The sequence below is a fragment of the Halococcus saccharolyticus DSM 5350 genome, from assembly GCF_000336915.1.
Taxonomy (GTDB): domain Archaea; phylum Halobacteriota; class Halobacteria; order Halobacteriales; family Halococcaceae; genus Halococcus; species Halococcus saccharolyticus.
In genome coordinates this window covers 1-54,883 of the sequence record NZ_AOMD01000028.1, presented here as the reverse complement: position 1 = coordinate 54,883, position 54,883 = coordinate 1, and the positions used below count along the sequence as shown (strand labels likewise).

Below are 54,883 nucleotides of genomic sequence, written 5' to 3'. Positions count from 1 at the left end.
CCCAGTAGAACAACAGCAGGTACGCGAGGATGCCGGGGAACGTCTGAAGCTGCTCGGCTAGCCAGAGCAGCGCATCCCTCGTGCGACCGCCGACCGTCGCGGCGACGACCCCGACGCCGACACCGGTCGGGACGATGATCGTCGCCGCGCCGAGCACGACGCTCAGGCTCGTCCGCGTCCCCAACACGAGCATGCCGACCATGTCCCTGCCGCTGATGGCCATCGTCCCGAGCGGGAACCGCCACGTTCCCTGACAGCGGCCGTCGACGACCGGGCCGGCACAGGTGGGAACGAACTCGGCGTCGATGCTTCCCCAGACGGGCGGCTGTGAGGAGACGAGGGTATGGAGTTTCGGCTCGGCGACGACGAACGGCCCGAACAGTCCGACGAGGAAGAACACGGTGAGAACGCCCAAACAGGCGACGGCGAGCCGGTCGGTTCGGAACTGTTCCCAGTAGTGGCGCAGCTGCCGGGGTCTGTACAGCGAGATCGCGAGCACGAACGAGCCAAAGCCGAACAGCCCCGCGACCAACAGCCAGTCGAGCCCAGTCAGGTCGACGGGCAGCCCCGTCGCCGAAAGGGAGTCGTAGCCGAATCCACCGACGAACGCGAGCGTACCGCCGACGAGCCACCGGGGGACGGTCGGAGCGGTTCCCTCGGCATCGAAGCTCTCCCAGTCGACCGCATCGAAGCGCATACTGGAGGTCGAGTGGGAATCGTCCTGCATGTGTGTCTCTATCTCTCTCGAAAAGGGAACGACTAATAGCTTCCGAACGTGACGGATTCCCTGATGTTCGGGCGCACGGAGCTATCGAGTCGACAGGTCACCCTCCTCGCGGTTGCCCGGCGGCTTCTCCAGTCGATACTGTCGCTCTGGTTGGTGTTCACCGGCTCGTTCCTCGCCCTCTCGTTCGTGCGCAATCCAAACGTCACCAGCGGATACCCACCCCGGCTGCTCGGTGGCTCGTACGCCCAGCCCCGGTTCGTGGCGGCCGCCGAGCCCCTCCTCGCTCAGTACGTCGACTGGCTCGGCCGCTTGCTCACGCTTGACCTCGGAACGGTCCCGATTCGTGGCGAGGCCGTCTCTGCGACGTCCGTCGTCCTCGACGCAGCGGCGGTAACGCTGCTCTACCTCGGGCCGGCGCTCGCCTTTGCCGTCGCCGCGGGCACGCTGCTGCAGTTGCTGGCGGTCGTCAGCGAACGCGGGACGCTCGACCGGTGGGCAGGGGTGGCTGGTGCGGCCGCCATCGCCGTGCCGGTGTTTCTCGTCGCGTACCTGATCGAGCGCTATCTCCCGCTGTTCGTCTTCGGCGCGACGGAGTCCATCACGCAGTTGGGCTACAACCCAGCGCTCGGGCCCTTCGATCCCCAGAACCTCCAGGCGCTCCTCTGGCCGGCGCTCACTATGGGGCTGTACCTGCTGGCCATCCAGCTCCGGGCGGCGGGCACCGACCTCGAAGGGTACGCCGAGGAGCCGTTCCTCAAAGTCGCCCGCGCGAAGGGACTGGGTCGGCTCCGGCTCTGCCGTCACGTGTTCGCCCACTCGGCGGCACGGCTGACCACGGTGCTCACGTCCGAGATGCTGGGGTTGGTGTTGGTCGGACTGTACGTGATCGAGTGGATCAGCCGCACTCCCGGTTTCGGGTCCCTCACCATCGATGCCGCCGCGAGCAGACATCCCGGACTCGTCTTCGCGGTCGTGTTGCTCCCGGCGGGGGTGATCGCGGTCACGAACGCCGCTCGGGAGAGCTACTACACGCTGTTCGATCCCCGCGTCGAGACTGGCGACTGACTCGCTGTCCCGGCCCGATGGTCGTGAATACACCGATCCAGCCACCCTCGAATCACGATCCGAGGGGCACGAAGCTGGTATAGTCGCGGGTGTACTGAGGACTATCATGCCGACTGCCGAGACACCGATGCGCATCGATACCGATGCACGAACGTTCACCTACTACCGTCACGTCCTTGAGAAACACTGGAGATCCCCACGAGATCGATCTCGCGACGCGTCGTGCGGCCATCGCCGACCTCGACGACGAGTGGTTCGCGGGTCTCAAGCCCACGCTCGCGCTGTTCGGCGCTGGCGAGGATTCCGTGACGACCGACCGCTCAGCGTTCCTTTACTGGTGTGACCGTCGCTGGTAACTGGTCCATTTGAGCGAACACGAGACCGACACCGATGAGCATCGCCGCCATGGCTTGGACGATGGTCATTGGTGCGTACAGTGCGATGAGGGCGAGGCCGAAGTAGACGAACCGTGGCACGGCGCTGAGAACGTTTTTACCGTCATAGGCCGTCGTCGAAGCGATCAATCCCACAACACCGACGAAAACGATAGTGGTGTGTACGAGCGTTCCGGGAAAGGTCCAATAGATGAGGCTCGCGTTCGAAATGAACGCGAACGGGATGAAGAAGCCCGAAACGCCGATGCGAAGGGCCTGAATCCCGGTTTGAATGAAATTCGCGTCCGCGATACGCGAGCCGACCGCCACCGCCACCGCGACCGGCGGGGTGATGGCCGACAGCATTGCGAAGTAGAACACGAACAGGTGAGCCGTGAGTTCGGGGACACCGACCTCGATGATACCGGGCGCGACGAGGATGACCACGAGGATGTATGCCGCGGGCGTCGGCATCCCCAATCCGAACAGGATACTGAGGAACATCGCCATCAGGAGCACGGCGATGAACACGCCGCCAGCCAGCCCCACCATCCGGATGGAGATTTTCGAGGAGAGGCCAGTCTGGGTGAGCATACTGATGATGATACCCATCGCGGCGAGAACGCCGACCAGCGGAGCCATCTCGATTGCGCCCGAACGGAGACCTTTGACTGTCTGTACCGTCGCCGTGACCGGTGCTCGGAGCAGCGAATCGACGACGAAACACCGGACAACGATGGTCGCAACCAGCGTGACCGCGGTATATAGTCCGGCTGACAACGGCGTTAACCGCATCACGACCAAGGTGTAGACCAACACCGCCATCGGGACGAGGAAATGTGGTCCTTCGAAGAAACCCTCGGCTGCGACCGCGAACTCCGCGCGGGCCGCCGTTGGGTCGCCCTGTGCGATCAAAGCCTGCAGCAGCCGAACCAAAACGACGACGCCGAGCGCGCCGAGCCCTGCGAACAGCGCGGACAGCCCGATGACCGAGTCGAGCACCGCAAAGGCCACCGCGACGAGGGCGACGTACCCGATGGCGACGAGCGAATCGCGGCTGAACAGCGACGAGACGAGCGTTCCCGAGGCGGATTGCTCGGCTGTCCAACCGAAGCGTAGCACGACGAACTGGACCCCGATACCGACACTGAAGTAGAACAACAGTGCCGGAATGAGGGCTGCGCGGATGATTTCGACGTAAGAGACGCCGAGGATGTCGGCCATGATGAATGCGGCAACACCCATTACGGGCGGCATCATCTGCCCACCCGAGGAGGCAACGCTCTCGATTGCCGCCGCAAAGTCGTCGCGAACCCCCTGATCCTGCATCATCGGAATCGTGAAACTACCGGTGGTTGCAGTGTTCGCAGCGGCCGACCCGGTGATCGATCCCATCGCCATGCTAGCGATGACCGCCACCTGTACGACACCGGTTCGAAGGTAGTTTCCGAGCCGTTGCCCGCCGTTCAGGATGTATTCGAGCGCACCGTAGGTCTTCGCCATTCCGGCGAAGATGATGAACACGGCGACCCACGTCGTTCCGATGCCGAGGATGAACCCGTAGGTTCCCGACAGCCCGATGGCTCCATAGCGGGCGACGTTCTGCCACGTCATCCCCGTGTGGCCGAGAAAACCCGGTAGCCACGGTCCGGCCAGCGCGTAGGCGATGGTGAAGAGTACGACTGACGTGATTGCCCATCCGTACGCCCGCCGGGTTGCGTCGGTGACGACAACGATGATGAGCAGCCCCATGAGGTAGTCCTGCTGGGTGTAGCCCACGATGACTGCATCGTTCAACAGCCGGTCGAAGTTCGATTCGACGTACCACGCCCCGAGGAGCGCACCGGCTGCCTCGATGATCATCACCAGCCCGTCGAACCGTCCCAACTGCGAACGCACGCGGGAGAGTACTGACCCCTCCGGCGCGGTCTTGCGGTCACGGTAGGCCGCTACGTCGGCGGTGCCGTACAGGTGCTTCTGTGCCTCGTAGAGAAAGAAGATGGCGAGCCCAACCCCCAGAAAGATGTTCGAGTGACGAACTCGGACGAACACGAGCGAGTAGGCGAAGTAGAACGTATAGAGACTCAACGTGACGGCGAACAGCCCGATAACGGCACGGAGTGTGAGCTCGCCGGTCGTCCGCTCATCGGTCCAGCGGTTGACAGCATCGCCGATCGCGGTTCCGATACCGTCCGCGTCCGCCAGTGTGCTCATTTGGTTACTCTTCTCCTCTGGTCAGGTCGTCGTTCCAGATGCCGATCTCCTCGTAGAAATCCGCCGCTGCTGGGTGGAACGGCATGTCATAGGGGTTGGCGAGGAACTGCTGTTCGTCGGCTAGCGGGCCGAGCAGCGCGTTGTACTCCTCCAACCCTTCTCGGTTGGCGTGAAGCGTCTCCAGATAGCTGTACACCGCGTCGTAGCTGAAATCGTTACGCGCGATGAAGTTGTACGACAGCGACGGCGTCGTCAGTTGGTCGGGCGCGTACGCGAACCCATCGAACTGGCTCGTGTCGATATCGGTCACGTTGATTGCGGGGTCCTGACGGAGCTTCGAGGCGACGTTGTCGGGGAAATCGAGTAGTCGGAGGTCGACAGTTCCCTTCATCTCCTGTAACCAGCCTGGCTCGACGGAGAAGTTGACGAACGTTCCGGCTCCGACATCAAGCCGACCCGCGCTCATCGCGCTGCCCTGACTTCCGTAGTCGATACTGACACGCTCGTAATCCTCAGTGGCGTAACCGAGCGCCTGCTGGAGCATCTCTGAGGTCCCCGACCCGCGAGGCGTCGGCGAAACCCGGCTGCCGCTCTCTATGTCGGCGACTGTCTCCCAGCCCTGATTGCCGGTACAGAGAAACCAGCCGAGATCGTAGAGGTGGTGGACCTGATTCGGGGTGAACGATAGGTCCGAGAAGGGGTCCTGGCCCTCCCGGAGCTTGTTCGCTGTCCAGTTCTGGATGTAGACGATCTGGGCGGCCTGGCGCTGCAGTTGGCCGACGTTCGCGTTCGTCCCTTCACTTGGACGTGCGTCGACATTTACCGTGTTGTTGTTCTGATTGACGGTTGCGGCGATGCCCTGGCTCATCGCGTAGGCCGAGGTGGTCGAAGTCGAGGTGAGCATCACCATTCCGGTCTCCCCGCCGCCACCACTACCGTCGCTACCGTTGCCACTACCGCTGTTGTTCCCGCTGCTGCCGCCGCTACCGTTGCCACCACCGCCACCGCCTCCACTATCGTTGCCACCACCACTGCCGCCGCTGCTATTACCACTGTCACCGAGGCAGCCGGCAAGTCCCCCCACTCCGGCCACGCTACCGAGAATTTTCAACAGGTTACGACGATCGGGGCTTTTTTGATCCATTGTCATCTGCTATCACGGTACCATTACTATTGTAAGTGTTTTTCGGAATCTGAGGAAACTGTTGTAACTGACTTTATTGGGGATACGGTACGACGGCAAGATTGAGTGACGACGCGTACGGACCGCCCTACCGAACACCAGTACTGTCTTGACCCGCACGCTCCCAGACCACGCCCATGTTCGGCACCAGCGGCATCCGTGGGCCAGTCGGTGAGACGGTGACGGCCGACCTCGCGCTTGCCGTCGGCCGTGCGGTCGGGATCGACGCCGACAGCGCCGTGGTCGGTCGCGACCCGCGCGAGAGCGGGCGGCTCCTCACCGACGCGCTGACCGCCGGCCTCCGCGAATCCGGCACTGATGTATTCGATCTGGGGCTTGCAGCCACTCCCACGGTGGCGCGCGCGGTCGGCTGGCACGACGCCGACGCCGGCATCTCGGTCACGGCGTCGCACAACCCCGCACCGGACAACGGGATCAAGCTCTGGCAGCCGAGCGGCCAGGCGTTCGACGAGGCCGCCCGCAAGACGATCGCCCGGCGCGTCCGTGAGGACGAGACCGATCTCCAGGCGTGGGACGGTCTCGGCGACCGCACCCCGACCGACGCCGCCGAGCGCCACGTCGAGTCGCTCGTGGAAGCAGTCGAGATCGACGACCCGCTCTCAGTCGCGGTCGACCTCGGCAACGGAGCCGGCGGCGTCACCGTCGACGCGCTCCAGGCCCTCGGCTGTGCAGTCGAGACGCTCAACGCCCAGCCTGATGGTGGGTTCCCGGGCCGGCCCTCCGAGCCGACCGCCGAGAACTGCGAGTCGCTTCGAAGACTGGTCGAAACGACGGACGCCGACCTCGGGATCGCCCACGACGGCGACGCCGATCGGCTGCGGGCGGCCACCGGTGCGGGCGAGTTCCTCTCCGGGGACGTCCTGCTTGCACTCTTTGCGCGCGAGGCGGTCGCGCGGAGCGATATCGCCGAACCGCGTGTTGCAGTTCCTGTCGACACGAGTCTCGCGGTCGACGATGCGCTCGCGCCGCTCGGAGCGACGGTCACCCACACGAAAGTCGGCGACGTGTTCGTGGCCGAGCGCGCGACCGAGGCGGACGTGGTGTTCGGCGGCGAACCGAGCGGCGCGTGGATCTGGCCCGCTCAGACCCTCTGTCCCGACGGTCCGCTCGCAGCCTGTCGCCTCGCGGCGCTCGCCGCCGAGCGTCCGCTGGCCGAGCGTGCTACCGAGATCGAAACCTACCCGATCCGGCGTGCGAACGTCGAGACCGCCGACAAGGGTGGCGTGATGGAGCGCGTCGAGGAGCGGGTGATCGCGGAGTACGACGACGTCCGAACGCTCGACGGCGTCCGCGCCGACCTCGGGGACGCGTGGTTTCTGGTGCGGGCGAGCGGGACCCAACCGCTCGTGCGGATCACTGCCGAGGCGCGCGACGAAGCACGTGCTGAGGAAGTCTTCGAGTCCGTCCGAGAAATCGTCGCCGACGCCGAGAACTAGCCGCGCCGCGTCGACCGCGCCTGCCTGACTTCCGCGCCGTCGCGGATCTTGTCCTCACACTGCGGGCACACCCGTGGGTCCTCGACTTCGCTCGGCGTGAAAACCCGGGCGTACGCCGCCGTCACGAACGCACCACAGTTCTGGCATTCAGGCATACGCCTTCGATTCCACGTCACCGGATATATACTCCACGATACGGTCTCTCACGCATTCGAGTGTCAACACGACCCATGGGAAACCGAAAAACCAGTTTCCACTCCTCGCTCGGGGTCGGGATACCAACGCTCATTCGAGCGGCCATCCAAACACGGTCATGACCGTTCTCCTCGTCCGCCACGGTGAGACCCCGTGGAACGCGGCCCGACGAGTCCAGGGCTGGGCACCCGTTCCGCTCTCCGAACGGGGACGCGAGCAAGCCACGCTCGTCGGCGACCATCTCGCCGCAACGTACGACGTCGACCGTTTCGTCGCCTCCGACCTCCGGCGGACCCGTGAGACAGCGGTGCTCGTCCACGAAGCTGGCGTCGATGTCGAGCCGACGTTCCATCGGGCGTGGCGCGAGCGCGATTTCGGGGTGTACCAGGGGCTTTCCTACGAGGCGCTGTTCGAGACCTATCCCGAGTTCGCGGTCACCGAGTCCGGCATCGCGGCGCTCGAAGCCGTCCCCGAGCGCGGCGAGAGCCTGCTCGACTGCCGCGAGCGCGTACTCGCCGCGTTCGATCGTCTCGTCGCCGATACGGAGGACGAAACGGTCTTGATCGTCACTCACGGCGGACCGCTCTACGCGCTGCTCGCTCGTCTCAAAGGGATCGACTACGTGGAATCGATCGCCGGCGAGTCACAGAAAAACTGTGCAGTGAACGAACTCCGGGGCGATCCTGACGAGGGATTCGCGATCGTCCGAGAGAACGACACGAGCTACCGTGAGTGAGGTCGTGTCGAACCCGCGACGGCCTCAATCCTCGGCGGTCGGGTACTCCGCACCGAGATCGAGATCGCCCGAAACGGGCCCCGACGCGTCGCTTCCTGCCCCATCCGCAGTCTCGGCCGCCGCATCGTCTTCCGGGCTGACGCTCCCGGTGCGGTAGCCGTGGAGATCGAGTGTGACGTGCTCGAAACCGATGTCGGTGAGATGCTCGCGGGCTGCTCGAACGAAGTCGGCATCGAGCGCGCGCTCCAGCTCCTCGGGCGCGACCTCGATACGCGCGAGACCGTCGTGATCGCGCACTCGGAACTGCTCGAACCCCCACGTCCGAAGGAGGGTTTCGGCCTTCTCGACCCGCGAGAGGCGCTCCTCGGTGACGTTCAGGCCCGTGGGAATCCGCGAGGAGAGACACGCCATCGAAGGTTTGTCCGCGACCGAGAGCCCGTACTCGCGGGCGATTTCTCGCACCTCCTCCTTCGTGATGTCGTGTTCCAATAGTGGGGAGTAGGCGTTCAGTTCCTCGACCGCGCGGAGACCTGGCCGGTGGCCTTCGCCGGGATCGGAGGCGTTCGTCCCGTCACAGACCGTCGTGATTCCCAACTCCCGCGCGGCGTCGAACATCGCCGAGAGCCGCATCGTGCGGCAGTGATAGCACCGGTCGCCGTCGTTCGCGACGAACTCATCACTACTGAGCTCCGAGAACTCCACGATCTCGTGGCGAACGCCGATCTCCTCCGTGACCCGTTTCGCGTCGTCGAGTTCGGCCGCCGGCAGCGTTTCGCTTTTGGCGGTGCAGGCCACGGCGTCCTCACCGAGCGCGTCGTGGGCGAGCGCCGCGACCACGCTCGAATCCACACCACCGGAAAACGCGATCAAGACCCCATCGCGTTCGGCGAGATCCTCGCGGACGGCGGCTGCTTTCGCCTCGACGTTCATGGTTCCGATTCGGGATCGTGGGGCAAAAGCGCGTTGCGTTCGGCGGCGACCGGCTGCGTACCGATCGCTCCCCGGATGGTTTTTCTCCCCGGCGGGGCTTGACGCAGGCGATGGAGTTCGAATCCATCCCCGGTGTCGGCCCGAAAACCGCCGAACGCCTCGCGGCGCTCGACGAGCCCGAACGCGCGCTCGCGGCGGGCGACGTGGCGGCGCTCGCCGAGGCTCCCGGCGTCACGCCGGGGCGTGCCGCGACCATCGCACGGGCGGCAATCAAGGCCGAACACGACGATGCCGGGGAGTTCCTCGCGACCGATCGCGCCCGCGAGATCTACCGCGACGCGCTTGCCCTCCTCCAGGACCGCGCGGTCACCGACTACGCCGCCAAGCGGCTCGAAACCCTCTATCCCGCGGCCAGCACGTCTCGGATCGAGGAGGTCCGCGAGTGGGCCACGCAGGCGATGGAACACGATCCCGATCCCGAGGTGCTCGACGCACTCTCCGGGGTCGAACCGCTCGAATCGCCCACTGGAATTCGGGTCCGCGAGCGGTGTCTCGCCACCGCCGACGCCGAGCGCCACGCCGCGGCCGAGGCCGCCTACCCCGAAATCTCGGTCGAGATCGTCGAGGACGCCCGCGGTCTCGCGGATCTCGCGACGGGCTACTCGACAGTTATTGTACTCGACGAGTCCTTCGCCGGGATCGACATCGCGGGTGACGTCCGAGTCGAACCCGACGCGCTCGAAAAACCCGCAATGGTGGTTCCCGAGCGGCTGCTCGCCTTTTTCGCCGAAAACCGCGATCGGCTCCGGGCGGCCGCCGCGGTCGCACGGGCCGCCGACCTCGATACCCCCTGCGATCTCGCGGTGCTCGACGACGCGCTTTCCCGGCTCGACGACGAGGGAAGCGTGGTACCCGACGACGAACTCGCGCGGCTGCGCCAGGCGGTCGACGATCTCGACGCGGCGGTCTCGACGGGTGAAAGCGTGGCGAACGACCGACTCCGTGAGGCGATCGAGGAGCGCGACGTCACCATCGAAGGATCGGACCTGCTCTCGCTCGTCGAGCAGGGCGCGGGGGTGGACTCGCTGCTCTCGCGCGAGCTCGAAGACGAACACGCCGCCGCGATCGAGGCCGCGCGCGAACACCTCGTCGACGCGCTTGCGCTCGACGCTGGCGAGGCAGAAATCGCCGCGCAGGCGTTCCCCGAGGAGCCCACCTTTCCCGTGGAGCACGACGAGGCGGTCGTGAGCCGGCTCCGCGAGGAGCTCACCGCCGCGCGCGACCGTCGAGCGACGCGGCTGAAACGCGACCTCGCGGCGGATCTCGCCGACTTGCGGGAGGACTGTGAGGAACTCGTCCACGCGGCGCTCGAACGCGACGTCGAACTCGCCGTCGCGCGCTTCGCTCGCGAGTTCGACTGCACGCTGCCCGAACTCGGCGGCAGCGGGGTCGCGATCGAGGCCGGCCGCTCGCCACTGCTCGACGTCTCCTTCGACGCGGTCGAGCCGATCGACTACGGAGTCGCGGGCCCGACGCTGCTCTCGGGGGTCAACAGTGGCGGGAAGACCTCGACCCTCGATCTCCTCGCGCTCGTTACGGTGCTCGCGCACATGGGGCTGCCCGTCCCCGCCGAGCGAGCCCGCGTCGAGCGCTACGACTCGCTGCACTATCAGGAGAAGAGCCAGGGCACTCTCGACGCGGGCGCGTTCGAGTCCACACTCCGGGAGTTCGCCGGCCTCGTCTCCGGAACGGGCCGGCGGCTCGTGCTGGTCGACGAGCTCGAAAGCATCACCGAACCAGGTGCGTCGGCCCGAATCATCGCTGGCATCCTCGAAGAACTCGCGGGCGGCGAGACCACGGCGGTGTTCGTCTCGCATCTCGCCGGCGAGATCCGCGAGGCCGCCGGCTTCGATATTCCTGTCGACGGCATCGAGGCGGTCGGGCTGGAGGGGGGCGAACTCGTGGTCGAGCGCTCGCCGAAGAAGGGCGTGCTCGCGCGATCGACGCCCGAACTCATCGTCGAGAAGCTCGCCACCCGAGACGGCGAGGCCGCGGGCGATGTAGAGTCGTTCTACGAACGCTTGCTGGAGAAGTTCGAGTGATCTTCATCGGCCTCCACTCATGGTTCTTGTTCGAATCCAGGTACTCACCTGCTAATTACAGTCAACAATTCGAGATTTACGCTTATCCCACCTGTCCTGTAACAGAAAGACACGTTGAAATAGTGTGATTAACTCCCACAACGTAATTTTAAGGCAGATATAGTTATTATTAATATACATGACCGAACGTTGTGATGCAATTGAATGCCTCTGCAACTCACCGCAACGGCTTCGTATACTCGATGTCCTCGATGACGCACAGATGGATGTTCGTGATTTGATGGAGAGATTGAATAGCCCACGTTCCACCGTCCAGCGTAACCTCTCTGTACTGGAAGAACGGGGTTGGATCGAAGATACTTGTTCTGGATACACGACAACCACGGTCGGAAGTCTTCTTCGTGAGGAATTCGTGTCGGCGAGTGAGGCCGCCGATACGATCAAGCGTCTGGCACCGTTTCTCGAAGCAGTAAACACGCCTCCGAAGATCGATATCAGTCAATTATCTGACGCGCTCGTGATAACTCCTGATTCGGGTCAGCCGATGTCCCTGATAAATCGGTTGTTCAACAGCTTTGGAGGAACTGATCGTGTCCGAGGATTCCTGCCAGTCGTCTCCTCGTTATCGATCGAACTCTCTTGTCGCGTGGATACGGACGATGGAAGTGTTCCTGAGTACGAATACGTTCTCTCATCGGATGCATTTGATACACTCCGCCAGCAGTATGGCAGCGATAGCGCTGATGTGGCTGAGATAGATCCACCTACTCATGTCGATATTTGGGTGTACGAAGGGAGTTTGTCCTATGGACTATTCGTTTCGGACGAGCAACTCGCGCTTGTGGGCTACAATGAAGTCGGTCGAATACAAGCGGTGGTCGAATCAACCAGTGCGACGGCCATCAAGTGGGGTGAGGGAGTGTATGAGGCCTACAGAGATCAATCGATACAGCCGCACGAGACGGACACTTCGCTCGGAGCACCCGATACTGAACCAGCAAATTAGTCCTCTGCCTGTTTATGCGGTTGCTTGAGTGGACTGATTCGGTTGTTCTTGTCCGTCGTCCGCGTCGGTATCGTCCCATTCCATTTCGAACAGGCGACAGTCACAGTCCTGACAGGCTGAGATAATCACATCATACGACCGACAACACGACTCGATGGCGTCCTGTTCCACCTGCACGGGACCGTCGCAGTCGGGACACTGTTCGATGAAGATACGGAGGCTCATCAGCACGCGCGCGATCTCGGCAGGGGCGAGGTTCTGCCAGCGGGAAAGGCGTTCGTTGAGTTCGGTCGCGGCGGCGACGTCGGCGACGGCCGCAGCCTGTGAACTCCATTGCCCGACGACGGCATCATCGGTGCGGACAACGAACGCCTCGCCGTGTTGATCGACCGTGATCTGGTCGTCCGTGGTCGAGATATCAAGCATGTCCGCGAGATGATCCTCGCCAAGATCGTGTGTGCGGGCCGTGTGGATGCTTTCGCGCCACGCTTGCTGAAAGTCGGCAGTGAGACAAAGGTCGGTGCTCTCTCCGCAGGGTTCGACCGCGTGGGCGTCGAGGAGTACCCCCTCGGGGTCGATTTCAACGGTCTCGTCGGCCACTGGTGTCGTAGAGTCTTTCTCGAACCTCCCGAGGACGCGTTCAGGGAAATAGCGTTTCGTGAGCGTGGGCGTACCCGGGACGAGATACCCACGGAGGTAGATGGTACCGAGCGAGAGCGTGAATACCCCGGCCCCGAGGACGGTCGAGGCAACGGCGGCAAGTACGCTTGCCCCGGCAGCGATAGCGATGTTGACCGTTGTACAGGGGGTACAACGGTTTTCGCCGGTGTATTCGGGCTGGCGAAGGCGATCAATGAGTGACATTGCGGCAGGCTACAGGTGTTGTCGGTTTCACCTTACCTGCTAGGCAGGTGTCCACTGGGTGAACATTCGCCCACTGAGTTGGTAGTTGCCAATCCTCTGGATAGGTGCTCATCGGATTGTTGTTTGCTCATGCATTAATGTAAAAATAGTCTCGGGTATGGTCTGAAATGCGATGTCCAAGCAACCCCCGACGGACGAATTCGGTGATGCGAACGAGGGCACAAACTCGGTCAATCGACGACGCTTCGTCAAATCGCTCGGCGCGGCAGGAGGCGTAGGAGCGTTCGGAGCAACGGGAATGACTGGCAATGCAGCGGCTGAGGAGTCGCAAGAACCGCTTGTCGACCCGTCAGAGTTTGATACCGACATCACTTCCACAAACTCTGCGGTCAACTACACCGAAACCGACGTAACCTCCGGCTCACCATCCACTGATCCGGCTCCCACTCCACAAGCTATTGCGAGCCCAAGCGCAAGGTTCTATGTCGCAACGATTCCGTACAGGATTCCAGTCATCGGCGGGACCGACATCGTCCTGACGATCGATGCGACTTTCGGCTTCACCGAGGTTTCTATCTCCGGTGGGATTTGCTTCGATAACACCTGCCTAACGCTTCTCGGTGCCGGAATTAGTTACTCTAACGCTGAAATTTGTGCAGACATCCGTGGGAAACTTAAAGCCATTCCGCTGCGAGTCGATGGCTGCTTCCGGTTCGCGCCATCGCTCAACCCAGCCGGGCTTGAGGTCAGTGCCTCAGTCGAAGTTTGTCTTGACGTAGCGCCTGATAGCGCTTATGAACAGAACGGATGGGAGTTTGCTGGTCGGTACCTCTGCGTGCAGGAAGACGTCGGGGGAACCCTCTGACTCGTTGCGTCTTAGAAAATCTTATTTGCCTTCCAGAACTGAATTAACTCAGCTATTATGAACCATCAGAATAGACGAGAACGAACGATAGTGGGGGTCATTGTTCACCTCCTTGGGTTGGTCTTCGGTGTATTCGCAGCCATTCCCATGTATATCCTATCGACGGCCGATTTTTCAAAGGCGAACGCGCGATGCGCGTTGAATTGGCAGTTGTTCTTTCTTGGTGTACTCTTCATGCTTCTCGTAGTCTTCTTCGTCGTCGGGTCGGACCTTGTGAGCGTGATTGCAGGATTCATGATATTTGGCCTGGTCGTGGCTGATTTGCTTTTTTCTCTGTATGCGACCTACAAGGCGACGACTGGTGACGTTTGGAGCTATCCATTTGCTCCCGAGATCATTTGACATGATTGGAGAAAACCACCCATACGGTGTTTGTGGATACAGTTCCTATTCTTTTAGTATGCCTGTTCTCAATACAGTCCAACGGTCACGATCTCGATGCGCGCATAGTTTCAATTTCACTTACAAAAGCGGTGCCAAAAATGTCTGATGGATTTAATTTGCCTATTGACGGACTGGATACACTTCGTGGTGCTGTAATACTGCTGGTCATTGGCCTCGCGGCTACCGGGTTTGGTGCGTACGATTACATTCAACAGTCCGACACGGTTGCAAACTCGGTTGAGGTTAACGCTGAGATCACCGAAACAGGTGTTGTCGAAGCCAGTTCACCCGGCAGTAGTCTCGGTGCTGATCACAAACCGACGGTTCGGTTCACCTATAACTACGAGGGAACATCGTATACGGGAACTAACGTATTTCCAGCAGAGACGTCTCCAGATTACGACACAAGGTCGGAGGCCCGATCCGTAATAGATGGTTACGAAACCGGTGACACGGTTACTGCCTATATCGATCCTGACGAACCAGATAACGCATTTCTGAAAAACCAGACCACGAATGCGCCACTCCTGTTTGCTGGCGTCGGAATGCTTTTCATAATAATAGGTTTTGTATCATCAATAAAACTATATCGCAGCGCTGATTGACTATCTGTGATCCTGTAGTTTCACCACTAAATAGTGAATTCCTGATCAAAAATCATTCTTGCCCAGTCTGGTGAAATAGTCGCGGAGGAACTATAGCATCCCGCCGTATGCTAGTGGTCATGATCCAATTTGTGGCGCGCAACCCCGTGATGCAACAAAACCTTGGCGGCACGGGTCGCCGAAGGCTTGAAGCCGGCGGGGAGCGAGGTGAAAGTGATGGCCGACGACGGCGACATGCTCTCGTGGGACGAGTCGGTCTTCCGGGACGAGGGGGTCTTCGAGGTGGATTACCTCCCGGAGACGTTCCACCACCGCGACGACCAGCTCGACGGGCTCCAGTACGCGCTCCGGCCCGCCGTCCGGGGCTCGCGCCCGCTGAACGCGATGGTTCGCGGGCCGCCCGGCACCGGCAAAACCACCGCCGTCCAGAAGCTGTTCGGCGAACTCGACGCACGGCGTGGGGTCCGAGCGGTGCGAGTGAACTGCCAGGTCGATTCGACGCGGTATGCGGTGTTCTCGCGGCTATTCGAGGCGATCTTTGAGTACGAACCGCCCGCAAGCGGCATCTCGTTCAAGAGCCTGTTCGAGCAGATCACCGATCACCTCACCGACGAGGGCGAGGTTCTAGTCGTGTGTCTCGACGACGTGAACTACCTCTTCTACGAGGGCGAGGCCTCCGAAACTCTCTACTCGCTCTTGCGCGCCCACGAGACCCACGCGGGCGCGAAGGTCGGCGTCATTCTGGTCTCCTCCGATCTCGATCTCGACGTGATCGCCGATCTCGACAACCGCGTCCAGTCGGTGTTCCGCCCCGAGGAGGTGTACTTCCCGGCGTACGACGAGAGCGAGATCGTTGACATCCTCCGCGAGCGCGTCGATCGCGGCTTCCGTAACGACGTACTCGGCCCGCGACCGCTCGATCTGGTGGCCGAGCTGACCGCCGAGACCGGCGACCTCCGGGTGGGGATCGATCTCCTCCGGCGTGCGGGGCTCCACGCCGAGGCCCGTGGAAGTCGCACCGTCGAAATCGAGGACGTCGAGTCGGCCTACGAGAAGGCGAAACACGTCCACCTCTCGCGGCGGCTGGGCGAACTCACCGATCCCGAACGCGAGCTCCTGCGGGTGATCGCCGATCACGACGGCGAGCGCGCCGGCACGGTGTACGAGGCGTTTCACGACGAAACCGACCTCGGCTACACCCGCTACTCCGAACTGGTCAACAAGCTCGATCAGTTGGACCTCGTCGATGCCAGCTACACCAGTGTCGAAGGCCGCGGCCGCTCGCGCGAACTCTCGCTCGCCCACGATGCCGACGTGATCCTCAATCGGCTCTGAAACCGTCCTGGTCCCTTTCACTCGGCTGCGCCCTCAGCGATCGATCAGCCGCGTCCGGTCCATCTGAGCAGAAGGAGCGTGCCCTCGAACAGCCCGATCATCGTCGCGGCGACGATGATGGGGGCCATTCCGGTCGGGTCGGGGCTGAACAGGAACGCAACTCCAGCAAACCCGCCCCAGAAGTAGAGCCGCCGGCTCGTGAGCCACGCCCGCGTCGTGATCCCCATCATGATCGCGAGCATCACGAACAGCGGGATCTGGAAGACCAGCGCGAAAAACCCCATCAGCAGCGTCATCAGCCCGAACGTATCACCGAGCCCGAACGCGATCTCTGCGACGGGCTTCGAGTAGCCAAGGAAGTAGTTGAACATCACCGGGAGGACGAGGAAGAAGGCGAACGCGACCCCGATCATGGCAAAAACGAGACTCGTGGGGACTGCCGCGAGATAGTACCGACGCTCTTTGTGGTAGAGACCGGGGCGCATGAACCGATAGGTTTGATATACGAAAAGTGGCAGCGCGACCACGAAGCCCGCGAGCGATGCCGCCTTCAGCCGGGCGAGGACGAGCGCGAGCGGGTCGTACACGTACGGACAGGCTGCACTCGCCTGGTCAGCCGCGACCGGGCAGGCCGTGGGTGAACCAGGGAGGAAGGCGTACCAGATAAAATTGATGAGCTCGTCGGCAAACGGAAAGACGATGCCGCTCACGACGCCCATCGCCACGATCACGATCCCGAGGCGTTTGACCATCTCCTCGATGTGATCGGCGAGCGGCATCTCGCTGTCGTCGAGCGGCGCGGTGCCGGCGGGCTCGTCTGCGGTGGTCCCGCCCGTCTCCGTCGTCTCGGCCATCTGGCGGTGCGTTTGCCGGTGAGCGTTGTAAACTTTCTTCTCGGCGGCCGGGAGCACGCGAGCACTGGTAGACAAGATTGATAACGAGGTATCGGTTACGCTCACCGAAGCAACGAATGTCGGGAGCCGTCGACGACGATGTCCGCCGATCGGTCGCGCGTGGCCGGGAGACGCTTGGAGCGATGCTGTCGGCCGCCCAGACCCATCTCCAGAAGGTCGCGATCGTCTTTCTGATCGGGTTTCTCGGCTCGTTTTACGCACTCTGGCTCTACGTCTGGGATCGCCTGCAGACGGATCTCTTCGCGCAACTTCCGGCTGATGTCGCCGAGGAGACCTCGGTCATCGGCACCACCCCGTTCGAAGTGCCGCTGTTGCAGGCGAAGATCGCACTCGCGGTCGGCGGGATCGTTGCACTCCCCGCCCTGCTCTACTACTCGCGCGAGGCACTCCGCGAGCGCGGCTACTGGATCACCATCGGGTCGCGCTGGAAAGTGGCTGCCATCGGGCTGATCGCCGCCCTGCTCTTTCTCGGTGGCGTCGCCTACGGTTACTTCGTGTTCTTCCCGTTGATGTTCTCGTTCCTCGCAGAGCTTTCGGTCAGGGCCGGCTTCCAGCCAACCTACTCGATCACGCTCTGGGCACAGTTCGTTTTCCTGCTCATGCTTTCGTTCGGGCTCGCCGCCCAGCTTCCGCTCGCGATGACCGGCCTCTCGCTCACCGGCATCGTCCCCTACGAGACGTGGCGTGAGAAGTGGAAGTACGCCATCATCGGTGCGTTCGCCTTCGGTGCGCTGTTCTCGCCACCCGACCCCTTTACGCAGGTGCTCTGGGCCGTGCCGATCATTGCACTCTACGCGCTCAGTCTCGGTCTCACCAAGGTCGTGGTGACACTCCAGCGCGGCGGCAGCGCGATCGACGCGGGACGGGTGCTCCGCGAGCGCTGGCGGGCGATTCTGGCGGTACCGACGATCATGGCGGGTGCGGTCGCCGCCCTGATCGTCGCCGGCGTCGGCGGGTTCTTGAATCAAACCGTGGTGCCGGCGATCCCCTACCTCTCGCCGAGCGAGCCGGTGTTTAAGTACATCGGCCCGCTGCTCGGCCTCCCGCGCGACTTCGCGATCGCCGTCGTCGCGGGGGCGGTGTTCGTCGCCGTTCTCGTGCTCTCGTTCGCGTACGCGCTCTACCGCTCCGCCAGCGCCGCCGCAGCGGAGACCGGCCGAGCCGGCGATCCGACCGCGATCGATCTCGAACCTCTCGACGCCGCAGGCGTCCGGGCCGCCCCGACCGAAGCGTTTCACGACCTGAGCGAACAGGAGGCGGTCGCCCAGGCCAGTATGGCGACGAGCGACGGCGAACCCGAGAAGGCTCGGGCGATCCTTGATCGGTTCGACGAGGCGGAAGCAGCCGCGGAAGCGGCGGCCGCGGAGACGGAGGAGGGGTCCGACACTGCCCTCGACGAAGCCGAACATCCAGGTGAACCTGGTTCGGCACCCGACGCCGCAGCGGACGATGCGAACCCGCTTCTGAGCCGCACGACGGGCGTCGTGGACGCGTTCACGACCGAGGAGACCACCGAGGAGGACGTCGGCGGCTACTACTACGACATCGCCTTTGTGCTCGACAGCCTCCGGTCGCGGGCGTTCTTGCTGCTCGCGATATTCATGTCGGTGCTCGCCGGGACCTTCCTCTGGTTCCTCGGGAACCTCCCCGGGCAGTCGGCTCCCGGGATCGACCAGATCCGCGCGGACTTCCTCGGCCGGCTGCCCGCAACCGTTCGCCCCGAACAGGTGGGGATCGTCGAACTCCATCCGACCGAGGGGCTCGTCTTCGCGATCAAGCTGAGTACGCTGTTCGCGGCGCTCGCGGTCCTGCCGCTCCTACTCTACTACGCGTGGCCGGCACTGCGCGAGCGCGGGATCACGGCCGGCGACCGGCGCGTGCTCATCGTCTGGGCCGGCGCGCTGTTCGTCAGTCTCATCGGCGGGGTCGCCGTCGGCTACACCACGATCGCGCCCGCGGTGATCTCGTGGCTTGCTGCCGACGCCATCGGCGCGGGGATGGTGGTGTCCTACCGCATCTCGGCGGCGGGCTGGCTGGTCTTCTTCACCACCGCCGGAATCGGGTTGCTCGCGCTCGTCCCGGTGACGATGGTGCTATTCCATCGCGGTGGTCTGATCCCCTACCGCGGAATGCGCAACCGGTGGCGTGAGGTCACCGTCGGCGTGTTCGCGATCACCGCCTACGTCTCGCCGCGCGGCGTGTTCATGATGTTCATCCTCGGCGTGCCGATCATGCTGTGTTACGGGCTTGGGCTCGGCTTGCTCTGGCTCTACACCCTCGGCGGGCGACGAGCGACGTGGGGCCGGGAGCCCGGCGAGAGCGCCGACTGATCGAACGGCCTAATTGCGCGCCCGGGAACTTCCGCGTATGATCCAGCGACACGCAGCTACACGTGCCGGGAGGGCCGACCGATGAGCACGTCCCACAACCGGGCGACCGGCATGCAGGTGGCGTTGATCGCGCTCTTTACGACGGCGCTCGTGACCGCCCAGCTCACCGCCACCAAAATCCTCGGCTTTTCGATCCCGTTCTCGCTCCCGATCACGGGCGACACACTGATCCTTCCCGGCGCGTCGCTCGCGTACGCGCTGACGTTCCTCGCCTCCGACTGCTACGCCGAACTCTACGGCCGGCGTGCGGCCCACGTCCTCGTCAACATCGGCTTTGCGATGAACCTCGTCCTTCTGGGCTTGGTCTGGGGGACGATCGCCGCACCCGCCGCCACGTCGAGCGTCGATCCCGCGGCGTTCGCCACGGTGCTCGGCGCGAGCACCAACGTCGTGCTCGGGAGCCTGCTCGCGTACGTCGTGAGCCAGAACTGGGACGTGTTCGTCTTTCACCGGCTGCGGGAGTACACCGAGGGTCGGGCGCTCTGGCTCCGGAACGTCGGCTCGACCGCGACGAGCCAGGCGCTCGACACCGTGATCTTCGTGAGTGTCGCCTTCTACCTCGCACCGGAACTCCTCGGTCTCGGTAGCGCGCTCCCGGTCTCGGTCCTGCTCGCGCTCGGCGTCGGTCAGTATCTCCTCAAATTGCTGATCGCCGTCCTTGATACCCCTCTGGTCTACGCCATCGTCGGCTACGCGCGCTCGCGGACCGACGCCCGACCGACCGCCAGCGCTGACTGATTTTGCGGTTGGCGCGCGGGAGCGCCGAAGGCGCGACTCGTGCGAGGGACGACTGCGTTCGCTTCGCTCTCTCGAACCACGAAGGAATCGGTTGGGGAGGGTGTGGGCGGTGCGGTTTCTCAGTTGCATCGGCATCTATTGTCGCGATCTCGGACTCACAACGTCAGATCTCCCTCCAAATTCATGACTCCAAGCCGTGACCGAACTCAGTCGATGCGCTCGGCGAACCCGAACCGTGGTTTCACGTCCTCGATCCGCACCCGAACCGTCTCGCCCTCCTCCGCACCCGAAACGAACAGCGTGTACTCCTCGACTTTCGCGATCCCGTCGCCCTCGTCGCCCGTGTCGGTGATCTCGACGGACAGTTCGTCGCCCGTTTCGACCGGCGCTGTCATCCGCCCCTTCCCGACGAGATAGAGCTCGGAGGATTCGTCGCGCGAGGCCTCGGGGCGCACGGTTCTGACGTACTCGAACTCGTCTTCGATGTCGGCTTCGAGATCATCGAGATCGCGGCCGTCGAAGACCTTCACGACGAGGTCGCCGCCGGGCGCGAGTACGGTCCGCGCCACGTCGAGCGCCTGGCGCGCGAGATGGACGGAACGAGCGTGATCGAGGTCGTACTCGCCGGTCATGTTCGGGGCCATGTCCGAAAGCACGAGATCCGCTTCCCCGACCCGTTCCGCAAGCTCCGCCTGGGTGTCGTCCTCGGTGAGGTCTCCGCGGACCGTCTCGACGCCGTCGATCGACTCGATGCGCTGGCGGTCGACGCCCACCACGCGGCCGTCGTCTGTCCGCTCGGCAGCGACCTGGAGCCAGCCACCCGGCGCGGCCCCGAGGTCGATCACGGTGTCGCCCGAAGCGATGAGATCGGCGGTGTCGTCGAGCTGCTGGAGCTTGTACGCCGATCGCGAGCGGTAGCCCTGCTGTTTGGCTTTGTTGTAGTATTCGTCCCGACCCGACATCTCTTGGTCGGCGTAGACCGTGTGTGCGTAAACGCCCTTCGTTCAGCCGTCATCCCGGTTCGGTCGGCAAGCGGTGTTGTCGATAATCATCGGCCCACGACGACTTCTCACTGGCTGTACGGACGACATCGTAGCAATATATAGCGGAATGTCCCGCTCCCTGCTTCAATTTATATATATTAGCAGCAACTATGTAGTAATCTCCCTCCCATTCACGTGATGACGCGCAAAGCGACGCGACGCCGCGTACTGATGGGGATCGGCACCGGGACCGCAATCGGGGTTGCTGGCTGTACCGGCGGTTCCGGCAACGGCAGCGGTGGTGACAACGACAGCGGCAGTAACGCGAGCGGTGGCGGCAACGACAGCAGCGCGAACGCGAGTGGCGGTGGCGGTTCCACGAGCGGTGGCCAGGGGACCAGCGGGGGCAGCGCACAGCAGTCGAGCGGGGCGCTGACTGCTGATGGCTCTTCTACTGTGTATCCGATCACGAGCGACGGCGCATCGGTCTGGAACTCCAACCCGCCCGCCGACGACGGGGAGTACTGGGGATCGAACGACGAAGGGACTGCCCCTGGCTACGAGGCGCTCGGCAGCCCCGACATGCCGATGGCCGAGTTCTTCGCGAGCATCTACGGGCTCGATCCGTACCAGGTCAACGTCGGTCTCAGTCACTCCGGCACGGGGATCGAGAAGCTGATGAACGATCAGGTCGACATCGGTGACTCCAGCGCACCCGTCCAGGACGAACTCCCCGAGCGCGAGAGCTACGACGACTTCGTCGACCACGTCGTCGGCGTCGACGGCCAGCCGGTCATAGTCAGTCAGGCGATCGCCGATGCCGGCGTGACGAAACTCACCGGCGAGCAGCTCCGCGGGATTTACACCGGTGAGATCACGAACTGGTCGGAGATCGATTCGTACTCCGGCGACGACAAGGAGATCCAGAACATCTGTCGGGCGGAGGGTTCGGGAACCGACACCGCCTTCCGGGCGAACTTCCTCGGCGATCCGAACGCCGAGATCGCTTGCTCCCAGCGGATCGGACAGAATCAGCAGGTTCGATCGACGGTGCTCAACTCCGATAACGCGATCGCGTACATCGCGCTGGCGTTCACCGGCAACGGCGCACCGGCGATCGCGCTCGAACTCGACGGGACCACCTACGAGCTCGGCAAGAACCTCGGTTCGAAGGATTACCCGCTCTCGCGCGATCTCCACTGCTACACGTGGCAGGACACCTCGCCGAAGGAGTCCGCGTTCATCAACATGCTGCTCACCGAGTTCGGCCAGACGCAGTTCGTCGAGGCGAACGATTACTTCAAGCTGCCGCCTAATCGCCGCGAGGAGGAGCGCAGCAAACTCGCCGAACCCGAGAAGGACATCGAGTACAGTGGTGGTAACGCCTCGTCCGGCAACGCGTCCTCGGGGAACGCCTCGTCCGGCAACACGAGCAGCTGAGGCCGTCGTTCGACCGATCCGGACATCTCATAATTCGAATATCAAATGACACAACAACACTCAGATGTCGATGATCCCTGAACGGTGGCTACCGAGCCGCCTCGGCGACAGGACCGCTGATACCGACCGGAGCGCCCTCGTTGCGGGTGCGGTCGGTGTGCTCTTGCTCGCTGGTGTCGCGGTCGGGTTCCTGATCCAATCCAGTTTGACGGCAGTGTTCCTGCTGGGTTTTCTCGTCGTGGTGGGGTTCGGCTGGTACGCCCATCAGGCGGAAACGGCGAAGGCCCTGACCTTCCTCGCGACGGTGTTCACGGTCGCCGTGATGGGACTCATCATCGTCTTTCTCTTCCGGGAGGCGTGGCCGGTGTTCGAGCTGATGGGGCTCGATCTCGTCACGCGTATCGATCCCGGCGAGACTGGACTCTGGAGCACCGCTGACTCGGTATATTCGCTCACACCGATGATTTGGGGGACCGTCGTAACGACGATCCTCGCGATGGCGATCGCGGGGCCGCTCGGGATCGCGAGCGCCGTCTTCATCGCGGAGATCGCTCCCGGTTGGCTCCGAGACATCGTGAAACCGGGCGTCGAGATCCTCGCTGGAATCCCGTCGATCGTCTACGGCTGGCTCGGGTTCATCGTCATCAACGGCTACTTCAGCCGCTCGGACACGTTCGACCTCGCCTCGAACGGGAGCCTGATCGTCGCAGGAATGGTGATCGGGCTGATGGCGCTGCCCACCGTGGTCTCGGTCGCCGAAGACGCGCTGACGTCCATTCCCGAGTCGATGAAGAGCGGGTCGCTCGCGCTCGGTTCAACCGAGTGGCAGACTACGATGGGGATCACGATCCCGGCGGCGTTCTCGGGCGTCTCGGCCGCCGTCCTGCTCGGCGTCGGTCGTGCGGTCGGCGAGACGATGGCCGCGACGGTGATCCTCGCGAACGTCACCGAGTTCCCCGGACCGCTGTTCGACGCCTTCGACAACACCATCACGCTGACCAGCGTGATCGCCAACCAGTACGGCGTCGCCCAGGGACTCCACCTGAGTGCGCTGTTCGGCGCGGGCGTCGTACTGTTCGTCACTGTTCTCTTCCTCTCGATCGGCTCCCAACTGATCGAGGAGCGAATGGAACGGAACCTCGGAGGGAACCAATGAGTGACGCCTATGGGACTGATTCGACGCTCGTCGAGGGCCGATCGTCCATGTTCGAGCGTGCGAGCGCACTCGCGGTCGGTCTCGGTTTCCTCGCCTTCCTGTTCTCGTGGACGGCACTGTTCCGGATCACGCCACCGACGACCGAACTGCTTGGCCTCACCCTCTACGACCTCTTCGGGGCCGGCCTGGTCGTCGTGGGGGCGATCGTGATCGGCCTCGGTGTCGCCTCGCGAACGGGTACCGTCACGACGACGCCGAGCGATACGGGAGGAATCGCTGCTGCGGTCGCGTTTGGCCTCACGGCACTGATCGCCACAGGACTAGTCGTCTCGCAGACGTTCGGGCTGGGGACGGTCGCGTGGTTGCTGGCCGCGCTGGTCGCCGGAGCGGTGACGGCAGCCGCCGTGGTGGGCGCGCGCGAGGACGTCGGCGCGACGATTCCGGCGGGAACCATTGCCGTCGGCGTCGGCCTCACGTTCCTCACGGGCGTCATCGGTCCGGAGTGGGTGTGGTCTCCGACGGGGTTCGCAGCCTCGTTCCATGCGCCGGTGGTCGTTCCGTTGCTGACGATCTTCTGTAGTCTGCTCGCGGCGTGGCCGGCCGCGAAGGCGAGCGCGGGCTTCGGTAGCCGAGGACGACAGACCGGTGCGTACCTGCTGATCGGGATCAACACGTTCTCGATCCTCGCGATCCTCGTCTTACTGGTCGCGTTCGTCGCCATGCGAGGACTGCCGAAGCTCACCGACGGCCTTGAGATCGGTCTCGACGGGTTCGCGTGGCCGTTCGTGACGAACGTTTCGCAGGGTATCTACGTCGATATTCCGGGCGTGCTGCCGGCGATCCTCGGAACCGCGTGGCTCGTCGTCGGCGCAGTGGTCTTCGCGGTACCGCTCGGTGTCGGTGCGGCGCTCTTTCTCACCGAGTACGCCGACGAAGGTGGATTCACCCGCGTCGTCGAGATCGCGACCAACGGCCTCTGGAGCACACCGAGCATCGTCTTCGGGCTGTTCGGGTACGCCTTCCTCGTTCCGCGCTTCGGCAACACCACCTCGCTCTTTGCAGGAATGCTGGTGCTCGGGTTCATGCTGCTGCCGCTGGTGCTCATCACGAGCCGCGAGGCGATCATGAGCGTCCCCGACGAGTACCGCGACGCGAGCGCCGCGCTCGGGGTGAGCCAGTGGCAGACCATCCGTAGCGTGGTGTTGCCGGCGTCGGTGCCGGGCATCGTCACTGGTGTAATCCTCGGTGTCGGCCGGATCGCGGGCGAGACCGCACCGATCCTCGTCGTGATGGCGGGATCGCCGTTCCCGAACTCCACGCCGAACGTGTTGGGCTCGTTCGCGTTCACCGCGACGCCGCCGTTCATCACCAACGACGCGCTGCTGACCTCGGCCAGCGCGCTTCCCTACCAGCTTTACGCGACGATCACCGCGGGCGTCGGTGCGACGGATGTCGAGGCGTTCGGGTGGGGGACGGCGCTGGTCCTGCTGCTCGTCGTGCTGTCGTTTTACGCCATCGGGATCGCGACGCGGGCGTACTTCCGGAGGAAACTACGCTATGAGTGAAACAGAGAACCAACCACGGACCGACACTGCGACGACGGGCGACACCGACCGGACCGACGGAACAGCAACCGAAACGCGACTATCGGGGCAGCAAACCACGGCCGGTGAGACCGAAGAGACGGTTCACGACGAGTGGGTCCAGTACGAGTACGCCGGTGCGGCGAAGGTCACCACCACCGATCTCAACGTCCACTACGGCGACGATCACGCGATCAAGGACATCTCGATCGAGATCCCCGAGGAGAGTGTGACCGCGCTGATCGGACCGTCGGGCTGTGGCAAATCGACGTTCCTCCGGTGTCTCAACCGGATGAACGACCGGATCCGTGCGGCGTCGATCGACGGCTCGGTCGCGGTCGACGGCGAGGAGATCTACCGTGACGGCGCGAACCTCGTCGAGCTGCGAAAGCGCGTCGGAATGGTGTTCCAGCAGCCGAACCCGTTCCCGAAATCGATCCGGGACAACGTCGTCTACGGCCCGCGAAAGCACGGTGAGATCAACACGGGCGTCCTGTCGCGATTGTTCGGTCGGGACACGAGCGAGAAGGAGGACGACCTCGTCGAGCGCTCGCTCCGGCAGGCGGCGATCTGGGACGAGGTGAACGACCGACTCGACGACAACGCGCTTGGGCTGTCGGGCGGCCAACAGCAGCGTCTCTGTATCGCCCGGTGTCTCGCAGTCGATCCCGACGTCATCCTGATGGACGAGCCCGCGAGCGCGCTCGACCCCATCGCCACCTCGAAGATCGAGGATCTCATCGAAGATCTCGCCGAGGAGTACACCGTGGTGATCGTGACTCACAACATGCAGCAGGCCGCCCGCATCTCCGACCAGACCGCCGTGTTCCTCACCGGCGGCGAACTCGTCGAGTACGGCGACACCGATCAGATCTTCGAGAACCCCGAGAGCCAACGTGTCGAGGACTACATCACCGGCAAGTTCGGCTGAGCACTGCACTCGTCTCCGACCGCCCGCAACGCGCACCTTTTATAACCTGGCTGGTCGTACCGCGTCCATGTTCAACGCCATCGTGAGCGCCGGGACGCTCGGAACGGCTCTCGATTCGGTGAGCGTGCTGGTTGAGGAGTGTAAGATCCATCTCAACGACGACGGGATCGCGATTCGAGCGGTGGACCCCGCGAACGTCGGGATGGTCGACCTCACGCTCTCGGAAGCGGCCTTCGAGTCCTACGAGGCCGACGGTGGCGTGATCGGCGTCAACCTCTCGCGGCTCCAGGACATCGCCGGGATGGCCGGCTCCGACGACCTCGTGCATCTCGAACTCGACGAGGAGACCCGCAAGCTCCACATCTCGATCGACGGCCTCGAATACACCCTCGCGCTAATCGACCCCGACTCCATCCGCCAGGAACCCGATATCCCCGACCTCGATCTCCCTGCGACGATCGTCCTCGAAGGTCGCGACGTCGATCGCGCGGTGACGGCCGCGGACATGGTGAGCGATCACATCGCGCTCGGCGTGAACGAGGACGCAGAACAGTTCTACGTCGATGCCGAGGGTGACACCGACGACGTCCACTTCGAGCTCGACCGCGACGACCTCATCGATCTCACCGTCGGCCCGGCGCACTCACTGTACAGCCTCGACTACCTGAAGGACATGAACAAGGCGATCCCGAGCGACGCCGAGGTTACGCTCGATCTTGGCGAGGAGTTCCCCGTGAAGTTCCACTTCGACATCGCCGAGGCCGAGGGCTCGGTCACGTTCATGCTCGCACCGCGGATCCAGTCTGACTAGCCAGCTCCCACCTTTTTACTTCGGGGAATCGCGCGCTCGCTCTGCTCACGGGTCGCTACGCTCCCTGTTCGCATCGAGACGCTCACTTCGTTCGCGCCTCGCACCGCTCGCGCGCTCAATCCCCCGCAAAAATCTGGACCAAAAACTTCCGCTCGCTTCCTGCGGTCGCTCGCGGTGGAATCACTCTCACTCCGCAACCGCCACCGCACAGCACCGCCGAAGCCCTCGGTCACTCACTCCGTTCACGAGAGCGAAGCTCTCGTGCAGCCCGTCAGAACGGCTTTGCCGTTCTGAGGACGCTTCGCGCCCGTGAGCAGACGAAGCGAACGAGAGCTCGGAGTCGTTCGAAAGGCGCGAAGCGCCTTTCGTGATGACGAGGGAGCTTCGCTCCCTCGAACCACGCGCAGCGCGTGCTCCGGCGTTCGTTCCCTCGCTCTTCATCCGCCAGGCCCGCGACCGCACCGCCTACTCCTGGACCACGCGCGGTTGCGTCCGCTGCTCGGCGACCGCCTCTTCGTGCTCTGCGAGCACCGTTTCGCCGGCGACGACGCGCTCGCCCTTCCGGATGTCGAGGTCTTCACGTTCGATGCCTTCGGGCAGCACGACGTCGACCCGACTCCCGAAACTGATATGGCCGATCCGCTCGCCGCGCGCGATCTCGTCACCCGGCTCGACCGACGGATGAATGCGTCGTGCGAACGCGCCGGCGATCTGGACAATCGAGAACGTGCCGCAGTCGATCTCGACGTTCTCGTTACGATCCGACTCCTTCGAGAATGCTGGACGGTTCGCGCCCGGTGAGTGGCTTACCTCGCGTACTGTGCCTGCGAGCGGCGCACGGTTCACGTGGACGTCGGTGACGCCCATGTAGATCCCGACGCGCAACTGCTCGCCCTCCCGTCGCACGACCGACACTCTGCCATCGGCGGGTGCGACGATCCCCGACGACGGCACTTGCCGCTCGGGATCGCGGTGGAAGACGAGCACGAGACCGGCGAGTGCGAGCGCTACCACGCCCGCGACGGGCGAGAGCAGGCCCGCGACTGGCGCGAGGACGAACGCCGGCGCGGCGTACCGCCACGCGTGCGAGGCGATCCGCATCGATACTCGCTATTTCCATCGGAAAGGAATGTCTTCCGGTCCGACCGGCCCCGTTCACCGACCGCCCCACTTCCTCTACCACTCCATCGCATCGACCACCGCACTTATTGAACGCGCCGCGCAACGGACGACGGATGGAACGCCGCCACGCCCGCTACCCGTTTCTCGACGCGGCCCGCGAGGCGGTCGAACACGCCGACGTCGACCTGCTCGCCATCGCCCGCGACGAGGAGCGGGTGGTCGAACGCGCCACCGAACGCGTTGAGCGCGCCCTCTCTGACGGAACGATCGGCGACCCTCGTCGGAGTACGCGCGTCGAACTCCTCTCGTATCCGCTCGCGCGCGTGCTCGTCTCGCTGGTCGACGAACACGTCCTCACACGGAAGTACGCCCGCGCCGAGGCCAGCGCCGCCCACGACCGCATCGACGCAGCCGCCGATGGCGCGGAACTCAAGAGCACCCGCGACGACCGCGTGACAACGACCGAACTCCTCACCGAGTTCGACCTCGCCCGCCACGTCCATGCCGTCGACGCCGATGCTGGCGGCGGCGAGCCCGGAGTCGGCAGTCGTGACGCCAGCACCGGGAGTCAGGACGCGTATCGGGTCGACGTCGGCGCGTACCTCAGCCTCGCCGCCGACATGTGGGGCGACGAGTGGCGGCTGGTCAACCGCCCGCTCGCCGAGGGACAGGTCCCGATCACGCACGCCGAACTCGGCGATCTCCTCGAAAAGGCGATCGAACGCCGGATCTCCGATGGGCTCCCGCTTGCGGTGCCCGAGTCGGTCGGCGACGCGCTCGCCGACGCCGAGAGCCAGGTGCGAGAGACCCTTTCGGAGCTCGAACTCACCCGCGAGATCGACACCGTGGTGCCCGACCTCTTCCCGCCGTGTATGCGCGCGCTGCTCGACTCGGTACGGAAGGGCGAACACCTCGAACACCACTCGCGGTTTGCGATCACGGCCTTCCTGACCTCGATCGGGATGACGACCGACGAGATCGTGGAATTTTATTCGGTGAACCCGGGCTTCGGCGAGGAGATGACACGCTACCAGACCGACCACATTCGTGGCGAAACCAGCCCCACGGAGTACTCGCCGCCGTCGTGTGCCACGATGCAATCGTATGGGGATTGTGTCAACATGGACGATCGCTGCGAGACGATCTCGCATCCGATGGCGTACTACGAGGGCGCGCTCGACGACGCCGACGACGAGGAAATCGCCGACTGGCGCGAAACCGAAGCCGACGCCTGAGCCGCGACCGCTGGCTGCTGTCGACCGCGCCGCCCGAATCGATCCTACTGCCTCGAGAGCCAGTAGCCAGTCGCCACCATCACCACCACGAAGAAGACCAGACTCCCGACCAGCGCGAACCCGCCAGCACCCTCGAGGTTCGGGTACATCAGACCAACGGCCACGATGGCCACGAGAAACAGCGCAACCGCAGCGCTAGAGACGGCAGTCTCGACGAACGTCTCCCGTTCCATACACATACTTGCGGCGGCCGCGAGAAAAGCGCGTCGAAGTAGACGGACGACGGGTTTAGGGTGTTCCAACCCCTATTTCGTTTGTAGACGGAACCAACGATAGCAGCAGATAAAACGTCGGTGAAACCATGACACACACTCGAAACACACCCGTGTCACGAAAGCAGTCGCTCGCCCCCGATCTCGATGGGATGGCCGACCGGGCCGCCCGCGCGTGGCGCGAACGCATGGCGGTCGATCCGCTCGACGGCGGGCGGTACGTCGTCGAGAGCGCGAGCGGTGCGACTTACGTTGTTTCGCTCCCCAATAGCCGGTGTTCCTGTCCCGATCACTCGATCCGTGGCGAGCGGTGCAAGCACCTTCGTCGGGTCGCGATCGAGGTGACCGAGGGTCGGATCCCGCCGCCCGGGTTCCGCGCCGCCGACTGTCTCGCCTGCGGTCGTGAGACGTTCGTTCCCGACGCGATCCGGCTCCCGCTCTGTTTCACCTGCGGGTTCGAGCCCGGAGATCGGGTTCGTGACCGAGAGACCGGCGATCTGCTCACCGTGGTCGCCGTCACCGATCGCCGGGCCGACGAAGTGGAGATCACGGCCACCGACTCGACCGTCGCGGCCCACCCGACGAATCGTGCGTACGACTCCGCCGAGCCGGTGGTCGAAGCCGTCTATCCCGGTAGCGAGCGCCGGTACTCGTTCCCTCGCTCGCGACTCGTCCGCCGGCCACGGGCCGTGAGCGTCGGCGACTCCTCACCCACCGTGACCGGGTGAGTCACTGACCGAGCCACGGGTCCGAGCCGTTTTGCCGGTCGCGCTGCGAGTCGTCACATGACCGACTCGTGGGACGGATTGTTCGATCGCGCGGACGACCACGACGTGACGCTCGACGCCCTCCAAGACGCCCTCGCGGAGCGCCGGGATGGATGAGCCGAACCCGGCGCGAGTGGTCGCCGATGCCGACGTGCTCGCGGCAGACCTCCTCGTCGGCGGCCCCGCACGTACCGCACTCGACATCGTTCGGAGCCACTCGTGGGTCGATCTCGTGGCGAGTGACCCACTGCTCAACGATTGCGAGTCGATCGTTGCGGCACTCGCCGATGCCGGCCTCGCGGCCGCCCACCGCGACAAGCTCGACGCCCTCCGGATGCGTGTCGATCACCCCGAGGACGACCATCCGGCACTCGCATCGGCGGCGACGGGCGACGCCGCCCACGTCCTCTCGTTCGACGATCGCCTCCAGGGAGCCGCGGCCGGCGTCGAGATCCGCTCCCACGTCGCCACCAGCGTCAAGGACCCCACCGCTTTCGCCCGTCTGTTCGATCCCGAGCGGCTGTGGCCGGTGGTCGGCGATGGCGCATACCCCGGTCCAGACCGCGATCCGCGGTCCTGATCCATTCTACAGCTCCTTTCGCATCTCCACGACCGCCAATCCGCCGGGACTCTCGCTCTCGCCCACTCGCTCGTAGCCTGCCTTCTCGTAGAACCCGGCCGCGTTCAGCGACGACTGGAGAGTGAGTACCGAACAGCCCCGTCCACGGGCGTACCCCTCTAACTCGGCGAGTAGCGCGCTCCCGACGCCGCGGCCCGCGTGGTCGGGATGGACGTAGACCGCGTGGACCTCGCCGGCGTCGAGGACGAGGTGGCCGAATCCCGCGACCTCACTTTCGCGAACCGCGACGGTGAAGTGCTCGTCCGTGGCGTCGACGTCGTAATCGTCGGGCGAGCGTTCGTCGGCTTTCGCCCACTTCCGGACTTGGTCGGCGTCGTAGCCATCGGGGCCGAACGCTTCGACGGCGGCGGTGTGGAGGGCGGGCAGCGCGGCGCGGTCCTCGTGGGTCGCGAGGCGGACATACATGGTCTCTCGATCCGTCACGAACGCGTATCAAACCGAACGGTCGTGCAGCGGTGGCTGTCGCCTTACTCTCGTTCGGCGAACCACCGCCAAGACGGTCGCGCTGCGTCTCGTCTGGTTTGCTTCGCTATCGCTCATGATACCACTCTCCGAACTTCGCGAGCGCGCGACCGCGGTGTGAGATGGCGTTTTTTTCCACGGTGCTCATCTCCGCCATCGTCGTCCCGTCGTGTTCGAAGATCGGATCGTAGCCGAACCCGCCGTCGCCCCGCGGCTCGACGATCCGCCCGCGCACCACGCCTTCGAACAGTTTGACCGGCGGGCCGCTCGGGCTGCTGCCGTCGTCTGCGTCCTCGTCGCCCGATTCCTCGTCCTCGTCGAGATCCGTCGCGGCCGCAGTCACGCGGTCGCCCCGATCGACGGGGTCGGGGCTGGCGGCGAACTCCTCGCCGTCGCAGTACGCGATCACACACCGGAAGGCCGCCCGACCGTCCTCCTCGTTGCCGCGCTCGCGTTCGGCGAGTCGTCCGACGGCCTCGATCCCGACCGTGTCCTCGACGTAGGCGGAGTATGGTCCGGGGAACCCGCCGAGCGAATCGACGAACAGCCCGGCGTCGTCGACGATCACCGGCTCGTCGGCGTGGGCGTGGGCCTCGCGCGCGCCCCTCGCGGCGATGTCGACGAGGCTGTCGCTTTGGATTTCGGTATAATCGAAATCGAGCGCCGACACGTCGTCGAGATACTCACGGGCCTCAGCGACCTTTCCCTCGTTGGTGGTGACGTAGCGGAGCACGTGCTATGGGGGGCGCTCGGGGAGAAGTAGCCGTCGGTTCAGTCGACCACGACTTCGACCGGTTCCTCGTCGGCCTCGCTCGTCTCGTCTCCGGAGCGGTTCTCTTGGGCGAGCAGCGCGGCGACGACCGCGAGCGCGATCCACGACCGCCAGTTGGCGAGGTTCAGTGTGTAGCCGATCCCGAACGGCTTCTCGACCAGCATCTCCTCACCGGGCTGCCAGTACGCCGAGAGGATGCGTCCGAGGCTCGGTCGTTCGAAGTTGTACGGGACGCCGAAGATCTCGCCGGACGGTGGTCTGTCGGCCATGCCACGTCATACGCGCGCCCCCGTTAAGTGATTTACTGGTATCTGCCCCGGCCCTCGATCTCGCGAAGACGATCGAGCACGTCGGGGTTCCCCGTCTCCCCGTAGCCCTCCTCGAAGGCTGCACGGAGTGGATCGGGCACAGCGGCCGTCCCGTCGAGGCTTCGCTCGAACACGTGACAGTCCATCGCGTAGTCCTCGATGCTGTCGGTGTGGTAGCCGAGTCCGAAGTCGATCAGGTAGGTCAACTCGTCGCCCATGTCGTCGTTCCCTTCGTCCCCGCCGCCGGACGCCGACGACGAACTCACCCGGACGTTCCGCGTCGTGGGATCGCCGTGGACGAACCCTGCGGCGTGAAGTGTCGCGAGGTGTCCGGCCACCGTCCGCACTTCCCGCTCACCGCGTGTGGTCGCGGTAGTGGCGTCGTGGCCGCCATCGCCAGGCTCGACGATCTCGCGCAAATCACACTCGCCGACGCGTTCGAGCGTCAGCGCCGCTTCGTGCGTGTCGACATCGTGGACGACCGGTGTCGGCACGCCTTCGCGCCGCGCCGCGCTCGTGAGACGCGCTTCCTGGACGATCCGGTCGCGACGCAGCCGTTCGTCGAGTTTGGGATGGCGGTAGGCTTTCGACCGCCGACGTTTCACGACGTGATCGCCCGCGATCTCGACTGTGGCCTCGGCACCCTGGTACGCGTCGACGCTTCCGGTCTGGCGCGTTTCGTCATTCTGGCGTTCTTCGATGGCCTCGCGTCCGCCGCTATTCTCGCGCCACGTCACGGGTACGTCGTCGGGTCTGAACCCCGAATCCACTCGCGAGTCGGCGATTTCGATGGTGTCGCCCGCGACGGCCATCTTCGCGCCGAGCACCGCGATCATCCCGGCGTTGTCTCGGAGAAAGTGCGCTTCGGGCGCGAAAAACTCCGCGCCGCGTTCCTCACACATCGTCGTCAGCATCTCTCGCAGCCGCGCGTTCTGGCCGACTCCCCCACCGAGGACGAGCTCGGACGAGCGTGTCAGCGAGAGCGCGCGCTCGGCGACCTCGGTCAACATCCCGAAGACGGTCTCTTGGAGCGAGAAACAGACGTCCTCGACGGGTATGTCCTCGTCGACGGCCGCCTTGGCCGCACTCATGATCCCCGAGAAGGAAAAATCCATCCCGGTGACGACGTAGGGGAGATCGACGTACTCGCCGTCTTCGGCCGCGCGCTCGATCTTCGGCCCGCCGGGATGGGACCACCCGACGTGGCGGGTGAATTTGTCGAGCGCGTTGCCCACTCCCGTGTCGGTGGTCTCGCCGAGAATCCGGTAGCGACCGTTGGTGTAGCCGAGGACGTGGGCGTTCGCGCCGCTCGCGTTCAGACACACAGGTGAGGCGAATCCCGATCGGTGTCGCCCGATCTCGGCGTGAGCGAGCATGTGGTTCACGCCGACGAGCGGCACGTCCAGCGAACCGGCGAGCGCGCGGGCGGCCGTTCCGGCGATCCGGAGACAGGGACCGAGTCCGGGGCCCCGCGAGAACGCGACCGCGTCGATCGGGCCGTCGGCTTCATTGAGGGTTGCTTCGACCACTGCAGGAATCGCCTCACGCATGTGCTCGGCGGCCTCGCGCGGGTGAATGCCGCCGCTCTCCGGGAGGTAAGCGTCAGTCTCGATCGACACCTCGTCGGTCGCGGTGTCGTAGTACGCCGCGCTCGCGGCCCACGCGGTGCCCTCGATACCGAGCACACGCATCGTGTCCCTCGTTACTCAGTCGGCGTCAGTTCCACTCGGTGTAGTCACACCGACCGCAGTGGAGGCGGTCGCCGTGGGAGGCGAGAAACGCGTCGCCACACCGGGGACACTGCTCGCGGTCGGTCGTGCCGTCGTCATCGTAGATCTCGTAGCGGGTCATTCAGGCCTCACCCGCTTCCGCGTCGGTCTCGTCGTCCTCGCCGGCGATCTTGTTGCGTTCGAGCATGTACTCCTGCTCGACGTCGCGGGCGGCGTCGGACGACTCGTACACCTTCGCGTAACCGAGCGTCTTCCGGAGCCCGAACTTGGTGTCGAGTTCGTGGACCACGACCTCGCCGGCGTCCTTGTTGAGCATCGCGGCGAGGCTGTCCCGGACCGAGAGCCGCGACGGCGTGGCCTCGTCGTGGCTGAGTTCGAAGCGCACGTCCGTCCGGTGGAGCATGGGGTTTTCGTCCTCGGCGGTGATGTCGATGTCCATTACGCCTACGTCGCCCGGAAGCGGCAAAAAGGATTTCGAAGCCGTTCGCAGCCGTTCGCGATTTCAGGAGTCCCTCTCGACTGCTCTTTCACCACCGCTGGTGGACGTGTGGCGCGATCCGCTCCTCGTAGACGTCCCGTACCACGCCGTGGCGTTCGTGACTCAGCGGGTCGGCGTCGGCGGCCGCGACGTTCTCCGCGATGTGGTCCGGTGCGGTCGAACCGGGAATCACGGTCGAAACCGCGTCGAAGTCGAGGATCCACCGGAGCGCGAACTGCGCCACCGTCAGCTCTTCCGGTACTGCCTGCTGGAGTTTCTCGACGGCCACGACGCCCGGTTCGAGCGGGACGCCCGCGAACGTCTCGCCGACGTCGAACGCCTCGCCGTCGCGGTTGAAGTTCCGGTGGTCATTGTCGGGGAACTCGTCGTCGGCGTCGATGGTCCCGGTCAGCAGCCCCGAGGCCAGCGGTACGCGCACGATGATCCCCACGTCCGCCCGATCGGCCGCGTCGAACAGCTGCTCGACCGGGCGCTGGCGGAACGGGTTGAAGATGACTTGGATCGTCTCGACGCCGGGATACTCGATCGCCTTGAGTCCCTCCTCGATCCGTTCGACGCTGACGCCGTAGTGGGAGATCCGATCCTCGTCGGCGAGGGTGTCGAGCGCCTCGAACGTCGCCGGCCGGTAGTACGCGTCGGTCGGCGGACAGTGGAGCTGGAGGAGATCGAGCGTGTCGACCCCGAGGTTCTCCCGGCTGCGATCCACGAACTCGCGGAGGTTGTCCTCGGTGTAGCTCGCGGCCTCGTGGGGGTCGAGCCGGCGGCCGGCCTTCGTCGCCACGATCGGGTCCTCGGAGCGGTCGGCGAGCACCTCGCGAATGAGGCGCTCGCTCCGGCCGTCGCCGTAGACGTCGGCGGTATCGACGAAGGTCACGCCCTCGTCGATCGCTGCGTCGATCGCGGCGCGGCCCTCGTCCTCGGAGACGTCACCCCAGTCGCCGCCGACGTTCCACGTGCCAAGTCCGACTTCGGAAACGTCGTACCCCGTCGAACCGAGCTGTCGGTGATCCATCGTCCCTCGGTCCGTGCGTGCCGTGTGTAGATGTGTCGGTCGTTTCCGTCACCCCGAACGCTCAGTGTGGCCCCTCACTTCGAGGCCGAGACCGTACTCTCGTCGAACACGCCGACGAGCCAGGCCGCGAGCGCGAGGAAAACCAGCCCCACCGCACCGGTGATGAGGACGGGATCCAACTGGGTGGATCCGAAGAGAACGAACAGCGCGAACACGAGCGACAGGACGCCGACCACGGCGAGCGCACCGGCCACGCCGGACTGCCAGACGGGACGCCCGCGTTCACCCGTTACCTTCCGAAGACCGGTGACGACCGCCGCTCCGACCAGCCCGAGCCCGATGAGATACAGCCCGAACACCAGATCGAAGTTCGACTGTACGGGCCCGAGAACTCCTTCGAGCATGCCGAACCCCATGATGATGAGGTAGCCCGGAATCTGGGCCGGCTGGAACTCGACGTAGGCCAGCCCGTACAGACCGGCGATAACCGCCGTCCCAACCACGGCGTCGCGGACGAACGAACGCACACGAGTGTGGGCCATAGATAAGTACTACCGCGCTGATAGCATAGTTCTTCGGCCAACGACAGGTATCGATCCACCGCCGAGCGACCGTTCGGCGCTCAGTCGTCTGGCTCGACGCCGAGCGACCGTTCGGCGCTCAGTCGTCTGGCTCGACGCCGAGCGCGCTCCACGCCTGGTCGTGATCGCCGTCCATCCGCGCGAGCAGGCCACGCGCCCGCTCGCTCGCCGCGTCGTCGACCCGAACGTGGACCATCCCCTCGCCCGGCTGGCCGTAGATCACGCTCGCGCCCGCCGGTGCCGCCACGAGCGCCGGCAGCGTTGCGAGGTCCTCCTCGCCGTCGACCACGATCACGGTGGTCCCGTCGTGTTCGACACCCGCCCGAAGCGCGGCGAGGAGATCGTCGGTGAGCACCGCTGCGGGGTTCGTCACGTCGATTCTGGTATCGTACCCTTCGATTTCGGGCCGGTCGGCTGCCGGGAGCGTTTCGCGCTCGGTCACCCAGTCGACGACCGCGAGATCAGGGCGTGCGCCCGCGTCGGTGAGGTGGCGGGTCACGACGTCGCCGACCGCCACGATCGGCGAACCGAGCTCCTTCCGCAACTGTTCGGAATCGGTGTAGACGGGCCCCATCGGATCCTTGAATGCCGCCCGTAGCTCGTCGGGCAGCGTGAGAACGATGTCATCCGCTTCGGGCTTCGGGTCGTTCCGATCGTCGCCCGCATCGTCGTGTGAATCGTCGGTGCCGCCGTCGCCGTCCGCCGGCACGTTACCGGACCTTCAGGGCGTAGCGACCCGGCTCGGTGACCTGCATCTCTTCGGCGATCTGGCTGGTCTCGGGGTGAGCGATCACCACGTAGCCAGCCCAGTCCTCGGTGAGGCTCGACGAACCACACGCAGGACAGGTCTGCTGGTCGGGCGAGTCGAGAACACGGTGGCACTCGCGGCACACGCGTCTGTCGGCCATGCTCACTCACCCGCCGCGGGTGCGCGCTCCTCGCGGAGCCAGCCGTGTTTCCCCAGTCCGACTTGCTTCGCGGTCAGCCCGATCTTCGAGTCACGCGGGTTGCGCTCGTCGATACTCTTGGTCACGATCCGGGCCCGGACCGCGTCGCCCACCCCGAGGGTCTGGTTCGATTCGCGGGAGGCGAGCTGCTGGTTCTCCTCGTCGAAGGCGAGATACTCGTCGCTGATCTGGGAGACGTGGAGCAGGCCGTCGACGGGACCGATCCCGACGAACGCCCCGAAGTTGACGATCTCGACGACCTCGCCGTCGACGACCTCCTGCATCTGGGGGTCGAAGGTGACCGCGTCGAACGTCGCCTCGTAGTAGACCGAGCCCTCGTGACCGCGCCGCCCAGGGAGCACCCGGCCGTCGCCGATGTCGTGGACGTCGATCACGCTGACGACGCTGCCGACGTCCTCGTCGAGGCGGCCTTCGAGCTTGTCCTGAAGCAGTCGTTTCACCAGCCCGGGCGAAACGTCGCCGAGCAGGGGTGGCGGTACTTCGATCGTGTCCGTGAGTTCGACTCGTTTGTACATTATGGCTCCGTTACCGCAAGCGTATCCGTCCCCCGCAGCCCCACGACCGGGACGCCGATCTCGAGTACTCGGTCGCGCAGCGGGCGGTCGTTCGTCAACACTAGATCGCACGCGCGCTCCTCGGCGAGTTCGACGCACGCGTCGTCCGCATCCGGGGCCTCGTGATCGATCGTCCGGCACCGATCGCGCGCGAGATCGGCCCCGACGCTCGCCGCAACCCCCGCCGCACCGCGACCGCCCGCGAGTCCGTCGAGCTCGTCGAGGACTGCGCGCGGCACGAGCCGGTCGTGGGGGCCCAGCACGCGATCGAGTTCCTCGAACACGCGGACATCGCATTCGACCGGCATCATCAGCCCGTTCGCGTCCATGAGTACCCTCGGATTCATCCCCTGAGCGTGCCGATACCGATCAGCCGCCACCGCGTGCCGACCCGGCGGTTGATCGCGATCTGCGTCCCGTCGGCCGCGCACACCGGCCGTTTCAGCCGGACTTCACACTCGTCGTCGCGCGCGCTCGTCACCGAGCCGACGGTCGTTGCCGTCCCTACCGTGAGCATCAACGGCTCGCCCGTCGATATCGGCTCGATCGCGTCGCCCTCGCCGACCACCCGATCGAGCAGTGAGACGCTCATCGTGAACTCCTCGCGGGTCGGCGGGAGCGATCCCGGTGGTCCGGCGATCTGGCCCGCGAGCCCATCGCTTTTCGTGAGACTCGGATCGAGACCGGTGCCGACACCGAGAAGTCCGCCAGGCGTCACCGTCTCGGCGGACTCGCCACCAGCCTGGAGCGAGCGCACGTCGGTGGTGATCGGCTGCCACTCGGCCTCGCCACCGTGTTCGACTTCGCGGCCCGGCCGGAGTTCGATCTCGTCGCCCACGTCGAGTTCGCCCGCGACGAGGCTCCCGCCGAGCACGCCCCCGAGGAGTTCGTCGGCCCGTGTCCCGGGCTTGTTGATGTCGAAACTCCGGGCGACGTGCATTCGGGCGTCGGCCCCGGGATCGCGTTCCGGCGTGGGGATCTCCTCCTCGATCGCCTCGATCAGGAGATCGAGGTTCGCTTCCTGGCCCGCGCTGATCGGAACGACCGGTGCGCCTTCGGCGACCGTTCCCTCGACGAATTCCTCGATCTCCTCGTAGTTCTGGCGCGCGCGGTCGGCGTCGACGAGGTCGATCTTGTTCTGGGCGATCACGATGTTCTCGATCCCGATCGAATCGAGCGCCATCAGGTGCTCTTGGGTCTGGGCCTGCGGCACGGTCTCGGTCGCGCTCACCACGAGCACCGCGCCGTCCATCAGCGACGCGCCCGAGAGCATGGTCGCCATCAGTGTCTCGTGGCCCGGTGCGTCGACGAACGACACAGTCCGAAGGCGCTCGCTCTCGGACCCGTCGGGACAAGTCTCGGCGACGGTGTAACACTCGGGGGCGTCCATGTCCGGACACTGCCGGAAGGTGGCGTCGGCGTAGCCCAGACGAATGGAGATGCCGCGCTTCATCTCCTCGGAGTGTTGGTCGGTCCAGGAGCCACTCAGCGCCTCGACCAGCGTCGTCTTGCCGTGGTCGACGTGGCCCACCAGGCCGATGTTCACCTCCGGGTGTCGGTCGTTCCGTGTCATGTAGTAATACGGTCCATTAGCCCCGAACCGTTCATAAGCCTGCTGTTCCGTGGACGACCCACTTTCCACCGTTCGGTGTCTGTTCCGACCGGGCCGTCGCACTCGACGCACGCCCGGAGAGGGTTCAAGGCCGATCGGCTGCTCGATCGAGTATGGCCTTCGATCCGGACCAGGTCTCGACGATCACCTTCGACTCGTACAGTACCATCGTCGACGTCGACGCGGTGGAGGCCGCCCTCGCCGCCCACGTCGACGACCCCGAACCCGTCTCGCGGCTCTGGCGCGCGCGCTCGCTCGAATATACGTTCGTCGCCAACCACATCGACGCCTACAAGCCGTTTTACGAGATGAACCGCGACGCGCTCTCTCACTCCCTCGCCGCCCACGGCGTCGATCTCGACGAAGACGAGCGTGAGGCGATCCTCGAAACCTACCACGATCTGGATGTGTTCGACGACGTGCGCGACGGGATCGAACGCCTCCGAGAGGGTGGTTACGACTGCTACGTGGTCTCGAACGGCAACCCCGCAATGCTCGACTCGATGGTCGAGGGGGCTGCAATCGGCGACCTCCTCGAAGACACGATCAGCGCCGATGAAATCGGGACCTTCAAACCGGACGCCGAAATCTACCGCCACGCCGCCGGAAGAACTGGGACGCCGATCGACGAGATCGCCCACGTCTCGGCGGGGTGGTTCGACGTCCAGGGTGCGACGCACGCCGGGATGCAGGGCGTCTGGGTCGACCGGAAGGGATCGCCGTGGGACCCTTTCGACGGCGATCCGGACCTCACGATCGAGACGTTCCACGACCTCGCCGACGAACTCGGGGTCTGAGCCGAAGATCGTTCCTGGACGGTCGGAGCAGACGGGTTAGAGTGCGAGATACGGTGCGACGACGAGGAGCACGCCGCCGAGCGCCACCTTCAGCCGGTCGGGATCGATCAGGTGAGCGACTCGCCAGCCCACGGCGACGCCGGCGAGCAGCGGAACGCCGACGAGCGCGACGAGGCCGAGCGACACCGCCCCCTGGACGAGGTAGCCGAGCGCGGCGAAGGTGGCGATGACCACGGCCTGGGCCTGCGCGACCGCGACCGCGAACAGCATCGGGACGCCGAGCACGACGAGCGCCGGTACCGCGATGACCGGGCCGCCGACGCCGAGCAGGCCGCTGAACGCCCCGAGGACGAACCCGAGCACGGCGTAGCCGATCGACCCCCGAACGGTTTCGGGATCGATCGACCGCATCGTGCCGAGATCCCGACGCTCGCGGTAGATGATGAGCAGCCCCGCCGTGCCGGCGAGCGTACCGAGCAGCAGGCCGAACAGCTCGCGCGAGACGAACCCGTTCAGCCACGCGCCGAACAGCGCGCCGCCGACGCTCCCGCCGCAGAGCAGCCCGGTCAGCCGCCAGTTCTCGCCGGAGAGCTCGCCCGACCGAACGTACGCGACCGTGCCGAGCAGTCCGGTGGCGATGAACGCCACTTGTACTGTGCCGGCGATGACGTCCGAACCCACCGGCGTGAGCGCGTACAGCGCGATGGTGAGGAAAATGCCGCCGGGACCGATGGTGGTGATCCCGATGCCGGAGACGAAGGCGATCCCGACAAGCGCGGCTGCCACCCCGAACGACAGCGCGAGGTCGATCATCTCATCACCACCTGGATTCGACCGCTGGTACGGACGTTCGTCCTCCTCACGGAGTGATAGTCGAGAACCCCGAATCATGAATGGCGTGATCGACGGCGCGACGCTTTTCCTGCTCGCGGTCCGAACACTGGTGTGCGCGAGTTCGCGTTCGAGCTGGCGCTGTGCGCCCACCTCGAAGACAGGTTCGATGGGATCGTGAGCCGTCAGCTCGGCGCGAGCAGTAGTCATACACGGGTGATCGACGTCGCCTGCATCGAGCCGGGGCCCGGCTTCGACGACCGTACCCGGATCACGCCCGAAACGATCCCCGACGCCGCGATCGAGAGCCGCGTCGGTGCTGGCGAGGCACGCTACTGGAAGGACTGCTTCGACTGTCACCCCGACCACGCGCGCGGCGTGACCGATCGTGCGATCGAGATCGGCTTTTTCGAATCCGAGCGCCGTGGCGGCCGGGAGTACGTCCGCCAGGTCGCACGCTACCCCGACGACTGGTTCGGGCGGATCGTCGGGATCGAGAACAAGCCCGATCTCGGTACTCCCGGAAACCTCGAAAACCAGCTCCGAACCGACGCGAGCCTCGGGCTGTTCGACGAGGCGATCCTCGCGACCGCCTCCCACGTCACCGGCGCGCATCTGAACCGCATCCCAGAGGCAATCGGCGTCTGGCGGTTCGATCCCGAAACCGAAACCCGTGAGATCGTCCGCGAGCCGACACCGCTCGCACCCACGGAACCCGGGCTCGAACCCCTCGATCGCGGCGCGACGCAGACCGACGTGCGCGTGGTATCCGTGGCCGAAAAAACCCGTACCCGTCGTCGGCTCGCCGAGCGCGCCTACGGGAAGGGCTGGCGCACCTACGGGTTCCCGTCGTGCGAGAAGATCGAACCCCGCGCGTACGCGGGCACGAACGGACTCCCGTTCTGTCGCTGGAAGGACCGATTCGTCCACCCGGCGGCCGAGTGTGCGGTCTCCTGTCCGGGCCACGATCCCGCCGACCCACCCGACGTGGACCTCGAAAGCGAACGCGATCACCGGTCGCCGTGGGTGCGTGATCCCGACGGGCAGCGCCGCCGTCAGGCGGGCCTCGATCGGTTCGGCTGACTCCAGCGTTCAGTATATAAATCCACGATTGTCACCCGCTATCATACGCCGCTGAGCGCTCGCGTGTGTCGATCGGATCGAACCGTTCCGATGGTTTTATATAGAACTCCATTCAATCGGTAGGTGACTATGGCTCAGCAGATGGGTAACCAGCCCCTCATCGTACTCTCGGACGACTCACAGCGAACGTCCGGGAAGGACGCACAGTCGATGAACATCACGGCGGGCCAGGCGGTCGCCGAGGCCGTCCGCACCACACTCGGCCCGAAAGGAATGGACAAGATGCTCGTCTCCGATGCGGGCGATGTCGTGGTCACGAACGACGGCGTGACCATTCTGAAGGAGATGGACATCGAGCACCCGGCGGCGAACATGATCGTCGAGGTCGCCGAGACCCAGGAGGACGAGGTCGGCGACGGCACCACGACTGCGGTCGTCGAGGCCGGTGAACTCCTCGAAGAGGCCGAGGAGCTCCTCGATCAGGACATCCACGCCACCACGCTCGCGCAGGGCTACCGGGAGGCCGCCGAGGAAGCCAAGAACATCCTCGAAGACGTCGCGATCGATGTCGACGCCGAGGACACCGAAACCCTCGAACAGATCGCCGCGACCGCGATGACGGGCAAGGGAGCCGAAAGCGCCCGTGACCTCCTCGCGGAGCTCGTCGTCAGCGCAGTCACCGCAGTCAGCGACGACGAGGGTGTCGACACCGACAACGTGAAAGTCGAGAAGGCGGTCGGCGGTTCGGTCGAGGAATCCGAACTCGTTGAGGGCGTCATCATCGACAAGGAGCGCGTCCACGACAACATGCCGTACTTCAAGGAGGACGCCGACGTCGCGCTCCTCGACTCCGCGATCGAGGTCAAGGAGACCGAGATCGACGCCGAGGTCAACGTCACCGATCCCGACCAGCTCCAGCAGTTCCTCGATCAGGAAGAGGAACAGCTCCAGGAGATGGTCGACCAGCTCGTCGACGTCGGTGCTGACGTCGTGTTCTGTCAGAACGGCATCGACGACATGGCCCAGCACTACCTCGCCGAGAACGGTATTCTGGCTGTCCGCCGGGCCAAATCCAGCGACATGAGCCGGCTCGCCCGCGCGACGGGTGGCCGCGTCGTCTCGAACCTCGACGACATCACCGCCGAGGACCTCGGCTACGCCGGGAGCGTCGCCGAACGCGACATCGCCGGCGACCAGCGGATCTTCGTCGAGGAGGTCGACGATGCGAAGGCCGTGACGCTCATCCTCCGTGGCGGCACCGAGCACGTCGTCGACGAGGTCGAGCGCGCCATCGACGACTCGCTGGGCGTCGTCCGGACGACCCTCGAAGACGGCAAGGTGCTGCCCGGCGGCGGCGCGCCCGAGACCGAGCTCTCGCTCGGCCTGCGCGACTACGCCGACAGCGTGGGCGGCCGCGAGCAGCTCGCCGTCGAGGCCTTTGCGGATGCAATCGACGTCATCCCGCGCACACTCGCGGAGAACGCCGGTCTCGATCCGATCGACTCGCTGGTGGACCTCCGCTCGAAACACGACGGCGGCGAGACCACCACCGGCCTCGACGCCTACACCGGTGAGGTCGTCGACATGGAGGAGGACGGCGTCGTCGAACCCCTCCGCGTCAAGACCCAGGCGATCGAATCCGCGACCGAGGCGGCCGTCATGATCCTCCGGATCGACGACGTGATCGCCGCGGGCGACCTTGCGGGCGGTCAGACCGGCGACGACGACGACGGCGGCCCACCCGCCGGCGGCCCCGGTGGCGGTATGGGCGGCATGGGCGGTATGGGTGGCATGGGCGGTATGGGTGGCATGGGCGGCATGATGTAAGCCCGGCCAGGTCACACACCCACTTACACCACACGTCGGCACCGCCCCGGCCGAACGACACCGAATTTTTGCGCGCAGTGCCGCGATGTCGTCACTAGCCAGTGATCACTTCCGTGTGTAGCCCCAGGTTCTCCCGTGCAGTTCCGTTCGTCGGAGACCGAACGCGACGCCGACTACGCCGCACTCGTCGTCGGGATGGTGATCGTCTGGGGGGTCTGTGACGGCGTTTCGACGCTGCTGGCCGCGTCGGTCGTCGGGATGGAGTTCGAGACGAACCCGATCATCCGGGCGTTGCTCCCGACGCCGCCGCTCGCACTCGGTGTCAAGCTCGCCGCGGCAGCGCTTGCGGGTGCGGTCGCGCTCGCCGGCGAGCGATTCGTCCGCACCGTCCCGGGCTGGCGATGCTTTTTCCTCGTTCTGATCGGTCTCGGACTCGCTGTCACGGGGTTGAACCTGCTGGTCGCATTTGCGGTCGTGTAGCGGACGGTTCTCGCCCAGTAGTTGCGACGCCAGCGGCTCGGCAGGGCCGAAACCGTTCGACCTTTGATTCGGGCGGGCGGCGTCCCGGCATGGTCGGGTCGGTCGTCGTCGACGTGGGACTGATTGCCGTCGCCGTCGTGGGGCTGTGGCTCGGAGCGACGTTGTTCGTCGAGCACGCTGCGCGGCTCGCCCGACGAGTCGGGCTGTCGGATCTCGTGGTCGGGCTGGTGGTGGTGTCGCTCGGTACCTCCGCGCCGGAGTTCGCCGTCACTATCGACGCGGCGCTCGTCGGGAGCTCGGACGTCGCGGCGGCGAACGTCGTCGGGTCGAATCTCTTCAACCTCGCCATTCTGGGCGGCGTCGCGCTGGTCGCGGGCGCGAGTGTTCGCGTCCCGCGGGCGCTCGTTCGCCGCGACGCCCCAGTCATGACCGCCGCAACGGCGCTGGTCGGTCTGTTCCTGTTCGACCTCCGCGTCTCGCGGCCCGAAGCACTCTTGCTTCTCGTGGTGTTTCTCGCCTACCTCGCCGTTCTCCTGCGCTCGGAAACGAGCGCCAACGCCGACGTGCCGACGGCCCCCGCCCGCTGGTTCTCGCCCCTGTTGGCGCTCGTCGGTCTCGGGGTCATCGTCGGCGGGGCAACGATGCTAGTGAGTTCGGCGAGCGACCTCGCGCGGCTGCTCGGCGCGTCGGAGTGGCTCATCGGGCTGACCGTCGTCGCCGTCGGCACCTCAGCGCCCGAGATCGCGGCCTCGGTCGTCGCTGCCCGGCGCGGGCTGGCGACGGTCGCGGTCGGCAACGTCCTCGGGTCGAACGTCTTCAACCTGCTCGGGGTGCTCGGGGCGGCGGCCACGATTCAGCCGCTGGACGTCGACCCGGCGGCACTGGGGGACGTGGCGTGGCTGTTCGCGCTCTCGGTGGCCGCCGCCGTCACGCTCCGGTCCGGTCGGCGGCTGACGCGCATCGAGGGGGTGGCGGTGCTGGTTGCCGTCGCGGTGCGCTGGGTGCTCGACGCTCTCTAACCCTCGATGTCGAGTTCGAACTGCTCGTGCTCACTCACCGAATTGAGCACGACGTTGGTGTTCGACTCGCGGATGTCGGCGTCGGCGAGCAGCGTCTTGATCGCGTCGTTCATGTCGTCGGTGTCTTCGAACTTCCCGATCGCGACGACGTCGTGATCGCCGGTGACTTCGTACACCGAGATCATCTGGTCGTGCTCACGGAGACGGTCGGTGATGTCGGGTAGCGCGCTGCCGTCGACTTTGAGCTGGATCACGGCGGTGACGTCGTAGCCGAGCGCGTTGTAATCGACCGTGGGCGAGTAGCCTCGGATGACGCCCTCGTCTTCGAGGTCCGCGAGGTGATTCGAGACCGTCGTCACCGAGACGTCGAGGTCGTCGGCGAGACTCCGAAGGCTGGCACGACCATCGCCCAACAGCGCGTTCACGAGTTCCGTATCGAGATTTTCGTACGTCATCACACTCCGGTACCGATTCGGGGGAGTAAAACTTTACGAATATCCATTTCCAGCCCAAAACTCAATATTTGCGACGAAGGGTAGTGTTTTTGTATTCGGGGGTCCCCCACCGAGTAGGCACGAAGTATGACAAACGAAACTCCGACTGATGGCGACCTCTCGACCGACGCCCGCCGCGTTCTCGAACGGATCGACGAGCACAACGTCGACTTCCTCCGGCTCCAGTTCACCGACATCCTCGGCACGGTGAAAAACGTCTCCATCCCCGCCTCACAGGCCGAGAAGGCGTTCACCGAAGGGATCTACTTCGACGGCTCCTCGATCGAGGGGTTCGTCCGCATTCAGGAATCGGACATGCGGCTCAAGCCCGACCCGACGACGTTCGCGATCTTGCCGTGGCGCGACCGCGACGACGGCACCGCGAGTGCGCGGCTGATCTGCGACGTGATGAACACCTCGACGGGCGAACCGTTCGACGGCGATCCACGGGGTGTGCTCCGGCGTGTGCTCGATCGCGCCGAAGGGATGGGCTACGACGTCAACGCCGCACCCGAACCCGAGTTCTTCCTGTTCGAACACGACGAGGAGGGTCGCGCGACCACGAAAACCAACGACGCCGGTGGTTACTTCGATCTCGCACCGAAGGACCTCGCGAGCGACGTCCGCCGGGACATCATCTACGGGCTGGAGGACATGGGCTTCGACATCGAGGCCTCCCACCACGAGGTCGCCCAGGGTCAACACGAGATCAACTTCGAGTACGACGACGCGCTCACGACCGCGGACAACGTCGCGACGTTCCGGTCGGTGGTCCGGGCGATCGCGGCCCAGCACGACCTCCACGCGACCTTCATGCCCAAACCGATCGCGCGCGTCAACGGGTCGGGGATGCACACTCACCTCTCGCTGTTCGACGACGGCGAGAACGCCTTCCACGACGGGGCCGACGAGTTCGATCTGAGCGAGACCGCCAAACAGTTCGTCGCGGGCATTCTCGATCACGCGCCCGCCGTCACCGCGATCTGCAACCCGACGATCAACAGCTACAAGCGTCTGGTCCCGGGCTACGAGGCTCCCGTCTACGTCGCGTGGTCGGACCGCAACCGCTCGGCGCTGGTTCGCAAACCCGCCGCGCGTACGCCGGCGGCCTCCCGGGTCGAGCTCCGCTCGCCCGATCCCTCCTGTAACCCGTATCTCGCTCTCGCAGTGATGATCGCCGCCGGGATCGACGGCATCGAGCGCGAACTCGAGGCTCCCGACCCAGTACGAGAAAACATCTACGAGTTCGACGAAGAACGCCGCGCGGAGTACGGGATCGACACCCTGCCGACGACGCTGGCCGAGTCGATCGACGCGCTCGAAGCCGACGAGGTCGTGCTCGACGCGCTCGGCGACCACGTCACCGAGACGTTCGTCGCGGCGAAACGCGAGGAAGTCACCGACTACCGGGTGTCGGTCAGCGAGTGGGAGAAAGACCGCTACCTCGAAACGTTCTGAGTCGGCTCGATCCTCTCACGCAGGGTCGACGACTTTCTGCTTCTCCTTCGATTTACGATCGCAGCCCGCTGATCCAGTCCCGAAGCCGTCCTGGCAGGCCGAGCGCCCCGCCGATCAGGCCGACGACCACCATCACCACGTAGAGGCCGAGCGTCGAGAGCCAGACCACGATCATCGCGAGGATCGCCCAGCCACCGTTGAGAAGCGCGAACGCGCCGATCGTCATCGCGGTGCCGTAGAGCAGCACGAGATACGGCCCCCAGCCTCGAGCGTGGCCGCGGCGTTGGCGCTTGCGGACGTAGCGTTTGAGATCGCTTTCGAGCGTGTCGCGTTTGATGATCCGGTCTTCGACCTCGTCGGCGAACGCCACCACATCGGCTCGGAGCGTCTCGACGTCCTCGACGGTCGCGGTCTCGGTGCGATCGCCGTCGATACGTTCGTCCAGGCCCTCCTCTTCTCGGACCGGATCGCCGACGTCGTCGGTTTCCTCCTCGCTCATGCTCGGCCTCCCGATCGCAGCCGTGCTGCAAGCCCGCCGCCGTTCGTCCTCTCGCGGCCGGCGACCCGCCCGGCGAGGAGGGCGTTCAACAACACGCCGAGCAGGAGCACCATCCCGGCGAAATACAGCACCGTCACCAGCAACAACACCCCACCGAGAACCCCGTAGGCCTCGAACGCACTGGCCCGTGCCGCGTAGATTCGGAACACGACCTGGAGGACGGTGAGTCCGACGGCAGCCAGCACTGCCCCCGGTACCGCCTCGCGGATCGTCACATCGCTTCCAGGGAGGAAGTAATAGAGCGGCAGCAGGACGATCGTGAGCGCGAGCAGCGTTGCGAGCGTCCCGACGATCGCCGCCGCGGAGATGCCGGCGAACGTGACCTCGACCGGCCAGAACGAGACCGCGACGCCGATCCCGACCGCGACGATCGCGCCGAGGATGATCGCGGCCAGCGTGACGACGCCGTTTTTGACCTGTGCGGCGATCCCACCGGATTCACGGCCGTATACCCGCGAGAACGCGGTGTCGAGCCCACGAAACAGCTTGAGCGCGCTCCAGAGTAGTGCAACGAGACTGACGATCGTTGCGCCCCCCGCTCCATCCTGGTTGCTGACTGCACCCTCGACGAGTTCCTGTGCGCTCGCCGGCAGCGAGCTCGTTGCCCCGCTCACGATCTCGTTCGCCGTCGACTGGTCGACGACGACCGACACCGTGACGAGCAGGAGCAACAGCAGGGGAATCAGCGAGACGAACGCGTAGTACGCGATACTCGCCGCGATGAACGTGATCTCTTTTTCCTGAACCTCCCCGACGAACGCTCGGCCGAAGGAGGTCGCGCGCGCGCTGGTACTCACGACCGCGCTTTCGACCGAGGCGTATATATAATCGGCGGGAACCCACGTCCCGCGAGCCCCGCGTCGGGGCCGTGACGCCGCTCGCGGCCCGGCACTATCGCGCCGGCAGCCATTCGGTATCGGGATCGACCCGCCCGGCGAGAGTCGCGTTGAGCGCCGCCCCTACCAGCAACGCGAGGCCCCCGACGTAGAGCCACGTGAGCACGAGTAACAGGCCGCCAACGACGCCGTAGAGGGCGACGCTGCTCGACGCGGTGGCGTACAGCCGGACGACCACGCCCGATACCGTCCACGCGAGCGCGGCGAACAGCGTCCCGGGAAGGATCTCGCGGATCGAGACGCCGTCGACCTCGGGCAGGACGTAGAACATCGGGAGGAAGGCGACGGCCAGTGTGACGAACAGGAGGAGCGGACTCAGCAATCGCAGCACGGAGCCGTTCTCGACGACGACCGCGAACGCGAGGCTGATGCCGGCGAGTGCCGTGGCTGCGGTCGTCACTGTCACGAGCACGAGCGTCGCGTCGATCAGTTTTCCCGTAAGCGAGACTGCCTCGCGCTCGTCGTAAACCGCTGCGAACGCCCCGTCGAGCGCACCGAACATCCGGAGCCCGCTCCACCCGAGAATGACGGCCCCTAGCGCCGCTGCCCGGACCCGGCCGCTGGTCTGGGTCAGGAGCTGTCGCGGTACCGACGTCCCGTTCGGGAGCACCGTCCCCGACGCCGCCGTGCTCGCTTGCGAGAGGAGACCGTTCCCGAACAGCGAGAGACCGATCACGGCGAAGAGCACGAGCGGGACCAAGGCGAGAAACAGATAGTACGCGAGGCTCGCCGCCAGCAGCGTGATCTGTTCCTCGCGAGCCACCGCGACGACCGTCCGCGCTACCGGCTCCATCCCTTCGAACCGCCGACGCGCGCGCTTGCGAACACCCACGCCGCCGGGTTCCGCCCCCGACGACAAGTAGTTCACCCTCCGTCGCGCTCGGACGGCCGCATGGATCGACTCCCTCAGCGGTCTCGATCGCCGTCCGGCTCGGTGGCGGTCTCGATCTCCGCCACGGTCGCGTCGGTTTTGAACGTCGTTCCGCCGTAGTGGGTCCGCGAGGCTGTGAATCCGTCTCCACGGAGCCGATCGAGGAACTCGTCCATCGCGCTCGCGGAGCGGCCCCACTCCCGGCAGAGCCGGTGCTGGTCGTAGTGCGTCGGACTATCGAGTTCGCCGTCGAGCGTGTCGAGCAGGTCGCGGGCACGCTCGGCGGTGCTCAACTCGTCGGTGAGTCGTTCGCGGACGTCCCCGACGAACCCGCGGTCGTGGGGCTGGTCGAGCCAGAGCGGGCCCGCGGTTCGGATATTCGCCCCACAGACCGGACATTCGTCCGGCGGGCGAGCGGTGAGACCTGTCTCGGACTCTCGGTGGAGACACGAAAAGCAGTGGTGGACGTGTCCCACCGATTCGAGCGCGTCGTTCGCGTCGCTCGCCCGCCGGGAGAGGTCGAGATACGTCCGGACGTAGTGACTCGTGGCGTGACTCAGCACGGGGATGGCGGCGACGTCGTATCGTGCGGCGGTCCGGACGAGAGCCCCCAGCAAGATCCGGAGCCCCATCTCGGGGTGGTACTCGGTGTTCTGCGGGACGGCACTGTACGACCGGATACCGCTTTCTTTGTGTGCGCCACATAGCGGCGCGGTGTCGGTCGCGGTGACGCAGACGAGGTGGCGCGCGCTCCGGAAGGCGGCGTCGGCGAAGGGGATCGGCGTGCCGAACGGATCGAGATCGACCACGTCGAAGCGCTCCTCGTGCATGAGCGCGTTCGCGTTCCGGGTTTTCACCCTGCCGTCGAGATCGTTCCGCTCCAAATTCGCTCGACAGAGGTCTGTCGCGTCGGAATCGACATCACACAACGTCGCGTCGTAGCCCTCGTTCGCCGCACGCACGCCCCGTACGCCGGTCGCGGCGGTCGCGTCGAGATACGATTCGCGGTCCTCGCGGTCACGCACCGTTCGAAGCACTGCGACGGTGAGATCCCGGTTCAACTCCTGATCGGAATTGAAGAAGACGTCGTCGCCGATCCCCGCTTCGGGCTGTTCGGGGACGCGAAAGGAGAGCCCCCCCTCCGAAACCTGCATGGCGGGGCTGGGTCGCCGAACGCGAAAAGCGACCCGCTCCGTGGCCACGACTGGCAGTGGGCGCGTCTGTAGGTACGATCGTGGCCGAACCCGACCGTAACAGCACTCCAGCCAGCTACAGTGAGCCTTCGCACGTCCTTGGTGCAGGCGAAGACTTCCGGAGTGACTAAGACCCGAACCTCTGTCGGTGGGGCAGTGGCCGAGCGATACCGGCTCCGATTGCTCGCGGCGCTCGTCGTCGTAACCCCGGCCAGCGGTCGTGTTCGTCCCACTCGCGATCCTCCTCAGCTACATCCTCCGGACCGCCTCGGTGGCTCGCTACACGGTCTCGGTCGGGCCGTTCGTCCCGCCCGAGGCGCGTCTCTGAACCGCTCGAACGGGGCGCGCATGGTCACCGACCATCGAACGTGTTTTGACCGATCCACCCGAACGGACGGCCGTGACGGCGACCGAGGAGTGGCGAGCGGCGCTCGCCGAGGCAGGCGAACTCGACTCGGACGTGACCGAGCGCATCATCCGCGCCCACGGCGACCGGGGCGTGCGCGCGATCGAGGCGGTCGCCGAGCGCCGCGTGAAGCAGTACCGCGATTTCACCGTGGTGGTCGGCCACACCGAGGAGTACATCGTCGAGGACGGCGGCTGTACCTGCAAGGATTCGGCGTACAACCTCGATCCCGACGACCCCGACCAGGCGTGCTGGCACGTCCTCGCGGTCGTGATCGCCCGCCGAATCGACGCGCTTGACCATCACGACATGTGGTACGCCGAAGTCCGCGAATTCCTCTGATTGCGGACGATTTTTGCTCTCCGGCGCGTAGCTCCGACCGTGATCGTCGCCCTCGCCGATACCCACGGAACGGACGGCCACTGCCTCAACGACCGACTCCTCGAAACCGTCCGTGCGGCCGATCTCGTGGTTCACGCCGGCGATCTCACCACCGAGGCCGTCCTCGATGCGTTCGCAGCCGAGTGTCGGGAGTTCGTCGCCGTCCACGGCAACAACGCCACGCCGGCGGTCCGCGACCGCCTGCCAGCCGAGCGCGTCGTCGAGCACGAGGGAGTCCGGATCGCGCTCACCCACGGCGACGACCGCGACGAAACGGGACTGAGTCTGTTCGGCCGGCAGAACCACGCCGACCTCGTGATATCGGGGCACTCACATCGTCCGGGAGTCGTCGACACGGGCGAATGCACGCTCCTCAATCCGGGGAGTCACGCCGATCCGCGATGGAACCGTCCCGGCTACGCCGAAATCGTGACCGACGCTGGATCGGACCTCGACGGTCGACTCCGCGATCCAGACGGAACCGTCTTCGAGGAGTTCCGGGCCTCGACGTAGCCTGATCGTCCCGTCTCCCCGAAACGGCTTTAGGCCGGCGACGGTATCGTCACACATGGTCTTCGGCATCGACCCGGTGCTCCTCGGGCTTCTCGCGATGATTCTCCTCGTCGTCTTCGCGGCCTATCTGTTGCTCCGGCGCACCGCGACCGCGTTCCGCGAAGGCAGCAGACGCGGCCGGCGGTAGCCGACACGACGAATACTGCCACCACCCGCCGAACGCCGTCTCAGGCTACTGCCCGTCGAACGTTCTCGACGGCGCGCTCGACGTCCGATCGATCGACATCGAGGTGGGTACAAAAGCGGACGACGTGTTCGCCGAACGCCGTCCCTCGCACGCCTTCGTCGGCGCTCCGATCGAGGAACTCCTCGGCGGTCGACTCGGTCTCGACGAGGACGATGTTGGTTTCGGGTGACTGGACGTCGAGTCCGTCGGTGTCGTCGAGGCCCTCGGCGAGCAACGCGGCGTTTTCGTGGTCCTCGGCCAGCCGATCGACGTTCGAGAGCGCTTCGAGACCGGGTGCGGCGATGATCCCCGCCTGGCGCATCCCGCCGCCGAACAGCTTCCGGTGGCGGCGGGCGCGCTCGATGAACGCTTCGCTCCCCGCGAGCACCGAGCCGACGGGTGCGCCGAGGCCCTTCGAGAGACAGAACATCACGGAATCCACTTCCCGAACGACCCGGCTCGCGTCCACACCGTGTGCGACCGCGGCGTTGAAGACCCGCGCGCCATCGATGTGGACGGGAACATCGAGGTCGTGAGCCGCGTCGGCTGCGGCGTCGATCTCCTCGGGGGCGATCGCGACACCGCCCTTGCTATTGTGCGTGTTTTCGAGACAGAGCAGCCCCGTCCCGGGTCGGTGGACGTCCTCCTCGACGTACTCCTCGCGGACGTCGGCGGGCGTGATCGTCCCGCGGGGGCCGCCGTCGACGGTGCGGGGCTGGAGGCCCGAAAGTTGGGCGAGCCCGCCGACCTCCCACTTGTAGACGTGGCTCTCGCGTTCGCAGAGGAGCTCTTCGCCCCGATCGGTGTGGGTGCGCGCCGCGACCTGGTTGCCCATCGTCCCGGTCGGCACGTAGAGGGCAGCCTCCATCCCGACCGCCGCCGCGGCCTCGGCTTCGAGCTCGTTCACGGTCGGGTCCTCGCGGTAGACGTCGTCGCCGACGTCGGCCTCGCTCGCCGCCGTGCGCATCCGATCGTCGGGCCGCGTGACGGTATCGCTCCGGAGATCGATCATACCGCCCGTAGCGACGCGACGGTGAAATACGCTGTCGATGGGCGACTCGTTTGCCCCATCCACTGACGATCGGATCGTCGTGAACCGTGTCGGGCCTCTTCGCCGATCCCGTCACTCCTCGACCCGTGGGTCGAGCGTCGTCACATCGATCAGCCAGTCTGTGTACCGATCGAGGAGCGGCTCGTCGAGGTTTCGTGCCTCTTTGTACGTCGCAACTTCCTCTGTGGTATCACGCAACTGCCGATCTCGACGCTCTCCAGGAGGGACGATCGGTGCCTGCCGAGGACTGAGCCGGCGTTGCTGGCGGAGATTTATACTGCCGTGTCGCCGTTCTTCCGTATGAACCGCACTCGCGACCGCTACGATCTTCTGTACGAGCTCTACGACCGGTTCGACACCCGGACGCTGCGGGCGTATCAGACGTTCGTCGACGTGTTCCCGCCGGTCGACTCGCGGGTCGCGCTCGATCACTGGCAGGACGCAGAGAGCGCGCTCGCCGAGTCGAAGGCCGAGATTCGGGAGTCGTTCGATCGAGGCGAACCGCTCGCGGCGATCGCGGCCCACGCCTCGCGCGACGAGGCGTTCACCGCGCTCGATCTCTGCGAACGTCACGGTCGGCCGGTCTCCGCCTTCGTGCTCGATGTCGACGAGACGCTGCGCTCCGCTGGGAGCACCGACAACGAGATCCCCCGTGAGACGCTCGGCTTTCTGACCGAGTTCCACGAGGCCGGGATGCCGATCGTGATCTGCACCGGTCAGACCCTCGAAAACGTGAAGGGATTCCTGATTCAGGGTCTCGGTAGCGAGATCTTCCACTCCGGCGATCTCAGCGTGGTGTACGAGGCGGGCACTGGAGCATTTACGCCCGGTCACGGTCCAGAGACCAAACAGCTCCTCTACGAGGAGCTGGACGAGACCATCCAGAACGTCTTCTACCGACTCCGTTCTGACGTGCTTTCGGAGGCCCCCGAGGAGATCCGGCGGGGCTGTCACCTCCAGGGCAACGAGTTCAACGTCACGCTCAAACCCAACTTCGAGATCGGCTCTGCCGATGCAACTCACGTGATCGATCGGGCGTTGGTCCACCAGCTCCGACTGCTCGGCAGCGCGGTGAGCGAGGCGTGCGATGCGAGCGAAGACGACGCGATGGCGTGGGTGCGCGCGTTCTACGCCAACGCCGATCCCGAAATCCGGACCGTGCTCGAAGCCGAAGACGAACTCCCCGACCGGTCGGCCGACGACGTGCCCGACGACC

General features: G+C 65.2%; 61 protein-coding genes (1 of these 61 cut by a window edge). 30 read left to right on the top strand and 31 right to left on the bottom strand.

Translation table 11 applies throughout. The features are described from left to right. Positions 1-727, bottom strand: the 5' portion of a protein-coding gene (locus tag C449_RS12865; protein WP_006078464.1) for an ABC transporter permease. The gene continues 461 nt to the left of window position 1, outside the view; 727 of the gene's 1,188 nt are visible here — the first part of the coding sequence; its start codon is at positions 725-727; the stop codon falls past the left edge of the window. Between the two features lie 63 nt (positions 728-790). On the opposite strand from C449_RS12865, the gene C449_RS12860 reads away from it, so the two are divergent. Both C449_RS12860 and C449_RS12855 read left to right on the top strand, forming a co-directional pair. Beyond that, positions 791-1,792, top strand: a complete 1,002-nt coding sequence (locus tag C449_RS12860) for an ABC transporter permease subunit (protein ID WP_006078463.1) — start codon at positions 791-793, stop codon at positions 1,790-1,792. Between the two features lie 143 nt (positions 1,793-1,935). Then, on the top strand, positions 1,936-2,148 hold the full coding sequence (locus C449_RS12855) for a hypothetical protein (protein WP_006078462.1): 213 nt from the start codon (positions 1,936-1,938) through the stop codon (positions 2,146-2,148). On the opposite strand, the gene C449_RS12850 is transcribed toward C449_RS12855, so the two are convergent. Then, the gene (locus tag C449_RS12850) at positions 2,113-4,380 is read right to left on the bottom strand and encodes a TRAP transporter permease (protein ID WP_006078461.1); all 2,268 of its coding nucleotides are present in this window, start codon (positions 4,378-4,380) and stop codon (positions 2,113-2,115) included. The two genes, C449_RS12855 and C449_RS12850, sit on opposite strands and share 36 nt — an antisense overlap. A 4-nt stretch (positions 4,381-4,384) precedes the next feature. Next, positions 4,385-5,530 (bottom strand): TAXI family TRAP transporter solute-binding subunit, encoded by a 1,146-nt coding sequence (locus C449_RS12845; RefSeq protein ID WP_241430119.1) that lies wholly within the window; start codon positions 5,528-5,530, stop codon positions 4,385-4,387. 170 nt (positions 5,531-5,700) lie between these two features. On the opposite strand from C449_RS12845, the gene glmM reads away from it, so the two are divergent. After that, positions 5,701-7,020 (top strand): phosphoglucosamine mutase, encoded by a 1,320-nt coding sequence (gene glmM / locus C449_RS12840; protein WP_006078459.1) that lies wholly within the window; start codon positions 5,701-5,703, stop codon positions 7,018-7,020. On the opposite strand, the gene C449_RS18360 is transcribed toward glmM, so the two are convergent. After that, on the bottom strand, positions 7,017-7,175 hold the full coding sequence (locus tag C449_RS18360) for a DUF7563 family protein (protein WP_006078458.1): 159 nt from the start codon (positions 7,173-7,175) through the stop codon (positions 7,017-7,019). The genes glmM and C449_RS18360 overlap by 4 nt on opposite strands. Before the next feature lie 158 nt (positions 7,176-7,333). Between C449_RS18360 and C449_RS12835 the strand changes: the two genes are divergently transcribed. Further along, positions 7,334-7,951: a histidine phosphatase family protein gene (locus tag C449_RS12835; RefSeq protein WP_006078457.1), complete on the top strand. Its 618-nt coding sequence runs from the start codon at positions 7,334-7,336 to the stop codon at positions 7,949-7,951. Positions 7,952-7,975: 24 nt separating this feature from the next. Here C449_RS12835 and larE read toward each other — a convergent pair whose 3' ends face one another. Next, the gene (larE, locus tag C449_RS12830) at positions 7,976-8,881 is read right to left on the bottom strand and encodes an ATP-dependent sacrificial sulfur transferase LarE (protein WP_006078456.1); all 906 of its coding nucleotides are present in this window, start codon (positions 8,879-8,881) and stop codon (positions 7,976-7,978) included. Positions 8,882-8,991: 110 nt separating this feature from the next. Between larE and C449_RS12825 the strand changes: the two genes are divergently transcribed. Then, positions 8,992-10,983: a helix-hairpin-helix domain-containing protein gene (locus C449_RS12825; protein ID WP_006078455.1), complete on the top strand. Its 1,992-nt coding sequence runs from the start codon at positions 8,992-8,994 to the stop codon at positions 10,981-10,983. Positions 10,984-11,161: 178 nt separating this feature from the next. After that, positions 11,162-11,989 (top strand): helix-turn-helix transcriptional regulator, encoded by an 828-nt coding sequence (locus tag C449_RS17540; protein WP_080504932.1) that lies wholly within the window; start codon positions 11,162-11,164, stop codon positions 11,987-11,989. Positions 11,990-12,001: 12 nt separating this feature from the next. On the opposite strand, the gene C449_RS12820 is transcribed toward C449_RS17540, so the two are convergent. Beyond that, on the bottom strand, positions 12,002-12,853 hold the full coding sequence (locus C449_RS12820; RefSeq protein WP_006078453.1) for a hypothetical protein: 852 nt from the start codon (positions 12,851-12,853) through the stop codon (positions 12,002-12,004). Between the two features lie 172 nt (positions 12,854-13,025). On the opposite strand from C449_RS12820, the gene C449_RS12815 reads away from it, so the two are divergent. The 4 genes from C449_RS12815 (at position 13,026) to C449_RS12805 (ending at position 16,102) form a co-directional block, all read left to right on the top strand. Next, entirely contained in the window at positions 13,026-13,718 is a 693-nt protein-coding gene (locus C449_RS12815) for a twin-arginine translocation signal domain-containing protein (protein ID WP_152415717.1), read from the top strand. A 57-nt stretch (positions 13,719-13,775) separates the two neighbouring features. Next, the gene (locus C449_RS12810; RefSeq protein ID WP_080504931.1) at positions 13,776-14,120 is read left to right on the top strand and encodes a DUF4870 domain-containing protein; all 345 of its coding nucleotides are present in this window, start codon (positions 13,776-13,778) and stop codon (positions 14,118-14,120) included. 140 nt (positions 14,121-14,260) lie between these two features. Then, positions 14,261-14,767 (top strand): DUF3592 domain-containing protein, encoded by a 507-nt coding sequence (locus tag C449_RS17535; RefSeq protein ID WP_080504930.1) that lies wholly within the window; start codon positions 14,261-14,263, stop codon positions 14,765-14,767. Between the two features lie 216 nt (positions 14,768-14,983). Further along, on the top strand, positions 14,984-16,102 hold the full coding sequence (locus C449_RS12805; protein ID WP_006078449.1) for an ORC1-type DNA replication protein: 1,119 nt from the start codon (positions 14,984-14,986) through the stop codon (positions 16,100-16,102). Between the two features lie 44 nt (positions 16,103-16,146). Here the strand turns inward: C449_RS12805 and tatC are convergent, their stop codons facing one another. Continuing rightward, positions 16,147-16,956 (bottom strand): twin-arginine translocase subunit TatC, encoded by an 810-nt coding sequence (gene tatC, locus C449_RS12800; protein ID WP_049914179.1) that lies wholly within the window; start codon positions 16,954-16,956, stop codon positions 16,147-16,149. Between the two features lie 116 nt (positions 16,957-17,072). On the opposite strand from tatC, the gene C449_RS12795 reads away from it, so the two are divergent. Together C449_RS12795 and C449_RS12790 are read left to right on the top strand one after the other, a co-directional pair. Next, on the top strand, positions 17,073-19,346 hold the full coding sequence (locus C449_RS12795; RefSeq protein WP_006078447.1) for a twin-arginine translocase subunit TatC: 2,274 nt from the start codon (positions 17,073-17,075) through the stop codon (positions 19,344-19,346). Between the two features lie 81 nt (positions 19,347-19,427). Next, positions 19,428-20,144 carry a queuosine precursor transporter gene (locus tag C449_RS12790; RefSeq protein WP_006078446.1) on the top strand — a complete coding sequence of 239 codons (717 nt, stop codon included), beginning with the start codon at positions 19,428-19,430 and terminating at the stop codon, positions 20,142-20,144. Between the two features lie 206 nt (positions 20,145-20,350). On the opposite strand, the gene C449_RS12785 is transcribed toward C449_RS12790, so the two are convergent. Continuing rightward, on the bottom strand, positions 20,351-21,106 hold the full coding sequence (locus C449_RS12785) for a 23S rRNA (uridine(2552)-2'-O)-methyltransferase (protein ID WP_006078445.1): 756 nt from the start codon (positions 21,104-21,106) through the stop codon (positions 20,351-20,353). 252 nt (positions 21,107-21,358) lie between these two features. Between C449_RS12785 and C449_RS12780 the strand changes: the two genes are divergently transcribed. From C449_RS12780 to C449_RS12760, 5 genes are all read left to right on the top strand, one after another. After that, on the top strand, positions 21,359-22,567 hold the full coding sequence (locus tag C449_RS12780) for a PstS family phosphate ABC transporter substrate-binding protein (protein ID WP_006078444.1): 1,209 nt from the start codon (positions 21,359-21,361) through the stop codon (positions 22,565-22,567). A 64-nt stretch (positions 22,568-22,631) separates the two neighbouring features. Beyond that, positions 22,632-23,723 (top strand): phosphate ABC transporter permease subunit PstC, encoded by a 1,092-nt coding sequence (pstC, locus tag C449_RS12775; protein WP_006078443.1) that lies wholly within the window; start codon positions 22,632-22,634, stop codon positions 23,721-23,723. Then, positions 23,720-25,288, top strand: coding sequence for a phosphate ABC transporter permease PstA (gene pstA / locus C449_RS12770; protein ID WP_006078442.1), 1,569 nt, complete (start codon positions 23,720-23,722; stop codon positions 25,286-25,288). The genes pstC and pstA overlap by 4 nt, the downstream gene beginning before the upstream one ends. After that, positions 25,281-26,237: a phosphate ABC transporter ATP-binding protein PstB gene (pstB, locus tag C449_RS12765; protein WP_006078441.1), complete on the top strand. Its 957-nt coding sequence runs from the start codon at positions 25,281-25,283 to the stop codon at positions 26,235-26,237. The genes pstA and pstB overlap by 8 nt, the downstream gene beginning before the upstream one ends. 67 nt (positions 26,238-26,304) lie before the next feature. Beyond that, positions 26,305-27,048 (top strand): DNA polymerase sliding clamp, encoded by a 744-nt coding sequence (locus C449_RS12760; protein WP_006078440.1) that lies wholly within the window; start codon positions 26,305-26,307, stop codon positions 27,046-27,048. Between the two features lie 465 nt (positions 27,049-27,513). Here the strand turns inward: C449_RS12760 and C449_RS12755 are convergent, their stop codons facing one another. After that, positions 27,514-28,149 (bottom strand): protein sorting system archaetidylserine decarboxylase, encoded by a 636-nt coding sequence (locus tag C449_RS12755; RefSeq protein ID WP_006078439.1) that lies wholly within the window; start codon positions 28,147-28,149, stop codon positions 27,514-27,516. Between the two features lie 134 nt (positions 28,150-28,283). Between C449_RS12755 and priL the strand changes: the two genes are divergently transcribed. Beyond that, complete coding sequence (priL, locus tag C449_RS12750; RefSeq protein ID WP_006078438.1) at positions 28,284-29,405, top strand: DNA primase regulatory subunit PriL; 1,122 nt, start codon at positions 28,284-28,286, stop codon at positions 29,403-29,405. A gap of 44 nt (positions 29,406-29,449) precedes the next feature. On the opposite strand, the gene C449_RS12745 is transcribed toward priL, so the two are convergent. Continuing rightward, positions 29,450-29,638: a DUF7472 family protein gene (locus C449_RS12745; RefSeq protein WP_006078437.1), complete on the bottom strand. Its 189-nt coding sequence runs from the start codon at positions 29,636-29,638 to the stop codon at positions 29,450-29,452. Between the two features lie 128 nt (positions 29,639-29,766). Between C449_RS12745 and C449_RS12740 the strand changes: the two genes are divergently transcribed. Both C449_RS12740 and C449_RS12735 read left to right on the top strand, forming a co-directional pair. Further along, positions 29,767-30,405: an SWIM zinc finger family protein gene (locus C449_RS12740; RefSeq protein ID WP_006078436.1), complete on the top strand. Its 639-nt coding sequence runs from the start codon at positions 29,767-29,769 to the stop codon at positions 30,403-30,405. A gap of 148 nt (positions 30,406-30,553) precedes the next feature. After that, a complete protein-coding gene (locus tag C449_RS12735; RefSeq protein WP_006078435.1) occupies positions 30,554-31,024 on the top strand; it encodes a DUF7384 family protein in 471 nt (156 codons plus the stop codon). A 6-nt stretch (positions 31,025-31,030) separates the two neighbouring features. On the opposite strand, the gene C449_RS12730 is transcribed toward C449_RS12735, so the two are convergent. The 13 genes from C449_RS12730 to C449_RS12670 all read right to left on the bottom strand — a co-directional run bounded on the left by C449_RS12730 (position 31,031) and on the right by C449_RS12670 (position 39,543). After that, entirely contained in the window at positions 31,031-31,489 is a 459-nt protein-coding gene (locus C449_RS12730) for a GNAT family N-acetyltransferase (RefSeq protein WP_006078434.1), read from the bottom strand. 124 nt (positions 31,490-31,613) lie between these two features. Beyond that, positions 31,614-32,279: a non-canonical purine NTP pyrophosphatase gene (locus tag C449_RS12725; RefSeq protein ID WP_006078433.1), complete on the bottom strand. Its 666-nt coding sequence runs from the start codon at positions 32,277-32,279 to the stop codon at positions 31,614-31,616. Positions 32,280-32,317: 38 nt separating this feature from the next. Next, complete coding sequence (locus tag C449_RS12720) at positions 32,318-32,587, bottom strand: DUF5808 domain-containing protein (RefSeq protein ID WP_006078432.1); 270 nt, start codon at positions 32,585-32,587, stop codon at positions 32,318-32,320. A 32-nt stretch (positions 32,588-32,619) separates the two neighbouring features. Continuing rightward, complete coding sequence (locus C449_RS12715; RefSeq protein WP_006078431.1) at positions 32,620-34,317, bottom strand: bifunctional N(6)-L-threonylcarbamoyladenine synthase/serine/threonine protein kinase; 1,698 nt, start codon at positions 34,315-34,317, stop codon at positions 32,620-32,622. A 25-nt stretch (positions 34,318-34,342) separates the two neighbouring features. Continuing rightward, positions 34,343-34,477: a 30S ribosomal protein S27ae gene (locus C449_RS12710; protein WP_006078430.1), complete on the bottom strand. Its 135-nt coding sequence runs from the start codon at positions 34,475-34,477 to the stop codon at positions 34,343-34,345. Beyond that, positions 34,478-34,795: a 30S ribosomal protein S24e gene (locus tag C449_RS12705; protein ID WP_006078429.1), complete on the bottom strand. Its 318-nt coding sequence runs from the start codon at positions 34,793-34,795 to the stop codon at positions 34,478-34,480. 88 nt (positions 34,796-34,883) lie between these two features. Continuing rightward, complete coding sequence (locus C449_RS12700) at positions 34,884-35,867, bottom strand: aldo/keto reductase (RefSeq protein WP_006078428.1); 984 nt, start codon at positions 35,865-35,867, stop codon at positions 34,884-34,886. Between the two features lie 74 nt (positions 35,868-35,941). Next, a complete protein-coding gene (locus C449_RS12695) occupies positions 35,942-36,409 on the bottom strand; it encodes a hypothetical protein (RefSeq protein ID WP_006078427.1) in 468 nt (155 codons plus the stop codon). A gap of 118 nt (positions 36,410-36,527) precedes the next feature. Next, positions 36,528-37,022, bottom strand: a complete 495-nt coding sequence (locus tag C449_RS12690) for a GTP-dependent dephospho-CoA kinase family protein (protein ID WP_080504934.1) — start codon at positions 37,020-37,022, stop codon at positions 36,528-36,530. Between the two features lie 136 nt (positions 37,023-37,158). After that, on the bottom strand, positions 37,159-37,356 hold the full coding sequence (spt4, locus tag C449_RS12685; protein WP_006078425.1) for a transcription elongation factor subunit Spt4: 198 nt from the start codon (positions 37,354-37,356) through the stop codon (positions 37,159-37,161). A 2-nt stretch (positions 37,357-37,358) separates the two neighbouring features. Then, positions 37,359-37,931, bottom strand: coding sequence for a DNA-directed RNA polymerase (locus C449_RS12680; RefSeq protein ID WP_006078424.1), 573 nt, complete (start codon positions 37,929-37,931; stop codon positions 37,359-37,361). Then, positions 37,931-38,299 (bottom strand): hypothetical protein, encoded by a 369-nt coding sequence (locus C449_RS12675; RefSeq protein WP_006078423.1) that lies wholly within the window; start codon positions 38,297-38,299, stop codon positions 37,931-37,933. Before C449_RS12675 ends, C449_RS12680 begins: the two co-directional genes overlap by 1 nt. 14 nt (positions 38,300-38,313) lie before the next feature. Further along, positions 38,314-39,543 carry a translation initiation factor IF-2 subunit gamma gene (locus tag C449_RS12670; RefSeq protein ID WP_006078422.1) on the bottom strand — a complete coding sequence of 410 codons (1,230 nt, stop codon included), beginning with the start codon at positions 39,541-39,543 and terminating at the stop codon, positions 38,314-38,316. Positions 39,544-39,695: 152 nt separating this feature from the next. Between C449_RS12670 and C449_RS12665 the strand changes: the two genes are divergently transcribed. After that, positions 39,696-40,379, top strand: coding sequence for a haloacid dehalogenase type II (locus C449_RS12665; RefSeq protein WP_006078421.1), 684 nt, complete (start codon positions 39,696-39,698; stop codon positions 40,377-40,379). A 36-nt stretch (positions 40,380-40,415) separates the two neighbouring features. On the opposite strand, the gene C449_RS12660 is transcribed toward C449_RS12665, so the two are convergent. Beyond that, positions 40,416-41,192: a sulfite exporter TauE/SafE family protein gene (locus C449_RS12660; protein ID WP_049914170.1), complete on the bottom strand. Its 777-nt coding sequence runs from the start codon at positions 41,190-41,192 to the stop codon at positions 40,416-40,418. 132 nt (positions 41,193-41,324) lie between these two features. Here C449_RS12660 and C449_RS12655 point away from each other — a divergent pair, with 132 nt between their 5' ends. From C449_RS12655 to C449_RS12640, 4 genes are all read left to right on the top strand, one after another. After that, entirely contained in the window at positions 41,325-42,293 is a 969-nt protein-coding gene (locus tag C449_RS12655; RefSeq protein ID WP_049914168.1) for a DUF5787 family protein, read from the top strand. Positions 42,294-42,434: 141 nt separating this feature from the next. Then, a complete protein-coding gene (gene thsA / locus C449_RS12650; RefSeq protein WP_006078418.1) occupies positions 42,435-44,120 on the top strand; it encodes a thermosome subunit alpha in 1,686 nt (561 codons plus the stop codon). A gap of 135 nt (positions 44,121-44,255) precedes the next feature. Continuing rightward, positions 44,256-44,600, top strand: a complete 345-nt coding sequence (locus C449_RS12645) for a hypothetical protein (protein WP_006078417.1) — start codon at positions 44,256-44,258, stop codon at positions 44,598-44,600. 89 nt (positions 44,601-44,689) lie between these two features. Next, a complete protein-coding gene (locus C449_RS12640; protein ID WP_006078416.1) occupies positions 44,690-45,619 on the top strand; it encodes a calcium/sodium antiporter in 930 nt (309 codons plus the stop codon). Here C449_RS12640 and lrp read toward each other — a convergent pair. Then, positions 45,616-46,074, bottom strand: a complete 459-nt coding sequence (gene lrp, locus C449_RS12635) for an HTH-type transcriptional regulator Lrp (protein WP_006078415.1) — start codon at positions 46,072-46,074, stop codon at positions 45,616-45,618. The genes C449_RS12640 and lrp overlap by 4 nt on opposite strands. A gap of 126 nt (positions 46,075-46,200) precedes the next feature. Between lrp and glnA the strand changes: the two genes are divergently transcribed. Further along, positions 46,201-47,571 carry a type I glutamate--ammonia ligase gene (gene glnA / locus C449_RS12630; protein WP_006078414.1) on the top strand — a complete coding sequence of 457 codons (1,371 nt, stop codon included), beginning with the start codon at positions 46,201-46,203 and terminating at the stop codon, positions 47,569-47,571. Positions 47,572-47,623: 52 nt separating this feature from the next. On the opposite strand, the gene C449_RS12625 is transcribed toward glnA, so the two are convergent. The 4 genes from C449_RS12625 to C449_RS12610 form a co-directional block, all read right to left on the bottom strand. After that, on the bottom strand, positions 47,624-48,070 hold the full coding sequence (locus C449_RS12625; protein WP_006078413.1) for a hypothetical protein: 447 nt from the start codon (positions 48,068-48,070) through the stop codon (positions 47,624-47,626). Continuing rightward, positions 48,067-48,927 carry a YihY/virulence factor BrkB family protein gene (locus C449_RS12620; protein WP_006078412.1) on the bottom strand — a complete coding sequence of 287 codons (861 nt, stop codon included), beginning with the start codon at positions 48,925-48,927 and terminating at the stop codon, positions 48,067-48,069. The genes C449_RS12625 and C449_RS12620 overlap by 4 nt, the downstream gene beginning before the upstream one ends. Before the next feature lie 94 nt (positions 48,928-49,021). After that, complete coding sequence (locus C449_RS12615; RefSeq protein WP_006078411.1) at positions 49,022-49,819, bottom strand: YihY/virulence factor BrkB family protein; 798 nt, start codon at positions 49,817-49,819, stop codon at positions 49,022-49,024. Positions 49,820-49,932: 113 nt separating this feature from the next. Then, positions 49,933-51,051 carry a tRNA (guanine(26)-N(2))-dimethyltransferase gene (locus tag C449_RS12610; RefSeq protein WP_006078410.1) on the bottom strand — a complete coding sequence of 373 codons (1,119 nt, stop codon included), beginning with the start codon at positions 51,049-51,051 and terminating at the stop codon, positions 49,933-49,935. Positions 51,052-51,463: 412 nt separating this feature from the next. Between C449_RS12610 and C449_RS12605 the strand changes: the two genes are divergently transcribed. From C449_RS12605 to C449_RS18865, 3 genes are read left to right on the top strand one after another with little or no spacing between them, the layout of a single operon-like run. After that, the gene (locus tag C449_RS12605; protein WP_006078408.1) at positions 51,464-51,838 is read left to right on the top strand and encodes a hypothetical protein; all 375 of its coding nucleotides are present in this window, start codon (positions 51,464-51,466) and stop codon (positions 51,836-51,838) included. Between the two features lie 39 nt (positions 51,839-51,877). Next, complete coding sequence (locus tag C449_RS12600) at positions 51,878-52,390, top strand: metallophosphoesterase (RefSeq protein WP_006078407.1); 513 nt, start codon at positions 51,878-51,880, stop codon at positions 52,388-52,390. A 55-nt stretch (positions 52,391-52,445) separates the two neighbouring features. Further along, positions 52,446-52,577 carry a DUF7859 family protein gene (locus C449_RS18865; protein ID WP_275039171.1) on the top strand — a complete coding sequence of 44 codons (132 nt, stop codon included), beginning with the start codon at positions 52,446-52,448 and terminating at the stop codon, positions 52,575-52,577. 40 nt (positions 52,578-52,617) lie between these two features. Here C449_RS18865 and ltaE read toward each other — a convergent pair whose 3' ends face one another. Together ltaE and C449_RS18860 are read right to left on the bottom strand one after the other, a co-directional pair. Next, positions 52,618-53,628: a low-specificity L-threonine aldolase gene (gene ltaE, locus C449_RS12595; protein WP_049914166.1), complete on the bottom strand. Its 1,011-nt coding sequence runs from the start codon at positions 53,626-53,628 to the stop codon at positions 52,618-52,620. Between the two features lie 111 nt (positions 53,629-53,739). Further along, positions 53,740-53,865: a hypothetical protein gene (locus tag C449_RS18860; RefSeq protein ID WP_006078405.1), complete on the bottom strand. Its 126-nt coding sequence runs from the start codon at positions 53,863-53,865 to the stop codon at positions 53,740-53,742. Positions 53,866-53,967: 102 nt separating this feature from the next. Between C449_RS18860 and C449_RS12590 the strand changes: the two genes are divergently transcribed. After that, the coding region (locus C449_RS12590; RefSeq protein ID WP_006078404.1) for a hypothetical protein at positions 53,968-54,883 on the top strand (916 nt) is incomplete at its 3' end.

Bases quoted from the DNA above. Each gene is read 5' to 3' on its own strand.
- C449_RS12860 (WP_006078463.1), top strand. From the start codon at position 791: ATGTTCGGGCGCACGGAGCTATCGAGTCGACAGGTCACCCTCCTCGCG.
- C449_RS12855 (WP_006078462.1), top strand. From the start codon at position 1,936: ATGCACGAACGTTCACCTACTACCGTCACGTCCTTGAGAAACACTGGA.
- C449_RS12850 (WP_006078461.1), bottom strand. From the start codon at position 4,380: ATGAGCACACTGGCGGACGCGGACGGTATCGGAACCGCGATCGGCGAT.
- C449_RS12845 (WP_241430119.1), bottom strand. From the start codon at position 5,530: ATGACAATGGATCAAAAAAGCCCCGATCGTCGTAACCTGTTGAAAATT.
- glmM (WP_006078459.1), top strand. From the start codon at position 5,701: ATGTTCGGCACCAGCGGCATCCGTGGGCCAGTCGGTGAGACGGTGACG.
- C449_RS18360 (WP_006078458.1), bottom strand. From the start codon at position 7,175: ATGCCTGAATGCCAGAACTGTGGTGCGTTCGTGACGGCGGCGTACGCC.
- C449_RS12835 (WP_006078457.1), top strand. From the start codon at position 7,334: ATGACCGTTCTCCTCGTCCGCCACGGTGAGACCCCGTGGAACGCGGCC.
- larE (WP_006078456.1), bottom strand. From the start codon at position 8,881: ATGAACGTCGAGGCGAAAGCAGCCGCCGTCCGCGAGGATCTCGCCGAA.
- C449_RS12825 (WP_006078455.1), top strand. From the start codon at position 8,992: ATGGAGTTCGAATCCATCCCCGGTGTCGGCCCGAAAACCGCCGAACGC.
- C449_RS17540 (WP_080504932.1), top strand. From the start codon at position 11,162: ATGACCGAACGTTGTGATGCAATTGAATGCCTCTGCAACTCACCGCAA.
- C449_RS12820 (WP_006078453.1), bottom strand. From the start codon at position 12,853: ATGTCACTCATTGATCGCCTTCGCCAGCCCGAATACACCGGCGAAAAC.
- C449_RS12815 (WP_152415717.1), top strand. From the start codon at position 13,026: ATGTCCAAGCAACCCCCGACGGACGAATTCGGTGATGCGAACGAGGGC.
- C449_RS12810 (WP_080504931.1), top strand. From the start codon at position 13,776: ATGAACCATCAGAATAGACGAGAACGAACGATAGTGGGGGTCATTGTT.
- C449_RS17535 (WP_080504930.1), top strand. From the start codon at position 14,261: ATGTCTGATGGATTTAATTTGCCTATTGACGGACTGGATACACTTCGT.
- C449_RS12805 (WP_006078449.1), top strand. From the start codon at position 14,984: ATGGCCGACGACGGCGACATGCTCTCGTGGGACGAGTCGGTCTTCCGG.
- tatC (WP_049914179.1), bottom strand. From the start codon at position 16,956: ATGGCCGAGACGACGGAGACGGGCGGGACCACCGCAGACGAGCCCGCC.
- C449_RS12795 (WP_006078447.1), top strand. From the start codon at position 17,073: ATGTCGGGAGCCGTCGACGACGATGTCCGCCGATCGGTCGCGCGTGGC.
- C449_RS12790 (WP_006078446.1), top strand. From the start codon at position 19,428: ATGAGCACGTCCCACAACCGGGCGACCGGCATGCAGGTGGCGTTGATC.
- C449_RS12785 (WP_006078445.1), bottom strand. From the start codon at position 21,106: ATGTCGGGTCGGGACGAATACTACAACAAAGCCAAACAGCAGGGCTAC.
- C449_RS12780 (WP_006078444.1), top strand. From the start codon at position 21,359: ATGGGGATCGGCACCGGGACCGCAATCGGGGTTGCTGGCTGTACCGGC.
- pstC (WP_006078443.1), top strand. From the start codon at position 22,632: ATGTCGATGATCCCTGAACGGTGGCTACCGAGCCGCCTCGGCGACAGG.
- pstA (WP_006078442.1), top strand. From the start codon at position 23,720: ATGAGTGACGCCTATGGGACTGATTCGACGCTCGTCGAGGGCCGATCG.
- pstB (WP_006078441.1), top strand. From the start codon at position 25,281: ATGAGTGAAACAGAGAACCAACCACGGACCGACACTGCGACGACGGGC.
- C449_RS12760 (WP_006078440.1), top strand. From the start codon at position 26,305: ATGTTCAACGCCATCGTGAGCGCCGGGACGCTCGGAACGGCTCTCGAT.
- C449_RS12755 (WP_006078439.1), bottom strand. From the start codon at position 28,149: ATGCGGATCGCCTCGCACGCGTGGCGGTACGCCGCGCCGGCGTTCGTC.
- priL (WP_006078438.1), top strand. From the start codon at position 28,284: ATGGAACGCCGCCACGCCCGCTACCCGTTTCTCGACGCGGCCCGCGAG.
- C449_RS12745 (WP_006078437.1), bottom strand. From the start codon at position 29,638: ATGGAACGGGAGACGTTCGTCGAGACTGCCGTCTCTAGCGCTGCGGTT.
- C449_RS12740 (WP_006078436.1), top strand. From the start codon at position 29,767: ATGACACACACTCGAAACACACCCGTGTCACGAAAGCAGTCGCTCGCC.
- C449_RS12735 (WP_006078435.1), top strand. From the start codon at position 30,554: ATGGATGAGCCGAACCCGGCGCGAGTGGTCGCCGATGCCGACGTGCTC.
- C449_RS12730 (WP_006078434.1), bottom strand. From the start codon at position 31,489: ATGTATGTCCGCCTCGCGACCCACGAGGACCGCGCCGCGCTGCCCGCC.
- C449_RS12720 (WP_006078432.1), bottom strand. From the start codon at position 32,587: ATGGCCGACAGACCACCGTCCGGCGAGATCTTCGGCGTCCCGTACAAC.
- C449_RS12715 (WP_006078431.1), bottom strand. From the start codon at position 34,317: ATGCGTGTGCTCGGTATCGAGGGCACCGCGTGGGCCGCGAGCGCGGCG.
- C449_RS12710 (WP_006078430.1), bottom strand. From the start codon at position 34,477: ATGACCCGCTACGAGATCTACGATGACGACGGCACGACCGACCGCGAG.
- C449_RS12705 (WP_006078429.1), bottom strand. From the start codon at position 34,795: ATGGACATCGACATCACCGCCGAGGACGAAAACCCCATGCTCCACCGG.
- C449_RS12700 (WP_006078428.1), bottom strand. From the start codon at position 35,867: ATGGATCACCGACAGCTCGGTTCGACGGGGTACGACGTTTCCGAAGTC.
- C449_RS12695 (WP_006078427.1), bottom strand. From the start codon at position 36,409: ATGGCCCACACTCGTGTGCGTTCGTTCGTCCGCGACGCCGTGGTTGGG.
- C449_RS12690 (WP_080504934.1), bottom strand. From the start codon at position 37,022: ATGGGGCCCGTCTACACCGATTCCGAACAGTTGCGGAAGGAGCTCGGT.
- spt4 (WP_006078425.1), bottom strand. From the start codon at position 37,356: ATGGCCGACAGACGCGTGTGCCGCGAGTGCCACCGTGTTCTCGACTCG.
- C449_RS12680 (WP_006078424.1), bottom strand. From the start codon at position 37,931: ATGTACAAACGAGTCGAACTCACGGACACGATCGAAGTACCGCCACCC.
- C449_RS12675 (WP_006078423.1), bottom strand. From the start codon at position 38,299: ATGGACGCGAACGGGCTGATGATGCCGGTCGAATGCGATGTCCGCGTG.
- C449_RS12670 (WP_006078422.1), bottom strand. From the start codon at position 39,543: ATGACACGGAACGACCGACACCCGGAGGTGAACATCGGCCTGGTGGGC.
- C449_RS12665 (WP_006078421.1), top strand. From the start codon at position 39,696: ATGGCCTTCGATCCGGACCAGGTCTCGACGATCACCTTCGACTCGTAC.
- C449_RS12660 (WP_049914170.1), bottom strand. From the start codon at position 41,192: ATGATCGACCTCGCGCTGTCGTTCGGGGTGGCAGCCGCGCTTGTCGGG.
- thsA (WP_006078418.1), top strand. From the start codon at position 42,435: ATGGGTAACCAGCCCCTCATCGTACTCTCGGACGACTCACAGCGAACG.
- C449_RS12640 (WP_006078416.1), top strand. From the start codon at position 44,690: ATGGTCGGGTCGGTCGTCGTCGACGTGGGACTGATTGCCGTCGCCGTC.
- lrp (WP_006078415.1), bottom strand. From the start codon at position 46,074: ATGACGTACGAAAATCTCGATACGGAACTCGTGAACGCGCTGTTGGGC.
- glnA (WP_006078414.1), top strand. From the start codon at position 46,201: ATGACAAACGAAACTCCGACTGATGGCGACCTCTCGACCGACGCCCGC.
- C449_RS12625 (WP_006078413.1), bottom strand. From the start codon at position 48,070: ATGAGCGAGGAGGAAACCGACGACGTCGGCGATCCGGTCCGAGAAGAG.
- C449_RS12615 (WP_006078411.1), bottom strand. From the start codon at position 49,819: ATGGAGCCGGTAGCGCGGACGGTCGTCGCGGTGGCTCGCGAGGAACAG.
- C449_RS12610 (WP_006078410.1), bottom strand. From the start codon at position 51,051: ATGCAGGTTTCGGAGGGGGGGCTCTCCTTTCGCGTCCCCGAACAGCCC.
- C449_RS18865 (WP_275039171.1), top strand. From the start codon at position 52,446: ATGGTCTTCGGCATCGACCCGGTGCTCCTCGGGCTTCTCGCGATGATT.
- ltaE (WP_049914166.1), bottom strand. From the start codon at position 53,628: ATGATCGATCTCCGGAGCGATACCGTCACGCGGCCCGACGATCGGATG.